The organism is Calditrichia bacterium (assembly GCA_020634975.1).
Lineage (GTDB): Bacteria > Calditrichota > Calditrichia > RBG-13-44-9 > J075 > JACKAQ01.
Genome location: JACKAQ010000001.1, coordinates 3,482,544 through 3,537,981, shown reverse-complemented (window position 1 = coordinate 3,537,981; position 55,438 = coordinate 3,482,544). Strand labels below are relative to the sequence as shown.

The 55,438-nt window shown below is 47.1% G+C and carries 47 protein-coding genes, 1 tRNA gene and 1 pseudogene (1 of these 49 running past the window's edge); 16 read left to right on the top strand and 33 right to left on the bottom strand.

Features of this window, described 5'->3' with window-relative positions:
• On the bottom strand, positions 1 to 3,613 hold a 3,613-nt coding region (locus H6629_14230), incomplete at its 3' end, for a PAS domain S-box protein (GenBank protein MCB9068952.1).
• A gap of 347 nt (positions 3,614 to 3,960) precedes the next feature.
• Complete coding sequence (locus H6629_14225; protein ID MCB9068951.1) at positions 3,961 to 4,680, bottom strand: cyclase family protein; 720 nt, start codon at positions 4,678 to 4,680, stop codon at positions 3,961 to 3,963.
• On the opposite strand from H6629_14225, the gene H6629_14220 reads away from it, so the two are divergent.
• Positions 4,671 to 5,297, top strand: a complete 627-nt coding sequence (locus H6629_14220) for a molybdenum cofactor guanylyltransferase (GenBank protein MCB9068950.1) — start codon at positions 4,671 to 4,673, stop codon at positions 5,295 to 5,297. The two genes, H6629_14225 and H6629_14220, sit on opposite strands and share 10 nt — an antisense overlap.
• 33 nt (positions 5,298 to 5,330) lie before the next feature.
• Here H6629_14220 and H6629_14215 read toward each other — a convergent pair whose 3' ends face one another.
• From H6629_14215 to secG, 5 genes are all read right to left on the bottom strand, one after another.
• Positions 5,331 to 5,993, bottom strand: coding sequence for a CoA pyrophosphatase (locus tag H6629_14215; GenBank protein ID MCB9068949.1), 663 nt, complete (start codon positions 5,991 to 5,993; stop codon positions 5,331 to 5,333).
• A gap of 142 nt (positions 5,994 to 6,135) precedes the next feature.
• On the bottom strand, positions 6,136 to 6,315 hold the full coding sequence (locus H6629_14210; protein MCB9068948.1) for a hypothetical protein: 180 nt from the start codon (positions 6,313 to 6,315) through the stop codon (positions 6,136 to 6,138).
• An 86-nt stretch (positions 6,316 to 6,401) separates the two neighbouring features.
• Positions 6,402 to 7,859 carry an FAD-dependent oxidoreductase gene (locus H6629_14205; protein MCB9068947.1) on the bottom strand — a complete coding sequence of 486 codons (1,458 nt, stop codon included), beginning with the start codon at positions 7,857 to 7,859 and terminating at the stop codon, positions 6,402 to 6,404.
• A 388-nt stretch (positions 7,860 to 8,247) separates the two neighbouring features.
• Positions 8,248 to 8,334: transfer RNA gene (locus H6629_14200), tRNA-Leu, on the bottom strand.
• An 8-nt stretch (positions 8,335 to 8,342) separates the two neighbouring features.
• The gene (gene secG / locus H6629_14195; protein ID MCB9068946.1) at positions 8,343 to 8,687 is read right to left on the bottom strand and encodes a preprotein translocase subunit SecG; all 345 of its coding nucleotides are present in this window, start codon (positions 8,685 to 8,687) and stop codon (positions 8,343 to 8,345) included.
• Between the two features lie 517 nt (positions 8,688 to 9,204).
• Here secG and H6629_14190 point away from each other — a divergent pair.
• From H6629_14190 to ypdA, 5 genes are all read left to right on the top strand, one after another.
• Complete coding sequence (locus H6629_14190; GenBank protein MCB9068945.1) at positions 9,205 to 9,900, top strand: succinate dehydrogenase cytochrome b subunit; 696 nt, start codon at positions 9,205 to 9,207, stop codon at positions 9,898 to 9,900.
• A 19-nt stretch (positions 9,901 to 9,919) separates the two neighbouring features.
• Complete coding sequence (locus H6629_14185) at positions 9,920 to 11,851, top strand: fumarate reductase/succinate dehydrogenase flavoprotein subunit (GenBank protein MCB9068944.1); 1,932 nt, start codon at positions 9,920 to 9,922, stop codon at positions 11,849 to 11,851.
• A gap of 49 nt (positions 11,852 to 11,900) precedes the next feature.
• Positions 11,901 to 12,659 (top strand): succinate dehydrogenase/fumarate reductase iron-sulfur subunit, encoded by a 759-nt coding sequence (locus H6629_14180; protein MCB9068943.1) that lies wholly within the window; start codon positions 11,901 to 11,903, stop codon positions 12,657 to 12,659.
• Positions 12,660 to 12,801: 142 nt separating this feature from the next.
• Positions 12,802 to 14,217 carry a Glu/Leu/Phe/Val dehydrogenase gene (locus H6629_14175; GenBank protein ID MCB9068942.1) on the top strand — a complete coding sequence of 472 codons (1,416 nt, stop codon included), beginning with the start codon at positions 12,802 to 12,804 and terminating at the stop codon, positions 14,215 to 14,217.
• Positions 14,218 to 14,346: 129 nt separating this feature from the next.
• On the top strand, positions 14,347 to 15,336 hold the full coding sequence (ypdA, locus tag H6629_14170; protein ID MCB9068941.1) for a YpdA family putative bacillithiol disulfide reductase: 990 nt from the start codon (positions 14,347 to 14,349) through the stop codon (positions 15,334 to 15,336).
• A gap of 101 nt (positions 15,337 to 15,437) precedes the next feature.
• Here ypdA and ppc read toward each other — a convergent pair whose 3' ends face one another.
• Positions 15,438 to 18,239 (bottom strand): phosphoenolpyruvate carboxylase, encoded by a 2,802-nt coding sequence (gene ppc, locus H6629_14165; GenBank protein MCB9068940.1) that lies wholly within the window; start codon positions 18,237 to 18,239, stop codon positions 15,438 to 15,440.
• A gap of 264 nt (positions 18,240 to 18,503) precedes the next feature.
• Here ppc and H6629_14160 point away from each other — a divergent pair, with 264 nt between their 5' ends.
• The 9 genes from H6629_14160 (at position 18,504) to H6629_14120 (ending at position 25,510) form a co-directional block, all read left to right on the top strand.
• On the top strand, positions 18,504 to 19,820 hold the full coding sequence (locus tag H6629_14160) for a SpoIIE family protein phosphatase (protein MCB9068939.1): 1,317 nt from the start codon (positions 18,504 to 18,506) through the stop codon (positions 19,818 to 19,820).
• Positions 19,811 to 20,329, top strand: coding sequence for an ATP-binding protein (locus tag H6629_14155; GenBank protein ID MCB9068938.1), 519 nt, complete (start codon positions 19,811 to 19,813; stop codon positions 20,327 to 20,329). The genes H6629_14160 and H6629_14155 overlap by 10 nt, the downstream gene beginning before the upstream one ends.
• Positions 20,322 to 20,657, top strand: a complete 336-nt coding sequence (locus H6629_14150; protein ID MCB9068937.1) for an STAS domain-containing protein — start codon at positions 20,322 to 20,324, stop codon at positions 20,655 to 20,657. The genes H6629_14155 and H6629_14150 overlap by 8 nt, the downstream gene beginning before the upstream one ends.
• 2 nt (positions 20,658 to 20,659) lie before the next feature.
• Positions 20,660 to 21,466 carry an ABC transporter permease gene (locus H6629_14145; GenBank protein ID MCB9068936.1) on the top strand — a complete coding sequence of 269 codons (807 nt, stop codon included), beginning with the start codon at positions 20,660 to 20,662 and terminating at the stop codon, positions 21,464 to 21,466.
• The gene (locus tag H6629_14140; protein MCB9068935.1) at positions 21,466 to 22,257 is read left to right on the top strand and encodes an ABC transporter ATP-binding protein; all 792 of its coding nucleotides are present in this window, start codon (positions 21,466 to 21,468) and stop codon (positions 22,255 to 22,257) included. Before H6629_14145 ends, H6629_14140 begins: the two co-directional genes overlap by 1 nt.
• 132 nt (positions 22,258 to 22,389) lie before the next feature.
• Positions 22,390 to 23,286, top strand: a complete 897-nt coding sequence (locus tag H6629_14135; protein MCB9068934.1) for an MCE family protein — start codon at positions 22,390 to 22,392, stop codon at positions 23,284 to 23,286.
• A gap of 45 nt (positions 23,287 to 23,331) precedes the next feature.
• On the top strand, positions 23,332 to 23,937 hold the full coding sequence (locus H6629_14130; protein MCB9068933.1) for a membrane integrity-associated transporter subunit PqiC: 606 nt from the start codon (positions 23,332 to 23,334) through the stop codon (positions 23,935 to 23,937).
• Between the two features lie 144 nt (positions 23,938 to 24,081).
• On the top strand, positions 24,082 to 24,279 hold the full coding sequence (locus H6629_14125; GenBank protein MCB9068932.1) for a hypothetical protein: 198 nt from the start codon (positions 24,082 to 24,084) through the stop codon (positions 24,277 to 24,279).
• Between the two features lie 202 nt (positions 24,280 to 24,481).
• Positions 24,482 to 25,510, top strand: coding sequence for a T9SS type A sorting domain-containing protein (locus tag H6629_14120; GenBank protein ID MCB9068931.1), 1,029 nt, complete (start codon positions 24,482 to 24,484; stop codon positions 25,508 to 25,510).
• 51 nt (positions 25,511 to 25,561) lie between these two features.
• Here the strand turns inward: H6629_14120 and H6629_14115 are convergent, their stop codons facing one another.
• Positions 25,562 to 26,104 carry a pyridoxamine 5'-phosphate oxidase family protein gene (locus H6629_14115; protein MCB9068930.1) on the bottom strand — a complete coding sequence of 181 codons (543 nt, stop codon included), beginning with the start codon at positions 26,102 to 26,104 and terminating at the stop codon, positions 25,562 to 25,564.
• A gap of 156 nt (positions 26,105 to 26,260) precedes the next feature.
• On the opposite strand from H6629_14115, the pseudogene H6629_14110 reads away from it, so the two are divergent.
• A pseudogene (locus H6629_14110) lies at positions 26,261 to 26,463 on the top strand (helix-turn-helix transcriptional regulator).
• 419 nt (positions 26,464 to 26,882) lie between these two features.
• On the opposite strand, the gene H6629_14105 reads toward H6629_14110, so the two are convergent.
• The 24 genes from H6629_14105 to H6629_13990 all read right to left on the bottom strand — a co-directional run.
• Positions 26,883 to 27,491 (bottom strand): redoxin domain-containing protein, encoded by a 609-nt coding sequence (locus H6629_14105; protein ID MCB9068929.1) that lies wholly within the window; start codon positions 27,489 to 27,491, stop codon positions 26,883 to 26,885.
• Positions 27,492 to 27,964: 473 nt separating this feature from the next.
• Entirely contained in the window at positions 27,965 to 28,441 is a 477-nt protein-coding gene (locus H6629_14100) for a sigma-54-dependent Fis family transcriptional regulator (GenBank protein MCB9068928.1), read from the bottom strand.
• A gap of 213 nt (positions 28,442 to 28,654) precedes the next feature.
• Positions 28,655 to 30,001 carry a PorV/PorQ family protein gene (locus H6629_14095; GenBank protein MCB9068927.1) on the bottom strand — a complete coding sequence of 449 codons (1,347 nt, stop codon included), beginning with the start codon at positions 29,999 to 30,001 and terminating at the stop codon, positions 28,655 to 28,657.
• 300 nt (positions 30,002 to 30,301) lie between these two features.
• Positions 30,302 to 30,487, bottom strand: a complete 186-nt coding sequence (locus H6629_14090; protein ID MCB9068926.1) for a hypothetical protein — start codon at positions 30,485 to 30,487, stop codon at positions 30,302 to 30,304.
• 133 nt (positions 30,488 to 30,620) lie between these two features.
• On the bottom strand, positions 30,621 to 31,802 hold the full coding sequence (locus H6629_14085; GenBank protein ID MCB9068925.1) for a hypothetical protein: 1,182 nt from the start codon (positions 31,800 to 31,802) through the stop codon (positions 30,621 to 30,623).
• Between the two features lie 49 nt (positions 31,803 to 31,851).
• Positions 31,852 to 33,087 (bottom strand): ABC transporter permease, encoded by a 1,236-nt coding sequence (locus H6629_14080; GenBank protein MCB9068924.1) that lies wholly within the window; start codon positions 33,085 to 33,087, stop codon positions 31,852 to 31,854.
• A 37-nt stretch (positions 33,088 to 33,124) separates the two neighbouring features.
• Positions 33,125 to 33,835, bottom strand: a complete 711-nt coding sequence (locus H6629_14075; protein MCB9068923.1) for an ABC transporter ATP-binding protein — start codon at positions 33,833 to 33,835, stop codon at positions 33,125 to 33,127.
• 59 nt (positions 33,836 to 33,894) lie between these two features.
• Positions 33,895 to 35,088, bottom strand: a complete 1,194-nt coding sequence (locus tag H6629_14070; GenBank protein MCB9068922.1) for an efflux RND transporter periplasmic adaptor subunit — start codon at positions 35,086 to 35,088, stop codon at positions 33,895 to 33,897.
• Between the two features lie 252 nt (positions 35,089 to 35,340).
• Positions 35,341 to 36,852 carry a TolC family protein gene (locus H6629_14065; protein ID MCB9068921.1) on the bottom strand — a complete coding sequence of 504 codons (1,512 nt, stop codon included), beginning with the start codon at positions 36,850 to 36,852 and terminating at the stop codon, positions 35,341 to 35,343.
• Between the two features lie 120 nt (positions 36,853 to 36,972).
• Entirely contained in the window at positions 36,973 to 37,551 is a 579-nt protein-coding gene (locus tag H6629_14060) for a hypothetical protein (GenBank protein ID MCB9068920.1), read from the bottom strand.
• A 311-nt stretch (positions 37,552 to 37,862) separates the two neighbouring features.
• Positions 37,863 to 38,090, bottom strand: coding sequence for a hypothetical protein (locus tag H6629_14055; GenBank protein MCB9068919.1), 228 nt, complete (start codon positions 38,088 to 38,090; stop codon positions 37,863 to 37,865).
• 348 nt (positions 38,091 to 38,438) lie between these two features.
• Positions 38,439 to 38,738, bottom strand: a complete 300-nt coding sequence (locus tag H6629_14050) for a hypothetical protein (protein MCB9068918.1) — start codon at positions 38,736 to 38,738, stop codon at positions 38,439 to 38,441.
• 113 nt (positions 38,739 to 38,851) lie between these two features.
• Entirely contained in the window at positions 38,852 to 39,244 is a 393-nt protein-coding gene (locus H6629_14045; GenBank protein MCB9068917.1) for a hypothetical protein, read from the bottom strand.
• Between the two features lie 218 nt (positions 39,245 to 39,462).
• On the bottom strand, positions 39,463 to 40,947 hold the full coding sequence (locus H6629_14040; protein ID MCB9068916.1) for an RtcB family protein: 1,485 nt from the start codon (positions 40,945 to 40,947) through the stop codon (positions 39,463 to 39,465).
• Between the two features lie 135 nt (positions 40,948 to 41,082).
• The gene (locus H6629_14035) at positions 41,083 to 42,183 is read right to left on the bottom strand and encodes a hypothetical protein (protein ID MCB9068915.1); all 1,101 of its coding nucleotides are present in this window, start codon (positions 42,181 to 42,183) and stop codon (positions 41,083 to 41,085) included.
• A 202-nt stretch (positions 42,184 to 42,385) separates the two neighbouring features.
• A complete protein-coding gene (locus H6629_14030) occupies positions 42,386 to 43,111 on the bottom strand; it encodes a response regulator transcription factor (protein MCB9068914.1) in 726 nt (241 codons plus the stop codon).
• A gap of 125 nt (positions 43,112 to 43,236) precedes the next feature.
• A complete protein-coding gene (locus H6629_14025; GenBank protein ID MCB9068913.1) occupies positions 43,237 to 45,366 on the bottom strand; it encodes a hypothetical protein in 2,130 nt (709 codons plus the stop codon).
• A 55-nt stretch (positions 45,367 to 45,421) separates the two neighbouring features.
• Positions 45,422 to 46,615 carry a glycosyltransferase family 4 protein gene (locus tag H6629_14020; protein ID MCB9068912.1) on the bottom strand — a complete coding sequence of 398 codons (1,194 nt, stop codon included), beginning with the start codon at positions 46,613 to 46,615 and terminating at the stop codon, positions 45,422 to 45,424.
• Positions 46,616 to 46,686: 71 nt separating this feature from the next.
• Positions 46,687 to 48,015: a glycosyltransferase family 4 protein gene (locus tag H6629_14015; GenBank protein MCB9068911.1), complete on the bottom strand. Its 1,329-nt coding sequence runs from the start codon at positions 48,013 to 48,015 to the stop codon at positions 46,687 to 46,689.
• A 71-nt stretch (positions 48,016 to 48,086) separates the two neighbouring features.
• Positions 48,087 to 49,580: a hypothetical protein gene (locus tag H6629_14010; protein ID MCB9068910.1), complete on the bottom strand. Its 1,494-nt coding sequence runs from the start codon at positions 49,578 to 49,580 to the stop codon at positions 48,087 to 48,089.
• 31 nt (positions 49,581 to 49,611) lie between these two features.
• Positions 49,612 to 50,985 carry an aminoglycoside phosphotransferase family protein gene (locus H6629_14005; protein MCB9068909.1) on the bottom strand — a complete coding sequence of 458 codons (1,374 nt, stop codon included), beginning with the start codon at positions 50,983 to 50,985 and terminating at the stop codon, positions 49,612 to 49,614.
• A 137-nt stretch (positions 50,986 to 51,122) separates the two neighbouring features.
• Entirely contained in the window at positions 51,123 to 53,012 is a 1,890-nt protein-coding gene (locus H6629_14000; protein MCB9068908.1) for an ABC transporter ATP-binding protein, read from the bottom strand.
• The gene (locus tag H6629_13995) at positions 53,012 to 54,934 is read right to left on the bottom strand and encodes an ABC transporter ATP-binding protein (GenBank protein MCB9068907.1); all 1,923 of its coding nucleotides are present in this window, start codon (positions 54,932 to 54,934) and stop codon (positions 53,012 to 53,014) included. Before H6629_13995 ends, H6629_14000 begins: the two co-directional genes overlap by 1 nt.
• 91 nt (positions 54,935 to 55,025) lie before the next feature.
• A protein-coding gene (locus tag H6629_13990) for a phosphotransferase (GenBank protein MCB9068906.1) crosses the window boundary here: on the bottom strand, positions 55,026 to 55,438 show its 3' end. It continues 1,105 nt past the right edge of the window; 413 of the gene's 1,518 nt are visible here — the last part of the coding sequence; the start codon falls outside the window, past its right edge — the gene reads right to left on this strand; it ends in the stop codon at positions 55,026 to 55,028.

Genomic DNA, 55,438 nt, shown 5'->3' with positions numbered 1-55,438 from the left:
ACGGTTCAAAAATTTTATCGATCTGTTTTTGAGGAATGCCGCACCCGGAATCTGTTATGGTAATGGTGACAGATTGACCGTCAGCGTGGGTTGAAACAAAAAGCTCATCCGGGTGGATTCCGGGTTTATCGATTGCGGCATCGGCACTGGCCATTGCAGCACAGGCGTTATCCAGCACATTGGTAACACATCGGTGAAACCGTTCCCGGTCGATATTTACGCTGCACCCGGCAGAGAAATCGCAAACCAACACAACATTTTCCGGCAGAACGTATTCGCTGAGCAAACTATCCAGCCATCGGTCCACGGTTGTTTTCTGGAAATAATTTTGGGGTCTGCGGGTGTAATCCAGCAATTCCTCAATTATGCGGTCGCAGCGGACAATATTGCGTTCCGCCCGCACCAACGCTTTTTCGATACCCAGTTCGTGACCGACCGTACGCTCCTTTACCACAAAAAAGGAGCTGCGAACGGCACCGAGTGGATTGCGCAATTCGTGACTGACCACAGCAATCAATTGACCCAGCGTTGCCAGCTTTTCTTTGATCAGCAATTCTTTTTGTGCTTCTTCGAGCGCATCTGTGCGCTGTTCAACCAGTTGTTCCAGTTCATAGCGGTAATTTGCCAGCTCGGCTTCGTTATGGCGTCGCTGGGTGATGTCCTCGCCGGAGCTGAGCACACCGATTATTTTTCCGTTCGGATCGCGGATTACCGTGCTGTTGCAGGTAATCAACCGCTCTTCGCCAATACGATTGACCAACGCAAATTCCGTATATTCAATATTTTCGAGCTGACCGGAAACCAGTTCATCAAACAAAAAGCGGGCACCTTTGCGGTAACTTTCCGAAATAAAATGGGTGAACCAGTTTTTCCCGATAATTTCTTCACAGCTCATTTTCAGAATTTCACAGCCTTTGCGGTTAATTTTGATAACCGTTCCATCCATCGCCTGCACCACCAAAATGCTGCCGGCAGTCTGGAAATACATTTCCGACCGGTCACGCTCCGTTTTAAAAAATTCTTCGGCTTCCTTTCTGCGGGTGATGTCCGAAAAGCTGTAAATGATATGCCGGATATCTCCATTTGCATCCATTTGCGGCACTGCGTTCACCAAAACCCATGTTGGCTCCGGTTTTTTATCGTGCACAATTTGCAACGCCAGATTGCGCTCCGGCTCCCGCGATTCCAGCACTTTTCGCACGGGCAGTTCGTCGGGCATTAGCTCGCGACCATCTTCATACATCAGTTTCCAGCCCGCGGGATAAGGTTCTTTCCCTTTTAGTTGCTCAGGTGTTAAGTCCAGCAATTTTAACGCTTTATCATTATAATGAATCACATTGGAATCATGCGAAACCAGCATCAAACCAATTTCAACATATTTCACCAGAGATTCGATAACCTGTTCACCGGATTGGATGGTTCGTGCGTCTTCTTTGCGTTTATCAATGTTCAAACAAATGCCGGTAATCCGTTCCGGCAAACCGTCTTTATTATAATGCACCTGCACCCGATCCTCTATCCAGTGCCGTTCGCCGTTTGGCCAAATCACCCTAAATTCATCCGAATGACTGGTTATTTTTTCATTGAAAATTTTGTCCCACCGATTTATTATTCGATCTCGAAATTCCGGCTCAATCTGTTCCAAAAACACTTCAAAACTTGGCACCGGTCCGTTTTCCGGTAAACCGTATAATTTGAACGCCCCCCGGGACCAGAAAACTTTGTCATTGACCAAATCGACCGTCCAGGTGCCCATTTTTGCGGTTACCATTGCCAAGCCAAGAAATTCGGTGCTTTCTTTAAACGCAATTTCCATGCGCCGACGATGCACCACATTGGCAAAAATTTCCGCAATCAGCGTGGCTCTGGAAATCCATATTTTTGACCATTTGCGGGTTTCAAAATACGTGCTTAACCCAAAATAGCCGTAAATTTCCGAATAAATTTTTAGCGGAATTACAAATAGCGACTTTGCCAGCAATTTGTCATATAACTGTATTTCTTCAGTTGCGGTCTCCGGGATATCATTCCGTTCGGAAATGATAACGGTTTCCCCAAATTTAAATTTCCGGATATATTGCGGCAGGTCGGAAATTTTGATTGATGAAACCACCGGATAATTATCCGGAACGTTCGGCGCTGCCCATTGGTAAACCCGTTCCGGCTGCTTTAAATCTAAACTTGCCAAAAATAGCGTGCAGCGATCCACTTTGCAGAAATTGCCGAGTTTCTCCAAAGCAATTTCGATGCCCTGATCAACCTGCGAATGGTCGTGTTTGATAAATACAGTGGAAATTTCCGATAGCAGCCGTTCGAAAGCCAACTGCTCCTCTTTTTCCAATTGATATTGCCAGCGGGCGACGGCATTCACAAACATTTCCCCAACTAACTTGAAATATCGCTGTTGCAGATCGCCGAGCATCTGTTTTTCAACGGAAAAATCGAACGCGATATGTCCCACCAACTGCTCTTCAATCAACATCGGAATGACGATACTGGAGCGGATTTCGGGTTCGGTACCCATTTGCCAATTGATATCGCCCCGCGCCGCGATAGATGGTTTGAAAATGAATGGTTCCCCGGTTCGGATCTGTTGGAAATACCATTGGTTTTCATTAAGCAACAGCCATTTTCCGGCATCGTCAAAATCCGGAACGTCCGTTTTTCGCCACTCAAAAAAGCGTTCGAGAAACGCCTCATCTGCATTTATTTTGTAAATTGAGCATCTGCCTGCACCCAAAAATTCACTCAATTCGACAAGGCTTTGACCGATAGCTTCGTTCGCAACATCCGAATTCATATTGATAAACCGGGTGGAGATTCGCGACAATATATTGGCATACGCCTCGCGCTCCCGGCTGAGCAACTGCCGTTTGATATTCAACAACGCCATCGCAAAAACCCGCGCAATAATAAACGATTGATTGATTGTGTTTTGTGACCAACCGACAGACGGTTTATCTGTTGCGCCAATCAGGATTCCCAATTTTTTGTTGTTATCGATGAGGGGCACCGCAAAAAAAGATTGCACCTCTGTTGAGAACAGACCGTCGTTGCAGAGCGATAATTTTAACGTATTTAAATCATTAATTACAAAGGGTTTGGCGTCGTCTAAAATTTCACTGAAAATGGGATGTTTTTGAATATCAATCGTTACGGAACTATTCATAACTTCGCTGAACGACGGTTTGTACCAAATGTATTCCCGAACCAATTGTTGCATATCAGGACTGATTTTGTAAATAGCGCAACAATCAGTTTCCAGAAAACGGGCAACATCTTGCAGCGATGCGTTAATCAGTTGGGTTGCATTTTCCAGATTCAGGTTGATACACCGTTGGGAAATTTCCGTGAGTGTCGATTCAAAAATCAGCCGGTTATCCAGCTCTTTTTCCACTTTTTCGCGATTTTCTATTTCCGCTTTCAGTTGCCGGTTATGGGCTTTGATGCCGGAAAGCCGCCAGCGATACACCAGATAACCGATCAATCCTGCCACAATTACCACTACCAAACGCAACCAGAAAAATCCGGAAATGGCTTCCCAATCAACAAATGCAGATGCCGCAAATGTATTGCTCACCCAAAAAACGGATGCCAATTGGGCAAAGCACACCGTTTTGCGTCGTTTTGTTGATTTTGCAAATGGATTGGTTTTAAAAATTTGAGGTATCGGAAAACAGCGAAATCCTGTCATAAACGTGAATGCTCCACCCTCAAATGATCATTCTGTTATGGTAGGCAGTTCCGAAAGCATGACCTGCGATTTTACCGGCAATTGTCGGCGCCAAACAAAAAACCACCGGGAAATGGTAAATTTGAACCCCATTTGCCAGTAACGGATCATCCCAACATCCGCAATGCGCAGCTTGCCAAATTGAAAACTTACGCCACCCTTGATTGTAATTGCATTCTCAATATAACCATGTTGATGCCGGAAAAGTTAGTGGAATATTGGCTTTTTTAACGCAGTAAAATGGCCCTGACCGGCGATGCCTCACCATCGGGAATGTTGAGCGGCAACGCAATCAAGGTGTATTTTCCTGCGGGCACATCGCGTAAATTAACGCCCTCCAAAATGAAAATACCGTTGCCGAGCACCGCGTGGTGCGCCGGAAAATCCGGATCATCGGGATCTTCTATGGTAATATAATCGATGCCCACTAACGCCACTTTTTTCTCAACGCATGCATTTGCTGCATCTGCGGAAAGATACACATAATCCTTGGTATATTTTCCGTTGCAACAGGAACCTGTCAGGGAATTTGCGGTTTTGAACAGCAACGCAGTTCCCGGTTCCGGCGATGCCGCGTGAACATCCGCTGCGAAAATGGCTTCCGGGCTATCAATTTCCACCACCGTTGCGGAAAAAATAAATTCTGCAGGTGCGTAGTCTCCCAGCCGTTTGCCCTTTTCGATGAAATGCGACGGCATATCGATGTGCGTCCCGGAATGCGCGCTCATTCGCAAACCGCTCAGTTCGCAAATGCCGCTTTCGGGAATATTCATCAGCACTTCGCGCTCAAACGCGGGGTCGCCGGGGAAAGTGATGGACTCCTCACCCAACCGGACGCTGATATCAAAAATTTGTTCGAATTGTAATTTCATGGGGATTTCAACTTGATCGTTTGGGAAATCTTCGGTAAATTTTGCGCTGAAAATCACGGTAAAATATGACTTCACCCACAACCCGGCATCCGAAAATCAATCTGTCTGCCGTCATTTTAGCCGGTGGCAACAGCACCCGTTTTGGCGCGCCAAAAGCGTTGGCTATTTTCAACGGCAAATCGTTGCTGGAAATTGCCATATCGCTGGCGCAACAAATCGCCCCAAAAATACAGCTCAGCTGTAACGATGTCAACGTTTATTCCCGCGCCGGGTTGCCGGTTATCCGCGATGCCAACCCCGGCACTGGTCCGCTCGCCGGGATAACCGCCGCGCTGGAAATTGCCGAAACGGATTGGGTCGCATTCATTCCCTGCGATATGCCGCTGCTGAGCCGCAGCGTTTACGATGCGCTGTTGGCAAATCTGGCAGAAACGCCGGTAGTTGCAACCTCGCATCGCGGAAAAGAACCGCTGGTTTCCGTGTGGCCGGTTTCCGCGCTGTCGCGGCAGCCGTTCCGGGATGCGCTGGCGGAAGAAAATTTTGCGCTGCATCAGCTGCTTTCTGCATTGGACGCAACATTTGTAGATATGACTGTTGCGTTGCCGGATTACCGTACGCAGCTGTTCACCAACATTAACACGCCATCGGATCTGGCAGAAATTGCCGCAAATTTTCAACAACCAAATAGTTGATTGGTAACGATTTACAGATTATTTTAGTGAGATTTAACTGCGCTTTTTTATGCCACGCCGATAAATATTTTCCTGCAAATATGCTTCGTTCCGGGGATCACTGAGGATGCTTTTTCCGGCGGGATTGTAACCGAACACCAGTTCCACAAATCGATTGATGATGAATCCGGTCACACCCCAAATTACCGCGTGTTTAAAATAATAGTAATAAACCGGATACACTTTATCGCCGAATGTCTTTTCTTTCATCTCAAAAAATTCGTCGGTGAGAAACAAACTTAGCGGTACTTCCAGCAATTCGGCGACTTCGTCCGCGCTGATGTTGTGAGGATAGGGATACGGCATGGTTGCCACAAAAGGCGTCACCAAAAAATCGGTGATTGTCGGAAAATCATCGAGCTGCCCGAGAATCCGGAGCTGCTCCGGCGGGATGCCCACTTCTTCGTCGGTTTCCCGCAACGCGGTTTCCGCCAATGTGCTATCCTGTTCCTCCCACGCGCCGCCGGGAAAAGAGACCTGCCCTTTGTGGTGCAGCACCTTTTCCGATCGCATGGTGAACAAAATATGGGCTTCACCGTTTTTATTGAAAAACGGCAGCACGACGGCAGCCGGCAGAAAACCGGGAATCTGCAACTCACGGGGAGTACGTCCGTTCAACACCTGTTTGATTTGCGAAACAGCGGCATTAAATTCCATTGTAATCACTTGTTTTTTCTTGCGTTTATGAAAAATAAATTCGTGCCCATTTTCAGGTGCGATGGGTTTAGCATCGCACCCGGAACGGTTTCACAAATTGATAAATATTCGGTTATCACACAAGAAAAAACTGTTTTGCTGATCAGTGTTTTCGAACCATCCGCAACATTTTAATATTGATGACCACAAAACGGTACAGTTGCCAGAAAATATTTGTGCGCATCGTTTTGGTGAATTGCGTTGGCACCGGCGGATAAAAATTCTGTCCATACGGTGTCCGTTCGGCGTCTGCTTTTTGTTCTGGCTGGTTTTGCTCTGCCATTTGTGTATCTCCTCAATTTTGATTCCAACATTATTCTGTGTTTTTTTAGGCGCTTCGTGAAGCGCCTCTACGGGTTCGGGTTTCCGTTATTCCGGTACTATCCGCCACATCGGATTGGCTTTGGCTTTGTAAATAAACGCGTGGTGCAGCAAATATTTGATCCAGTGTCCGGCAAGCCCGATTTCGCCAGTGGTATAATTCAAATCCCGTCCCGTGCCGGGAAAGCGGTTGAAATCGGGGATAATCGGATACATCGTCATCGAAACCGCTGTTCCGCTGAAGAAATTTGCGCCCGCAGAAGCGATGCAAGCCGCGCCCATATTTGCCAACGATGCCTCGCGTTTGGGACGATCCGCTTTTCCTTTCATCATATCCACAATATTCAACGCGACCTGTCGCGCCATAACGCCGGAAGGCATGCCCGTTCGCGGCGGCGTCGGGAAAATCGGCGTTCCATTGGGACTTTTCATCGGTTTGGAAATAGCGTGCGGCGGTGCAAAGGCGATGCCCACTGCGAAAATATTTTTATATTGGGGATGTTGGTAGGTTTTCGGCCAATCCGCCGGCGACCATTCTTCGTATGGTTTCGATTGATAATCCGCATCAACAATCATAAAACCGTTCGGTGCGAAAAGCTTGTTGGTAATGTCCACTTCATTTTTATCGAACGCTTTCATCCCCACTCCGGAAAACGGGGGCAGCAGCATTGCAAAATCGAACCCGACTGTTTTTTCCTCGCCATCGAGATTTTCGTAAGACAATTCCTTTTTGCCAACTTCTTTCACATGCGCACGGGTAATCCACTCGATGCCGCGCTCCGTATACAAAGACTCCGTAAATACCCGCGAATGCGTGACATAGCCGCCACGCTTTACGTGCATCCCGCCAATGCCAAAATCGCCCAATTCCTGTTCGTTGGAAATCCAGATGATTTTTGCTTTGTCCCGCACTTTGCGGCGCTGCAGTTCGTATTCCACGTTAAACAGATATTCGAACGCTGCGCCCTGGCAGGTGCAATTGCCGTGTCCGGTGCCGATCACCAAGGTTTTTTTCTCACCGCGTTTCATTTGCTCGGTTAATTCATCGAGCATTTTGGCGGTTTGCGCAGCATGATCGTATGTGCAAACGGACAAGCTGTTCCGGTGTGGTCCCAATCCTTCGGTGGCTTCAAATTTCAATTTTGGTCCGGTCGCATTGATCAAATAATCATAGGTCACAGCTTCCAACTGACCCTGTCTTTCGGGAGCGGTATATTCAACCATCACATGCGGTTTGGCATTGGCAGCACCACCTTCCGGGTGAATGCTGATCGCTTTGGCCTGATAATAAGTGATGCCGGTTTTTTTATAAACCGGACCCAACGGAAAAGTAACCTGAGCAGGTTTCATCAATCCAACCCCAACCCAAATATTGGACGGAATCCAGTTCCATTGACTATTGGGTGTAATTACAGCAACTTCGTGTTTGCTGCCCAGTTGTGCTTTGGCATGAAGTGCAGCAGTCTGCCCCGATATGCCCCCACCAAGAATTAATAGTCGCGCCATCTCGATTCTCCTCAATTGCCGGATTATGTTAAATGATCCACCCCAACGAATAAAGTATAGCAAAAAAATATTAATAAAGCGATGTATATATTTGTTTAGATATGTTTATTTGATTCAGGTTACAGTCAATAAAGCTGAATGCAAAAAAATCATTATTTTATAGCGTTTTTGAGATGAGATCTCTGTCAATCAGATGCTGCAATTCTTGTTTAGGATTTTACATCAATCCTAAACACAATTCAATTACAGTTGATGTATCGTGTTTAATTGCAGGAAAAGAATCGCTTCGGAAGGGTTAAATCAAATAAAAAAGCCGAAAAAATTTTCATTTTTTCGGCTTTTAAAAAACAATCAATCTGTTGAACAATCGCGTGGTTGTCGATGTCGATGGTGCTGGAGGCGGGACTCGAACCCGCACGCCCTTACGAGCACTACCCCCTCAAGATAGCGTGTCTGCCAATTCCACCACTCCAGCAGAGGGGATTAATTGTTGGAATTATTGTCGTTTTGGCTATCGTCAGCTGGTGTTTGAGCCGGTTGCTCCTGTACGGGTGATTCAACAGCCGGCGGCGCGGTTAACGGCGACGTCGTTTGCTGCTGATCCAACAGTTTTTGCTGCGTTTTGCTATTGATAGATTCTGTCTGGGTGCTCATAATGCTGATCACCAGACAAAGTAGCGCGTACGTAACAGCAAGACCAACTGTGGTTTTTTGCAGAAAAGATGATGCGCCTCTGGCGCCCAAAATCCCGCCGGAACTGCCCATTCCGCCAAATGAACCTGCCAAACCGCCACCTTTGCTGGCTTGCATCAGGATGACGACGATCATTAAAATACTGCAAAGCACAAATAAAGAAACTAAAAATCCATATAACATTGATTTCTTCTCCATTAAGAATTTTATAGCGAGCAAATATAGATGATGCAACTGATCTTTTCAAGCATTTTTTCAGTTTATCCATTGAAATATTTTATATAACCAGCCTGTTAATTTAAGCAATTGTAATGATATTGCAAATATTGCTTCGCATCGATTAACGCATAATTTCACCCGGTAAATTTCGCTGATGAAGCTTCAGAAAAATAATTCCCTTTTTTGCAAAGAACTTGATTTTAATTGATAAAGGTGGTTTATTCATTGTGATTTAAACAACTTCAAATATGCCGAATTTGGGTTGTTTTATTTTCATTTACCGAATATCTGATTGAAGAGATGTCTATTTTCCCCTTACCTTTGCCGCGATCATTTTTTCTCTTAATTTTTCATGAACCCATGGGTTTGACAATTCATTATTACAACCATTTTGGTTGTATAAAAAATAAACCTAAACTACAGTAAGGAAGTCATGGCAGCACAAGCATTTAAAGTGTCCCTGGCAACGACTATTGTAAAAAAAATCGTAATGGCAATTACCGGATTATTTCTGGTATTTTTCGTTATCATGCACATGCTGGGGAATCTTTCATTCGTTTTCGGTGGACCAGATGCCTACAATCTTTATACGTATAAATTAACAAGTTTGGGGCCACTGCTATATTTAGTTGAACTGGTTTTGCTGGTTGCATTTTTGGCACACGCTTTTAGCGGTATAAGCGTTACGGCTATCAGTAGACAGGCGCGGCCATCCCGCTATCACAAACTGACCAGCACGGGTGGTTCCAGCAAACAGACTCTTTTTTCACGGTCGATGGCTGTTACCGGTGTAATTTTGCTGGTTTTCACGGCTATTCACCTTGTTTCGTTCAAATTTGGTGCACATTACGAAACCACCGTTGATGGCGTTGTAATGCGGGATATGTACCGGCTGGTCGATGAAAAATTTCAAAATCCGGTGTATGCCATTGGCTATATCGCAGTGATGCTATTATTGCTCGGGCACGTTCGTCACGGATTTTGGAGTGCGTTTCAGTCGCTGGGCACGAACAAGCCTAAATACTCTAACACACTGTATTTTTTAGGTTTAGTAATTGCTGCAGTTGTAGGCTTTGGATTTATGGTAGTGCCGATAGCTGTATTTTTCGGTCAATATTTAGCCGGTTAATCTTCGGAGGATTCCATCAATGGCAACAACAGAAAAAACAATATTGGATAGCAAAATCCCATCCGGGCCAATAGAACGGAAATGGGAAATCCACAAAAACAACATCAAAGTCGTCAGCCCGAACAACAAACGTAAATTTAATATTATTGTTGTGGGGACCGGTCTTGCCGGTGCTTCCGCTTCCGCTTCATTGGCGGAGTTGGGCTATAATGTGCAAACATTTTGTATTCAGGATTCACCGCGCCGGGCGCACAGCATTGCGGCTCAGGGCGGCATTAACGCAGCAAAAAACTATCAGAATGATAACGACAGCGTTTTCCGGCTGTTTTACGACACCGTAAAAGGTGGCGATTTCCGGGCACGGGAAGGCAATGTGTATCGTTTGGCGGAGCTGAGCGCCAATATTATCGACCAATGCGCTGCCCAGGGTGTACCGTTTGCCCGCGATTACGGCGGGTTGCTCTCCAACCGTTCGTTCGGCGGTGTGCTGGTTTCCCGCACATTTTACGCCCGCGGACAAACCGGTCAGCAATTGCTGCTGGGCGCATACGGCTCGCTGATGCGTCAGGTTGATCTCGGTAAAGTGCAACTCTATTCCCGCCGCGAAATGCTCGATCTCGTGGTTATCGACGGAAAAGCGCGCGGCATCGTTACCCGCGATCTGGTTACCGGCGCGGTTGAACGTTATGTTGGCGATGCAGTTGTCCTCTGCACCGGCGGTTACGGAAATGTGTACTATCTGTCCACCAACGCAAAAAACTCCAATGCAACCGCTGCATGGCGGTGCTATAAAAAAGGCGCGTTTTTCGGGAACCCTTGTTTCACCCAAATTCACCCGACCTGCATCCCGGTTTCCGGCGATTATCAATCCAAACTTACGCTGATGAGCGAAAGTTTACGGAACGACGGTCGTGTGTGGGTGCCCAAAAAGATTGGCGACAATCGTCCGCCGAGCCAGATTCCCGAATCGGAACGCGATTATTATCTAGAACGTAAATATCCGTCATTCGGCAATTTAGTGCCGCGCGACGTGGCATCGCGAAACGCAAAATATGCCTGCGACGAAGGCAATGGCGTTGGCGAAACCAAACTGGCGGTTTATCTCGATTTTGCAGATTCCATCAAACGCCTTGGCGAAGATACCATTCGCGACCGTTACGGCAATTTGTTCCAAATGTATGAACGCATCACCGGCGAAGATCCGTACAAATCGCCGATGCGCATTTATCCCGCCGTTCACTACACCATGGGCGGATTGTGGGTCGATTACAATTTGATGAGCAATATTCCCGGATTGTATGTTCTCGGCGAAGCGAACTTTTCCGATCACGGTGCAAACCGTTTGGGCGCCAGCGCATTAATGCAGGGTTTGGCAGATGGCTATTTTGTGATTCCTTACACCATCGGCGATTATCTGGCGACAGCCGATCTGCCGAAAGTCGGCACGGAAGAAAAAGCATTCGCAGAAGCCGAAAATTTTGTTCAGGAACGCACCAAACAATTATTGGGCGTTAAAGGCAAGAAAACCGTTACCCAAATTCATCGCGAACTGGGCATGATTATGTGGGATAAAGTCGGCATGTCCCGCGATGCCAAAGGGTTAAACGAAGCGCTGGACCGCATTCCGGAATTGCGCAAAGATTTCTGGAACAACGTGAACATTCCCGGCGATGCCAAACATCTCAACAAAAATCTGGAATTTGCCATGCGCGTTGCCGATTTTCTGGAACTCGGCGAGTTGATGGCGCGTGACGCACTCACCCGCGAAGAATCCTGCGGCGGTCACTTCCGCGAAGAATTTCAGACACCGGAAGGCGAAGCACGGCGTGATGATGAAAAATTCACTCACGTTGCTGCATGGGAATACAAAGGTGATGACGAAAAACCGGTTCGTCACGAAGAATCGTTGACGTTCGAGAATGTGAAGCTGACCCAGCGCAGCTACAAATAAACTGAATAAAATGAACGATTTAACTCAATATCGACAAAGGGCAATTTAAATGAGCGACGAAAAATTATCCTTAAAATTGCTAATCTGGCGCCAGCCTTCCGGACATGAGGAAGGACAAATGGTGCCCTATCAACTCGACAATATATCGCCCCACATGTCCTTTCTGGAAATGCTGGACGTTTTGAACGAACAGTTGATTCACGAAGGCAAAGATCCCATCGAATTTGATAACGATTGCCGCGAAGGCATTTGCGGCATGTGTAGTTTGGTCATCAACGGTGTTGCGCACGGGCCCGAACGGGAAACCGCAACCTGCCAGCTTCACATGCGCCATTTCAAAAACGGCGATACCGTAACCATCGAGCCGTTTCGCGCCAAAGCTTTTCCGGTGCTGAAAGATCTGACGGTAGACCGGACTTCATTTGACCGCATCATTGCTGCCGGCGGCTATGTTTCGATGAATACCGGCAACGCACCGGATGCCAACGCAGTTCCGATCGCAAAAGAAATGGCGGATCTCTCGATGGATGCTGCCCAGTGCATCGGCTGCGGTGCATGTGTTGCGGCTTGCCCCAACGCATCTGCGGCGCTGTTTGTTGGCGCAAAAATATCGCAGTACACATATTTGCCACAGGGACATCCTGAGCGAAATCGCCGTGCCGCCCGGATGGTCATGCAGATGGACGAAGAAGGCTTCGGTAACTGCTCCAACCACGGCGAATGCGAAGCGGTCTGCCCGAAAGGCATTTCCATCCAGAACATCGCAACCATGCGTCGGGAATACTTGAAAGCAGTCATCGCGTTGTAATTTCAAAAAAAAATCGTAAAAACCCAAAAGGCTGTTCCAATCGGACAGCCTTTTTTATTTGCCTAACCTGATAAAACAGTTATATTTATTTTATTATTTGTCTTCAATTTCTATTTTTTTACTCATCAACCGAGGTCCCTTTATGAGCCAACACATCAAATTTTTTGAACAGGTTAACCGGAATTTTGATATTGCATCCCGCTATTGCAATTATCCGAAGGGGTTGCTGGAACAAATCAAAATTTGCAACAGCGTTTATCACATGACCTTCCCGTTAAAACGCGACGACGGGTCGATCGAAGTGATTCACGCCTGGCGGGCGGAACACAGCCAGCACAAATTGCCCACCAAAGGCGGCATCCGCTACGCGATGACGGTAAACGAAGATGAAGTGATGGCACTCGCCGCACTGATGACATACAAATGTGCAATCGTTGACGTGCCGTTTGGCGGCGCAAAAGGCGGTATCAAAATCAGTGCCCACAACTATTCCGTTGCCGAGCTGGAACGGCTCACCCGGCGCTATACATTTGAATTGGTGAAAAAGAATTTTATCGGACCCGGCATCGATGTGCCGGCACCGGATTACGGCACCGGCTCCCGGGAAATGGCCTGGATCGCCGATACCTACACCGCACTCACCGGCGGACAACTGGATTCTCTCGCATGCGTGACCGCAAAACCGGTTGGTCAGGGCGGCGTTCGCGGACGAACCGAAGCCACCGGGCGCGGCGTTTATTACGGCATCCGGGAATTTTGCAGTATAACAGAAGACATGAAAGAAATTGGGCTAACCCCGGGAATTGAAGGCAAAACCGTTGTTGTGCAGGGGCTTGGCAATGTGGGTTTTTACGCTGCAAAATATTTGCAGGAAGCTGGCGCAATTATCATCGCCATCGCGGAATACAACGGTGCCATTTACAATCCCAAAGGATTGGATGTGGAAGCAGTTGCCAATCACCGCAAAGAAACCAAAAACATCCTCAATTTTCCGGGTGCTAAAAATATCGAAAACAACATCGAAGCGCTGGAAATCGAGTGCGATATTCTGGTACCCGCAGCGCTGGAAAACCAGATCACAATGGAAAATGCACCGCGCATCAAAGCCAAAATTATTGCGGAGGCTGCAAACGGTCCGGTAACATCCGATGCTGCGGAATATCTGCTTAAAGCAGATGTGCGCATTCTCCCGGATATGTATCTCAACGCCGGCGGCGTCACCGTTTCCTATTTTGAATGGCTCAAAAACCTCTCGCACGTGCGATTCGGGCGAATGAGCAAACGGTTTGAGGAAGATAGCAATCGCAAAATCCTGAAAGCGCTGGAAGATTTAACCGGCAAAAAATTGTCCACTTCACTTGTCGATCAAATTGCCCACGGCCCGGACGAGCTGGATTTGGTGAATTCCGGACTGGAGGAATCGATGGTTTCGGCATATCACGAAATTCGCGAAACCCGCAACCGGCAAAACGAACCGGTTTCGCTGCGGACAGCCGCGTTCATCAATGCCATCGAAAAAGTTGCGGTATCGTATCAAGAAATGGGCATTTTCCCCTGATACTTTGTTGCAAAAACTATTTTTCCCAAAAAGCGCAGACCTGTTTCTGCGCTTTTTGTGTTTTTACAGCACTTTTTTTCGGAGCCTCCTTTTATTATATTGAAAATTAAAAACGGAAATTTCGAAATTATGACAACGGAACAACACAATTACGACGTGATCATTATTGGCGGCGGACCGGTCGGTTTTTCCTGCGGAATTGAAGCAACGCTGCGCGGATACAATTATTTAATGATCGAAAAAGGCTGTCTGGTCAACTCGATTTTTCACTTCCCGACAAACATGACATTTTTTTCCACATCGGAACGGCTGGAAATCGGCGAAGTGCCGTTTATCTCCCACGGCTACAAACCCACCCGCCGCGAAGCGCTCGAATATTACCGGCGCGTCAAAGAAAAATGGGATCTGAATGTCGCGATCCGCGAACGCGTAACGGATACGGAAGGCGCATTCGGGAATTATCGCGTGAAAACCGACAAAGGTGTGTATTTCTCAAAGGCTGTAATTATAGCCACCGGATTTTACGATCACCCCAATTTGATGAACGTGCCCGGCGAACATCTGCCCAAAGTGAAACATTATTTTGACGAGCCGCATCCTTACGCATTTCAAAAGATAGCCGTTGTTGGGGCGGGAAATTCATCTGTGGATGTTGCCTTGGAAACCTTCCGCCGCAGCGCAGAAGTCACAATGGTTATTCGCGAAAGCGAGATGAAATCGTCCGTAAAATATTGGGTGCGACCGGATATCGACAACCGCATCAGCGAAGGTTCAATCAAGGCATATTTCAATTCGGAAATTTGCGATATCCGGGAAACCGACATCGATATCCGCACGCCCGAAGGCGTCATCACCATCGAAAATGATTACGTGCTGGCAATGACCGGCTATCGCCCGGATTATTCATTTTTGAAACATCTGGGAATCGCGATTTCAAATGATGAGTCGCAAACACCTGTTTATAATGAAGATACCTTCGAGAGCAATCGTGCGGGAATGTTTTTGGCCGGCGTTGTTTGCGGCGGTTTGAACACCGGACGCTGGTTTATCGAAAACGCCCACGACCACTCGACGCGAATTTTCAACCGGCTGGATACCCTGTTCAACCGGAAAAAATAATCTGCGCAGATACCACAAAACCTGATCCGGTTGAGGCAAAATATTGTTTCAACCGGAATCACTTCAAATTAATTTTTGCCGATTGGTGAAACGGCATACGGTTACCCGGTGCTTTGCATTGCGGCGGCGATGCCGTTAATGCTCAAAAACATTGCCAACGCCAGCGAATCGCGTTCAGCTTCCGGCATGCTGCGTAACCGTTTCAGCAAATCGATTTGTAATAAATTGAGCACATCCGTATACGGATTTCGCAACGCAATCGATTTTTTGATGGTTGGCGCGTTGTCGAACACTTCTTTTTGTCCGGTTATTTTGCAAATAGCAGTGGAAGCGTTTTCAAAATCTTCGGTGATTTTTTCCAGAAAACTCTCACCTGAAAGCTGGTCGTAATATTTGGAAATCGTGAGATGTGTCCGGGCGATTTCCAGTTGAACGTTGTCCACCACCGTGCGAAAAAATGGCCACTCTCGATAAATCGTTTGCAAAATGTTCAGCGTATCCGCATCATCCGTTAGCTCGCTCAGCGCAACACCGGTGCCGTACCAGCCGGGAATATTGAATCGCGTTTGCGTCCACGCGAACACCCACGGAATAGCCCTAAGTCCTTCAAAATCAACCTGATCCGCCGCTTTTCGCGACACCGGTCTTGAGGCAATTTTCAACCGGCTGATGTGCTCAATCGGCGTCACGCTGATATACCATTTCCAAAATTTGGGATGATAAATCAACTGCTGATACGCCGCCATCGCCGATGTTGCCAGCTTTTCCATCGTTTGATACGCATCGTTCAGCGGAACGGAAAGCGGTAAACTTTCCTCACTTTGGAGCGCAGATTGGAGCATCGCGTTCACAATTTGTTCGAGGTGCCGGCGGGCGATATACGGCAACGCGTATCGAAACGAGATAACCTCGCCCTGTTCGGTAAACCGGATTTGCCCGGTGTAGCTGTTGCGCGGCATCGCCAAAATCGCCTGATTGGCACGCCCGCCACCGCGACCAACCGTACCACCACGACCGTGAAAATAGCGAAATCCGATATTGTGTTTCCGGCAAACCGCCGCAAAATCGCGCTGCGCCTGATACAGCGCCCAATTGGCCATCCAGTAGCCGCCGTCTTTGTTGCTGTCGGAATAGCCGAGCATAATTTCCTGAAAATTGCCACGCGCCGCCAACTGGTCCCGATACACCGGATGGGAAAAAATCGCGTCCAGCAAATCGGAACCGTCGCGCAAATCTTCGATGGTTTCCAACAGCGGCACCACATCCAGATCTGTTTGCACTTTTCCGTTGGCGTAATGCCACATGCCCGCTTCTTTTGCCAGCAGCAGCACTTCCAGCAAATCGCTCACATCATGCGTCATGCTGATGATGTAGCAGCCAATCGTGTTGGGATCCTGCAATTTCGCATCGCGAATCATCTGCATGGTTGAGAGCACATTTTCGGTATTTTCCGCAATTGTTGCCCAATACGGCGCCAGCGGACGGGGATTTTTCAGCTCGCGGGACAGCACTTCCAGCCGTTCGGCTTCGCTGAGCGATTCGTATTTTTCCGCGACGCCGGCGATGCGCAGCAAATCCGCTACCGCTGCTTCGTGCACGTTGCTGTGCTGGCGAATATCGATCGCCGCCAGGTGAAAACCAAATGTACGCGCCTGCATAATAATCCGGTTGAGATGGGTTGCGGCAGCCGCATTTCCGATGCCCATTTTTTTGAGGGAATCAGCCAGCAATTCCAGATCACCCAAAAAATCTGCGGCGGAATATGCAACCGGTTTTTCGCCGGAATGCTGTTCGGCTTTGATGAGGGCGTCAATTTTTTCACCCATGTAACGCACCTTCAACCGCAACGGCTCGTTGCTGAATTGCCGCAGCGAAATTTCGTCCAATTGAAACTGCGTGGCATCTTTTTTGAGCGATTCCACCAGCGCATCGGGAATTTTTGTCAACCGCGATGAAACGCTGACTTCCCGGCGCAGTTTGCGCAGCTCGCGCAAATATTGCTGCATCGCCGTGATTCGCTGAATCTGTAGCGTTTTTTTCGTAACTTCTTTTGTAACATAAGGATTACCATCGCGATCTCCGCCAATCCACGAACGATATTTGAGGATTGTCGGCACCGTTTCGTAAAATTTTTCAGTGGCGGATTCGCCATAATTCAGCCGCAGCGCCCGCTCGATATCGGCGTAAATTTGCGGTACGGTTTCCCAAATCGATGATTCAAAAAAATACATCCCGTTTTGCACTTCGTCGATCACGCTCATGCTTTCCGCACGCACTTCATCTGTCGCCAGCATGATGGAAATTTGCTGATACAGCGTTTCGATGGTCAATTCCGTTTCCGCCGGCGTCTGATCGACCCGCTGCAATTCCTCCAGCAGCACAGCAATATCCTGCAATTTATACAAAATTGTCCGGCGCCGCGCTTCGGTCGGGTGCGCCGTGAGCGTTGGTTCGATGTTCAGTTGCGCCAATTTTTTCATCACGTCTTCGAGCGAAAATCCGGCCACTTTGAAACGGTGGATCGCATCCGCGATAGATTCCGTTCGCGGTTCATCGGTGGATGCAGCGCGTTCGCGCTCGTGATTCACCCGGAAAATTTCGTGTTTTTCCGCATTGTTCACCAACCGGAAAAACGCGGTGAATGAGCGCAGCAGCCAAAGGATTTCATCATTGGTCAGCGAGCGAATCAGTGCCAGCGCATCTTCCCGGTGCTGCTCTTTTCCTGGCTGATACGCAGCTTTGCACAACCGCCGCAGCTCTTCCACTTTGTGGAAAATATCATCGCCAAGCTGCTCACGAATGCTGTGACCCAACAACGATCCCAACAAATTCACATGTTTGCTGAAGTGCGGCGAAACGCCTGTTCCCTCCGCATCTACCAAAATTCCCTTCCAGTCCTGCATGAGTAATCCTCTATTTCGAGTTATTATTTTCAAAAAATACAGTGTTATTCCAATATAGTGTAAGCACGTAAAAAAATCGAATAAAGATTGATATTTCAAGAAAAACGATGATTTTATATCACCGTCTTTGATGAATTTGACCCACAATAACACCGTTTCATATTTGGAAATTTTCCCTGCCATACGTATCTTCATTATGTGCCGCGGTTCAGCAAATCGAGATATTTGCGGCGATAAATCCAAATAAAACAACGCCAGAAATCAATGCCCAACGCTACCCCAAACGATGTTTCAAAAGAAAATCAGCAACATCGCAAAACGCTGGAAGAAAAAGTAAACGCGCTATCCAGCCTTATCGAAGTTGGCATTATCATCAATTCCACCGTCCAGCTAAACGAAGTGATGAAACTGGTGATGGAAAAAGCACTCGGCGTAATGAACGCGGAGGCGAGCGCCGTTTTTTTGATCAACGCAGAAAAACATGTGTTCGAAATTCCGGTGGCTTTGGGTGACGCCAGCGCAAAATTCAAAACCATCGAAATCCCGATGGACGTTGGCATTGCCGGCGCAATTGCCAAAAGCGGTGAAGCGGAAATTATTCCCGATGCCTATAAAGATAGCCGGTTCAACGCCAAAGTGGACAAAGAAACCGGTTTTGTGACGCGCTCTATTTTGGCCGCGCCGCTGAAGGTGCGGGACAAATTGATCGGCGTTGCGGAGGTGATCAATCGCAATGACGGCAACGCGTTTGACGAAGACGATTTGAACCTGTTTTCGGCATTTTGCCGACAGGTTGCCATGGCCATCGAAAATGCCCGCGTGCACCAACTGGAATTGGACAAACAGCGCATCGAGCAACAACTGGAAGCGGCGAAACATATCCAGCAAAGTTTTATGCCGGAATCGCTGCCGAAATCGGCGGATCGCCAGTTCGAAGTTGCTGCACGGAGTTTGGCAGCTGCATCCGTTGGCGGCGATTTGTTCGATTTTATGGAATTTGGCGAACAACTGCTGGGCGTCACCATCGGCGATGTTTCCGGGAAAGGCATTCCCGCGGCGCTGTACATGGCACGGCTGGTCAGCGACTTTCGCCTGTTTTCCCAAACCCACCGCGATCCCGCAGAATTAATGGCCATCCTTAACAAAGCGCTCACCGAACGCAGCAGCCGGGGCATGTTTGTGACCTTTTTTTATGGCGTTTTGTATGCGGATAACGGCAAATTCTGTTACGCAAACGCGGGACATTTACCGTTGATTCACATTGAATCCGAAACCGGTGAAATTCAACAATATCAAAAAGTTAGCGGCATTCCGCTGGGCGTTGTTCCCAATTTTTTATTTGAGCAACACACCATCCGGCTGAACAAAGGCGATTATCTGGTGCTGGTTACCGACGGCGTTGTGGAAGCCAAAAACAAATCCGGCGAAATGTATTCGTTCGAGCGGTTAGTTGATTTGCTGAAAACACCGCAGGATTCCGCAGAAGCGCTGCTCGATTTGTTGCTAAATGACGTGCAATCATTTTCTGAGGGATTTTCACAACACGATGATGTGACGGCTGTCGTATTGAAATGGCATTAATTGCGATACATTATTTGCATACTTTGCCCAATCCGGGCAACTGGTTTCAGCAGCTTCAGTTCGATTCAACAGTGGGAAGAATAGTGGACGGATTCGAAATTCACATTTCCAGCGACCCGAAATACGCCAAAGTTGTGCGCTGCGGCGTCGGGCATATTTGCGAACTGTGCGGTTTTCCGGCGAAAACCGGTCGCGCAATCGTGCTGGCTGTGGACGAAGCTGTCACCAATATTATCCGCCACGCATATTCGAGCGATCATCGACAAAAACTTGTTGTGCAATGCAGCATTCTCGATGACCGGCTGGAAATTGTATTGCAGGATTCCGGCACCGCTGCAAATATCGAAACCATGAAATCACGCGATTTAAAAAAGATTCGCCCCGGCGGTTTGGGGATGCATTTTATCAACACGACGATGGATATTGTTGATTACCAATCCAACGGAACAGCCGGCAACCAATTGACACTGACAAAATATCTGCCAAAAGACAGGGATACAGATGCTTAATATTGAAATTACCAATCAGGATTCCGCCGCAATTGTGATCATTTCCGGCGAAGTCGATCTCTATTCTTCGCCAAAAGTGCGGGAATCGCTGCTGGCGCTCACCAAAAAAGAGCAGCCGGCAATCGTCATCAATTTGCAGGACGTTGGCTACATGGATAGTTCCGGACTGGCAACGCTTATCGAAGGTATGCAATCCAGCGCCAAATATGGCGGCAAATTTCTGCTGACCAATTTGCAGGAAGGTGTGCTGGAAGTGTTTCAACTCAGCCAGTTGGATAAAGTGTTCAAAATTTACGATTCGCCGGAAACGGCGCTAAAAGATATCTGAATATGAGCGAAATTGCACATAAATTTTTCGGCAGCGTCGGTCGCTGGTATCTGGATTCTCGGTCGCAGATGGGCGAATTTTTTGCGCTCATCCGCGAGTTGATGTATTGGCTGGTTATCGCGCCACTGCAAGGCAAAGGGCTGAAGTGGAAAAACACGATCGACCAGATGGTCAAGATCGGTTTTAACTCGCTGCCCATCGTTTGCCTGATCTCTTTTTTTGTGGGATTGATTATCGCGATGCAATCGTCGTATCAGCTAAAGGCTTTTGGCGCAACGATTTACACCGCCAATCTCACCGCTGTTTCCATCATCCGGGAGCTGGCGCCGTTGCTCACATCGATCATCATCACCGGGCGGAGCGGCTCCGCCATTACCGCCGAAATCGGCACGATGAAGGTCTCCGAAGAAATTGACGCGCTGGAAACGATGGGTCTGAATCCCGTGAAATTTCTGGTGGTGCCGCGCGTTTTGGCAATGCTGATTATGGTGCCTTGCCTCACGATCATCGCAGATATCGTCGGGATTTTCGGTGGCTACCTCATTTCAATGCTCACGCTCGATTTAACCAGTGTTCGCTATATCGATCAAACCATTATCGCGCTCACGCTGAAAGATTTGTTCAGCGGATTGATCAAAAGTGCATTTTTTGCGCTGATAATCGCGGGCATCGGCTGCTATCAGGGATTGATCGTCAAAGGCGGCGCGGAAGGTGTGGGCAAATCCACCACCCAATCCGTGGTCGTTTCGATATTTTTGATAATTGTCGCAGACGTATTTTTCACAGTACTTTTTTATTCGGGACTTTAATGGATAAACAACCGATTGTTCAGGTCAAAAATCTGGTGGCGGCGTATGGCACCCGGACGGTGCTCAAAGGTGTGAATCTGGATATTTATCCGGGTGAATCGCTGGCGATTCTGGGGCGCTCCGGCTGCGGAAAAAGCACGTTATTGCGTCACATGATCGGTCTGGCAAAACCGGTGAGCGGACAGGTGCTCATCAAAGGTCAGGATATTTACGCCATCAGCGAAGATGAAAAAGTGGCGCTCTTCAAAAAAGTGGGAATGTTGTTCCAGTCTGCGGCGTTGTTCAATTCGATGACGGTTGGCGATAACGTCGCGTTTCCGCTGCGCGAACACACCGAGCTGGAAGAAAGCACCATCCAGATTATGATGAAAATGAAGCTGGATCTGGTCGGGCTTTCGGGATTCGACAGCTTCAAACCGGCACAGCTTTCCGGCGGGATGAAAAAACGCGCGGGATTGGCGCGGGCGATTGCGATGGACCCGGAGGTGCTGTTCTGCGATGAACCTTCAGCCGGGCTCGATCCGGTGGTTGGCGCTGGGCTGGACAATCTCATCCTGAAATTGAAAAAAGCATTCCGGATGACCATCGTGGTTGTAACGCACGAAATGGCATCGGTTTTCAAAATGGCGGATCGCATTGCGATGATGCACGAAGGCAAAGTGCTGGCAGTCGGGAGCAAAGAGGAGCTTTCCGGCAGCGACAACCCAATCATTCGCCAATTTCTCAATCGTGAACCGGATGAGGAAAAAATTGATCGCGAGCAGTATTTGAAAACGATTGTGGGTGGATAAATCGAAGCCATTCAAAACAACAACTGATGTTGTGCAGAGGTCAAAAATAAAGTTTGTCATATCTGCTCCGAAGGAGCGCCTTCGGCGCAAAGGCAGGATTCAAAAAAAATCAAACTAATTTGAGAAAAGCTTATGGCATTTAATAGTAACGAAATAAAAGTCGGCGCAGTGGTCGTTGCGAGCGTAGTGATACTCGGGCTGTTTTTGGTAGCTATTTTCGGTGTTTCCGTCGGGAAAGAAACCAACGAATACCGGGTGAATCTGGATTACGTCGGCGGCATCACCAAAGGTTCGCTCGTAAAATATCGCGGGCTGAACGTCGGGCAAGTGCGGGAAATTGTGTTGCCCAGCGATGAACAACCGCAGCTCGGTCTCATTCTCGATGTTAAAGCAGACACGCCGGTTCGCACCAATTCCGAGGCGTTTATCACTTCAATCGGCATCATGTCCGAACAGCATGTGGAAATTTCCAGCGGCACTCAGAACGCCGATTTGCTGTCGCCCGGCAGCACCATTGCCAGCAAAGAGGTACTCAGCTTCGCGCGGATGTCCGAATCGATGGGAAATTTAACCGGACAAATTGAAACGCTCATCGCCAGCATCAACGAGCTGGTGAACGAAGAAAACCGGACGCGCATCGCCTCGATTATGGAAAATGTTGACGCGGTGGTCAGCGACGGCCGTGAACCGATTACCGAAGCAGTCGCGAAACTGCAGGAAATGACCGAGCAGATGACGCTGGCGAGCCGAAACATCGCCGCGATGACCGACACCAGCCAACTTAATTTTGGCAGATTGATTAACAATCTGGAAGCGACCACAGCCAACGCGCAACGGCTGATTGAACAGATGAACAGCACGCTGGAAAACATGCAGGGAACGGTGGCAATTAACAATCGCAATATTTATGAAACGATGGAAAATTTTGAGCGCGTGTCGCAAAATTTTGAGGAATTTTCCCGGATGATTAAAGAGCAGCCGTGGCTGCTGGTTCGTAAATCTGCCCCGCCGGAACGGAAGATCAAGTGAGCCAAATCGACGGATGAATAGACAAAAAATTTCACGAGGTGAAGATTGATAAAGCGAATACTTACAGTGGTTTACAGCGTTATTCTTGCCACATTATTGTGGCAATGCGGTAGTGTTCCATCCACCTACTATTATCGCGTGAATACAGATGACACGCCCGCAACTTCTGCAAATTCCCCGATTCCGGTGGTGTTGGCGGTCGGTGCTTTCGAAGCGGATGTGGTTTACGAAAGCGACCGGATTGTTTTCAGGAATTCGCCGTTTGAAGTGCAATATTATCACTACCGGCGCTGGGTTGCACCGCCCAAAAAACTGGTTGCGGATGCGGTGCTCAACCGATTCAAATCCGCCGGCGCGTTTCGCGAAGTATTGCAACAACCGACCACGTCTGCAACGGATTATTTGCTCAGCGGCAAAATTCTGGCATTTGAGGAATGGGACGAAGCCGATAGCTGGTTTGGCAGTGTAAAAATTGCATTCGAATTATACGATGCAAAAACCAACGATCTCGTTTGGCAAAAAACCTACTCAGAGCGCAAATCGGCAACAGACAAACAACCTGTTGAAGTTGTCAAATCCATCAGCGAAAGCCTGGATGTAGTCATCCAAAATGCGCTGGCGGATGTTGCTGCACGTTTAACATCGCGATAGATAATGAATTGGGGCAACTTACCCACCAGTTGCCCTGCTTTTTTCCCAAATTTTCTTTTTCGATTATCCCCACCACAATAAAATTCCCGCAACTGCTCTGATGATTTCAATCAACAGACAAAAATCATTGCGGACGAAATTCAAATGCAGAAAATATTGCTTAGCCTGATCGGCAATGGCATTAAATTCGCTTTTGCTGCTGCGCTGGAATGTTTCGAGCGGATGCTCAAACGCAATCCCGTTGATAAAGCCGCACAAATTCATCGCGATCACAACATCCAATATTACGCGCAGGGCGTTGCGGATGGTTGGCTAGTTATCGAAAATATGATGACGGAGTGAATTGTCTCAAAAAAAATTTCCCCAACCTGCAAAAAACCTTTTTTTGGACATAACTTAAATATCTTTTAACCCTGTGTAACGTCAACTCAACTGATCACTCGAGAAGGGTTTTGTAAGTGAAAATCACTTGATTATTTTGATTATTTGTATATTTTAAATAATTAACTCCATTTTAAAAGTAAAAAATCTCTGGAGTAAAGGCATGATACGGTCATCCATCATGATGATGGTTGGTTTGGTTATTTTTGGTGAAGTGTTTGCACAAGGGTTGGTCGCCTATTACCCATTCCGCAAAAATGCCAATGACATCAGTGGCAATAACTTCAACGGTACAGTTTTTGGCGCGACGCTTGCCAACGACCGGGCTGACAATCCCAACTATGCTTATTTTTTTGACGGTGTAGGCAGTTACATCGATATTCCTTACGATTCCAGTTTTTATCCCGCCAGTATGAGTACTGCAGTTTGGGTGAATATTGAATCGACACCGGATTCCGGTATATCTTACATTTTGACCACATCCGGGGACAACAGAACCCCGCCCTACGATCCTTTTAGAATGAGAATTGACGCTGCTGGAATTGTTGAAGTTCGATATGAGGGAAATTTCGATAGTCTTCGCATAAACCTTCGAAGCACAACTTCCCTAACTCCCGGCGAATGGGCATTTATCGCAACAAGCTACAACAGCTCAACGGGGGAAGGACGGTTGTTCATCAATGCAGTGCTGGAAGATTCCGAGATTGATCTGATGAATCTCGATACCAACCACATCGGATTGCGAATCGGGGCGGGGCAAAATCATAATCGCACTACCCGAATAATGGAGTTTTTCCACGGGAGAATCGATGATGTACGCTTATACAATCGCGAATTGAGTGAGATGGAAATACAACAATTGTATCTCGAAGAACCGCTGGTGGGCATCGGGGATTCGCCCGAAATGGTTCCCGCAAAAATACAACTGAAACAAAATTACCCGAACCCATTCAACCCGTCCACACACATTGACTACACTTTGCCAGATGCAGGGTTGGTAACTTTGACCGTTTACAATTTAGTGGGAGAAAAAATACGCATTCTGGTCAATCAATGGCAGCCTGCCGGGATATATTCAACCCATTGGGATGGGCGCGATAATCTGGGAATGGAAATGCCGTCCGGGATCTACCTCTATCGGTTGTTGGTTGGTAACACAATACAAACGCGTAAAATGGCGCTGCTGCGTTGATTTTTTTGCGTGATAGTTGAATAAATCCCAATTAGCTCAACGATTCATTTCTCACTCAAAATATACAGTTTGCGGCTCCCAGGTTTCGGCATCGCCGATGATGCCCCTGGCTTCGCTGACGATCTCCATTTTCACCGGTTTCGTTTCGATCAGCAGATAATTTTCGTCGCGATCCGGATAAAACGCAGCCCACTCTTCTTTCCAATATTGTTGCTTTTCTGCAGCATCATCCACAATTCGCGCTGTCGCGCTGATGCTGACATATTCCCCACCGGCAGCATCGAAATAATACAACACCACATTTGGATTGCTGCGAATTTGCGCCACTTTCCGGCTGTGCGGATTGGTCGCAAACCAGACAACCAGCCCGTTTTCCGGCGGAAAAGCGTCCATCGCGCGGGTGTGCACACCCCCGGAATCATCCACGGTAATCAGCGCGCAATAGCGCACGTTTTTCATAATTTCAGCGGCGGCGGTAATCAGGCTGTCGCGGGAAATACTGGTGTTTTGTGGCTGTTCCTGCGCACAGGAACTTGTTGAAAATATTACGGTTATCAACAATAATGGGATTAAATAAAGCGGATTCGTTTTCAATCTTTCTCTCCAGGTTTGAAATTTTGATTACATAAATGCTTATCGATTGTGTTGAATTCCGAAATGTTTTTTAAATAAAAAGTATACAAAACTTGACATTTTGTAAACAATACATTACATTGTTTGTGGTTATCAAATCATTCAAAAGGTAAAATAATGTTAGAAAATAATCTAAAGAAATATCGTTTTAACCACAATCAACTCACACAGGAAAAGCTCGCAGAACAATTAGGGGTCTCAAGACAGACCGTTATCGCCATTGAAAAAGAAAGTTTAACCCCTCAGTAATGCTGGCATTGAAGATGGCAAAATTATTTGAATGCCAGGTTGAAAATCTTTTTTACCTGAAGGAGACGTGAAATGATTATTCGATTTATGTTTGAAAGTGTTGTTGGACTTATATGTCTTGTTTCCATTTTATTCCTGGGCGCAAAAGGCACTCCGACTTTGGTGTTATTTGCCTTTTGCCGGTTATCATGCGTTTGCGAAAAATATCTCCGGATGAAAGAGAACTTCAGTTATTTTACAAAACAGGCAATTTGACAATGGGGTTAATTGTTCTGGCAATTTTCCTCGTTAACTATTTTTCAGGCTCACAGTAAACGGACATTTGATCGGTGAAAATTGGATGGCGTTAAGCATCACTTCGATGCTTTTTATTCACGGCGTGGCTGGACTATTTATTTTCAAACGGATTTAATTTGCAGAAAAAAAAAAGCCCCTGATTATTTCCGGGGCTAAAAAATATGTCAGTTAATTTCGTTTTTAATTCAAAAAATCAATACTTTACAGCACAGCCATACGGTTTGGTGGTGGCATTTGCCACTGGCTGTCCTTCGGTTGCGGCAGTCATCGCAGCAGTCAGGTAATTGATAGCCGTTTCGATGTCTGCAACGTTGGCAGATGCCTTGTCGTCAATCGCGCCGGCGTAAAGCAGCACGCCCTCCGGATTGATGACATACATATGCGGCGTGGTTTTCGCGCGATACATGCGCCCGACAGTGCCATCTACATCAATGAGATATGCGGTCATCGCAGCATTTTCTTTTTTGATGCGTTCTGCCAACGCATCGCCGCTAAAATGCCCCTGTTTTCCCGGCGCGGATGAGCAAATGGACAACCAAATCGCACCTTCTTCTGTATATTTTTTCTGCAATTGTTGCATATTTCCGCTGCCGTAATGCTTACGCACGAATGGACAATCGTAATTCACCCATTCCAGAATCACATATTTTCCGCGATAATCAGAAAGTTTGTGGGTTTTGCCCTGGCTGTCTGTGAGTGTAAAATCCAGTGCTGCGTTGTTTATTGTGGCTGATTCTGAATTTTTTTGTGATTTTTCATCCGCAATTGCCGCATTGGCAATCAACAAAACAGCCAACACCATCATCCATTTGATATGCTTCAATTGTGCTCTCCCAAGTTTCGATTGCTGCCCGGTGAAAATTGTTTGATTCCAATGCCCGGATATCACATTAAGTACCGTTTGTTGAAATCATACGATATATTGCTTTTCCGGTTCCTCTATTTATTGAAGATAAACCGCACCACAGCTTAATTTTAGCATGATTATTTTTTGCGTATTTTGATGGAAGCAATCGGGAATTATGCAAAAAATGATGGGGAAACTTCGCAGTTTCCCCATCAGAGGGTTCAAGGAGGGATAAGATTTTTTTTTCTTTCAAATTCTGTTTACAAGATAGGCGCGTAATCAAAAAAGCGCAATCGTAATCATACGCAAACCGTGTAGTAGTTTTTGCAATTGTCCGCAAAATTAAATTATGTTGGGTGGGATGGCAAAAAAAGGGAAACAGAACCTGTTTCCCCAAAACGTTGCATCTAAAACAAAGCATTTGCCTGTCAGCTAAGCAACTTGGCAAGTATAATGCCCAAAATCAGCCAAACCGGAATGGAAATAAGCAGCGCCCAAACAAACCCCTGAATGGTGCTGAGCCGGTCGCGCAAATTTTTCTTTTCGAACGAACGCTCGATGCGCAGCTTTACATCTTCCATATGAAAGGGTTTGGTAATATAGTCGTAAGCCCCTTTTTTGATGGCTTCAACCGCCGTTTCGATAGATGGATAACCGGTAATCATCAAAAAGATGACATCTTTATCTTGCTCACGAACTTTTTTGAGTAATTCCAGACCATCGATTGTAGGCATTAACAGGTCCGAAACAACAAGGTCAAAAGCACCAACTTCAAATTTGTTCAGGGCATCCTCTCCATCCCGGGCGGTGACGACTTCATAGCCAAGTGTGTCCAGGTAATTTGTCAGGATATCACGAATATTTTCTTCGTCATCCACCACCATTACCCTGCCAATTTTTCTCATCATGCCTCCTAATTAAACTGTTCTAAAAGCTGAGTGTCAAAAATAGAAAAAAAATTCAGTTTTTTCAATACAAATTACGCGATTACCTTATTTTTTAAGGGTTTCGGTGCATTTACTATTATCGTTGAGAGACGCAAAAATTTAACCTAAAAAAAAAGGTCAACCGTGATGATCGACCTTTTTTTGAGGAACAAAGATTTTAAAGCAGTAAAATCAACGGGTTTTGAATTCAATTGGGATCGATTTTGGGCTTTCCTCCTCCCCAACCACAACGGTAACGGCGAGGAACAAATGCAAATCATCGCGCTTTTGGGTGAACAACTGATAGTTGCTGACGATCGGTTCCCGGGAAACGCGAACCCAGTTTTCACTGCCAACAGGGCGGGCATACAGATGATAGCGCGCCGCCGGATCGGGATGTTCTTGCCAGACGAGCTTCATTTTGTTATCGCCAATGTCTTGCAATTCCAAACTATACGGCGCTGTTAGCGGCTGCCTGGCCAGCACTTGACCGGATTCGGACAACAGCTCGAGCGAAGCTTGCGCAGCATCGTTATTGATGGTCGATTTGGCGCGATTGGCGCTGGTCGTGCGGACGGCGTTTACCTGCTGGCTGTATTGGAGCGCGTCCGGCGTTCCGAGATTTAGAACAACCTCTGCGCGGTGGGTATCGCCCAAATCGCCGTATGGCGCATACGAGTAGTTAATTTGGTGATCTTCGATCAATTTGATGCCGAATCCGGCGGTTAAGCCGTTACCTTCACTGGCAGATGCCTGATAACCACTGCGTAGCCACAGCCGTTCGCCAATATTAAATTCAACACCCGGACGAACGCGTACTGGCTGATCCTTTATTTTCACAACATCCACCGCCAGCAGGCTGCCCGGAAATCCGATGCGATACGCCATTCCCGCCCGGAATGTTTGCGGCAGTGCAGAATTTTGCGATTCATATGTGATCGCCGGACCGAGGTTTTGCGCCGCAAAACCCAATTGTAATCGCCGGTCGTAAAGGCGCATCTGCACACCAACATCCGCCGCAAAACCGTTTGCCCGAACAGATTCCAACGCTTCCTGCAAAAATTTCACATTGAAACCAAATGCAAAATTCTCACTGAATTTCATACTTAAACCACTGGTAAACAGCAGGTTATATGCGTTGAAATTTCCATCTTCAACAGGATCGCCGGTCAGCGGATCAACATCGTAGCGCTGCATATCCGGCATTCGTAAAAAAGAAATACCGGAGGCAAGGGTCAACTTGCCATTCATGGGCAACACGAGCGTAACGTTTTCTATTGTGATATCCGAAAACCACTGCGCGTGATACAACATCAGCTCCCGGTCTGTGGAAAACGCCATTCCGCCGGGATTGTAATACAACCCGTTTGCCGAATTTCCCATTGCGGTATACGCTCCGCCAAGAGCCTGCGCACGGCTGCCGATTTCCATTTGCAAAAACTGGGCGCCGGTGTTGTTTTGGGTAAAAACAGGGCTGAAACTCAGCAACGTTGCTAATAGTATCAACCATCCCTGTCGACGTATTTTTTGCACGTCCATTGTTTTCCTCCTTCTCTTAACTTCCGATGTATAATTATGCAAATGCATTGCCAACTTTGGAAATAGCAGAAAAATGAAGATCTAAACATCGTAAAATCAGATAGTTACAAAACGCGGCAAGAATGAAGCACCCATAACTAAAACGGGTGGACTGTGTCGCTTGTGCAGTAATTTTACAAGTTGATTTGTAATTGGGGAGATAAAAAAATTCGGCGGAATACGTATTTTTTGGCGAAAGGCACATTGTTTGGTCCAAATAATGTGCCTGATAGTTGCGTCAGTAAAACTGATAATCTGCGACTAAACAATAGCCGGGCTGCTGGCATATTGCCAATACAACAGCACTTGCTGGGCTTCAAATGCGCTCAAATCCGGATATAAATTCAATAATTGGGAAATGCTATCGAACATATTTTCCGATGACTGTCGCTGCATATTTTCCAGCAAATTGAGGATCTCATCCGAGAGAAATTCGGGCCGTTCCATGGTGTACTCCTGATAATTCATGTGTTCATTAAATAATGTACCATAAAATATCGGAAGTTTTTCAAATTAGCTTTAGGGAAATGTTAGGGTGTGGATAAATTGTCGTTTATCCACATTGACAGTTCTGATAAATTTAGCGGACAGAATCCGGCAAAGTGATGAAAGATTTGGGCGTTTTTTCGGTTTGGTGATCTCTCAATTTCAGTTTCCACAAATCGTGAAGTTTACGGCTGTCCATCGGGATTGCGCGATCGCCACCAAACAGGAATACTTCGCCGGAAACCGGATCGTATATTAAGCTGTGGTCGATGCGCGGTGGCGGGCCGGGCGTAAGATTCTCCCATTTGTCGGTTGCCAAATCAAACCCCCAGGTATCGTTTAACGGACCGCCGATGCCTTGCCCGCCAAAAATAATCCATATGCGATTTTTTTCATCGAAGGCAGAGCCGGCGTGTCGTCGGTGCGGTGGGTAAAATGCTTTGGATTTATGTTTGATCTCCCGCCATTTGTTTTTGTCGAACCGAAATTCCCAGGTGTCCGTTGTGAATTCTTTGGCGATGCGATTCCATCCACCAAAAATCAACAGCCGATTTTCCACTTCGTCAAACATCATGCTGAAATCTTCCCGCGAATCGGGAATTTTACTGCCTTCCGATTCAATTTTTTTCCAGGTATAATAGGCATCCGAATTCGGATCGAGATTCAGGAACCACAAATCGTTCATGCTTTTTTTGACCTTATTTCGCCCACCAAAAAAATAGGCGCCAAAATGGGAGCGGGCGTAAACAGCTTCGTGATTCTCCATCGGTGGACTGGAGGTATCGGATTTGATGTGCCACTGCAGAGTAGCTAAATCCAGTTCCCATATATCGTTACTGGTATCGCCATCTTCTCCGCCATGCATAATTATAGCGTTTCGGACAGGATCAAATATCAGCACATGGTCTTCGCGGGTCGGCGGAGAAAGCTTCGATTCCGTTAGCTGTTTCCAAACATGGGTTTCCGGAAAATAGAACCAGGTTTCGTTCAGCACCTCATCCTGATCGGTTTTTCCCCCAAACAGTACCAGCCGGTTGCCGATATGATCGAAAACGATGGCAGCATCTTCGCCGGCAGATGGCATATCCAAACCCGGTTTATTCCAGTTGTGGATTTCTTCCCAATATGGATTGATATCCTGCGAATTTTCATCGATTCGTGTTGCCTGAGGTTGGCGAGGAGCAACTTCCAGTTGACTGATTTTTTTGGTGCCACTGCATCCGGCCCAAAAAAAGAGTGTCAACAAAAAGAACGAAAACTTTCGCGAAATGGTCATGTATATCTTCCTTGAATAAACACTAAGCTATTGTTTTTTATGATTATAGTTATTCCGTACGCAACGCCTGAATAGGGTCCATCCGTGCGGCTTTTTGGGCGGGATAAAGTCCAAAAACGATGCCGATGCCAACAGAAATAACGAACGCCCAAAACACCGCAGTTAACGAAATCACGGTGTCCCATTCCGCATAAAGGGTGATAACTTGCGCCATTAACGCGCCCAAAATGATCCCGATAATACCGCCAGACACGCTGATAAATACCGTTTCGTTGAGAAACTGGATCATGATATCGCGTTCTGATGCGCCGATCGCCCGACGAATACCGATCTCTTTGATGCGCTCGGTAACGGTTGCCAGCATGATATTCATAATTCCGATGCCACCCACCAACAACGAAATTGCTGCAATCGCGCCCATCACGATGTTAAAAATTTGCTGGGTTTTCTGGGCTTGTTCCAATAATTCCCGGGGGATGACAATTTCGAAATCCTTTACCTGGTTGTGATTGCGCAGCAACAGGCGATCGATAATGCGCGACGCCGGCACAACCAAATCCTGATCGTTAACTTGCACGGCTATTTCATCAACCTGTTCGTATAAATCGGAGGAAAGTGTGCGGCTGAAAACGGTGGTTATCGGTAAATAAATATCGCGGTTGAAATTGCGCACTTTGATGGCTGCATTTTTATCCAACCGGATGTTTTTACTTTCCATCACGCCCACGACGGTGTACCAGGTATCTTCGATTCGGATTTGCTGCCCGAGCGGGTTGGTCAATTTGAACAATTCGCGGGCAACATCGCCACCCAAAACACATATTTTTTTGGCGTCCACAACATCCAGATCAGAAATAAATCGTCCTTCGGCAGGGAAAAAATTGGTGATCATATCGTAATTCGAGGAGGTGCCAACAATCCGTCCGCTGGTTTCGCGATCGGCAAAATACACCTGGCTATCCATCATTTTGAGCGGTGCGGCAGCCGATACCCCCGGCACTACTTTCCGAATCATATCCGCATCGTTTAGGCTGAGTCCGGCAGAGCCTTTGTATTCAGCTTCCTGCTGCTGTTCCTCGGTTAACGAGAGGTGCTGAATGCGAATGTTGTTTGTGCCCAACAGTTTTATCTGATCCAGTGCGGCTTTTCGGGCACCGCCGGCGATGGACATCATGGCGATGACCGCAGATACGCCAAAAATAACGCCCAGCATGGTTAACAGCGAACGCATTTTGTGCTGCCGAATGCTGTCAAATCCCATTTCTAAATATTCACGATATTCCATAAAATTCTGTTTCTATTAAGTTTGTGATAGGTAAAAATTAGAGTTGCAGCATATCCGCGGTAATTTTTTCACGGAATTCCTGTTGGATCAGCCCATCCTTCATTTGAATGATGCGATCTGCCCAGTTGGCAACCCAAACATCGTGTGTAACCAAAATGATGGTAACGCCTTTTTTGTGTAACCCGGAAATCAGCTGCATTATTTCTTCGCCGGTTTTGGTATCCAGGTTTCCGGTGGGTTCGTCTGCCAAAATGATATCGGGATTCACAACCAATGCACGGGCGGTTGCCACCCGCTGATTTTCGCCGCCGGAAAGCTCGTTGGGATGATGCCCGAGGCGATGTCCCAATTTTACCTGTTTCAATTGTTCAGTAGCGCGATTGCGACGTTCGATGCGGGAAATGCCGGAATAAATAAGCGGAAGTTCCACATTTTGTTCGATGGTCAATTGCGGGATCAGGTTGAAAGACTGAAAAATGAAGCCAACCCGCTGGTTGCGAAACTGGGATAATTCGCGATCATCCAGCTTGGCGATTTCGACATCGTCAAATTTATATTCGCCGCCGGTGGGTTTGTCCAGACAGCCGAGCAGGTTCATAAGCGTCGATTTTCCCGAACCAGAGGGGCCCATAATCGCGACAAATTCGCCTTTGCGGATATCCAGATCCACACCTTTGAGCGCATTTACCTCCACCAAAGCGCGGTAATACGTGCGTTTAAGTCCGCGGGCTCTGATCAAAACGTCCATAAGATTCTACCTTTATCGAAGATGTAATTGTATTCAAAAATTAGTGCGACACAATCCGGTTATTCCTGTGGGATATCCAGCAATACAATGTCATCTTCTTCCAATCCATTTTTCACTTCCACATAAAGGTCGTTGCTGACACCCGTTTCGATCATTCGGCGTTCAATATCGTTGCCTTCTTTCATATACACAAATTTGCGGTTTTTATCTGTGGTGAACACACTTTCGATCGGAATATAAACCACATCTTTTTGTTTGCTGACAATAATGTTGATGGAAGCGCTGAGTCCCGGTTTCAGCCGGACATCGCTGCCATCCACCTGCACGAGCAGATCGAACACTTTTGTGCCGGTGGTTTTACCCGTTGCCGGATTCACTTTGCGGCGTGCCAGCGTTCCAATATTTTTTACCCGTCCGGTAAACGATGTATCCGGGAATGCATCCAACCGGATTTCCACCGGCTGGTCGATGCGCACTTTATCCAAATCGACTTCGTTCAGTTCGGATTTCACCTGCATTGTGGACACATCAGGCAGATACATCAGGTCCATCCCTTCGAAGGGCACCATCCCCACTTCCACTTTTCTGGAAGCTGCACCGCTACCGTAGCTGGCATACACCACCACGCCTTCACGTGGGGCAAGAATATACGATTCCTCAAGCTTGCGAACCTGGTTACGGAAGTTGCTGCGTGCCCGGTCCACATCTGCCTGGCGTGCTTGCACAACCGATTCCAGCGATCGGGTTGTGGATTGCATTTCCAGATATTCCAGCCGGGCTTGCTCCACTTCGCTTTCCACCACAAATCCTTTTTTGGCCAGTTCAGGCAGCGTTTCGTAATTTTTCTTCGCGGCTTCTTCTTTCGCGCGCTGGGCTTCCAGCTCGTTTTGGGCTTTTTCGTATTCAGCCTGGGCAACCCGTACCGATGAATTGGCTTCATCGCTGGAAATCACATATTTTTGGGATTCCAGAATAACCACCGTATCGCCTTCGTGAACATACGAGCCTTCCTCTGCGAGAAAGAGAATTTGTTTATCGTTGATGGCGCTGATGGTTGCCTGATCCTGCGCAACCAATTCCCCAACCTCGCTGACAACAACCGTCAGGTCGCCTTTGCGCACTTCCGATGTCAACGCATTGCGAAACCGGCTTTCGCTATTCATCGCAATAATCGCCCATGCAATTGCGGAAAAAACCAGCACACCAATAATGATGTGAAACTTATTTAATTTGAATTTGAATTTACCATCCATATTCTTTGCATTACCTTTGTTTTTTGGAACATTGCCGACCTTCTCTGGAACAGGTTGAACCTTGGGTTCGATTTTGGGCTCGTCAATTATTTCAGATTCAGGTACTGTTTCCGTTTTGGTTGTTACTGTTGTTTCGGGAATATTTGAAAAAATCGAAATTGTTGTCCGGCGGTCCGGAGAATCGCTTTTGCCACTCATGACACCTACCCTGTGTTTAAATTATACGGCAATCCTTATTAAAATATCAAATTTTTATTGGTTCGAAATGTTAAAACCGCCCAATAACTGCTCCAACCGTGCTTGTTCAATATAATAACTGGAAAGCTCCTCGGCATAGTCCACTTCGGCATCCAGCAAGTCTTCCTGAGCATCGGTTATATCCTGGTTTGATGCGCGCCCCATATTAAACATGGAGGTCGCAAAAACCACTTTTTCTCTCGCTGCATCAATACTTTTTAGCAAAATTTTTAGGCGTTCGTTGCCGTTTCGCAAATTGCGGATTGCAGAACGGACGTTCAACAGTGTTACGCGGCGGGTATTTTCCAAAACCCGTTCGGTTTGGCGCTCGGCAATTACCGATTGCTGATATTCCGCACGTGCGCCAAAATTAAACAGCGGATACGATAACACAACTCTCCCGGTCAAATCGCGGTTGCGATTGTCCTGTGGGTCGCCATCATACAGTCGTGATAAACTTCCCTCGATAGCCAGATTAGGCAACCGGCTGTTTTTGGCAATTTTGGATTGAAATGCGTTTAGCTGAAGAGTGGCTTCTACCAATTGAATATCCGTGTTGTTTTTCTGTGCAACTTCCAACCAGTATGTTTCATCGATGGGTATGGGTCGGTATTCCAAAACGTTGAGTGCCAATTGAATCTCTTTTTCAAAAGCGACACCCATTGTATTTTTTAACTCATCGTAGGCATTTTGCAAATCCGCCTGGTTTTGAACAAGCTCCGCATAATCCTGTTGCAAAATAATTTCCGCACTCAAAATGTCCCGGCGGGTTGCCAGTTTTGCTTCCACTTTGGCTTCCGAAATGCGGATCAGCTGATTGTCCCTTTCGATTGCAGCCTCGGTTGAAGCAACCAGTTTGTTGAGTCGCAATACGTTGAAATATGCTTCTTTCACCGAAAATATCGTTTCCAGAATAGCACTTTTCAACCGGTATTGCTCGATTTGGAATCCGAGATCGGCCTGTTTGACATCGCTGTATGCCAAATCGTAACCAAACCCTTGCAACAAAGGTTGGCTAAACGCGATGGTCCATAATTTTCCCGGTTCATCGCTGCCGCGGCCAACATTGTCCGTACTGCGCGCCAGTTGATGCGAGAAAGAAATTGAGCCACCCATCGGCATTTTTTGAATTAGCGATAAATCCAGCTGGTCACTGGTGGTTTCTGCGCTGTCATTGCCAAGGGAGTCGATTTCCGTTTCCAGATTGCGCTCAGCAGAAAGCCCGATTTCAGGATAATAATTTTGTTTGCTGCCATATGTATCAAAATAAACGCGGTTATACTCCAGCCGGTCAATTTGTAACAGCAAATTGTTTTTCAAAGAAATTGCCACACAGTCGTCCAATGTTAACGGGCTGTTCAGCAATGTATCGATGGTTGATTTGTTCAGCGTGATTGTTTTGCTACTGTATGCGGAAACGATTCCGGCTTCACGTTCAAAATCGCTGTCCTGCGCAATAAGCGTTCCGGTTATCGCCGCGAAAAAGGATAAACAAATGAATAATGGTAGTAACTGTTGTCTGGCCATATTTGAAATTCACTCAAAAAATCGATGAATGGATAGATTTAATAGTAATAAGTCTGAGGGGAACTCAACGGAAACACATTGTGTATTTCCGTTGATAAACAGTTGTTCTTGCTACGGTTATCAGTCGAACATCACGGTTTTGAGTTTCGTTTCAGCGTTAAAAATCATCGTGTGTCCGAGTACGGTAATGGTCAGGTTTTTGATATCAATTTCCTGAATTTTACCGGTCCATTCAATTTCATTTCTCTCTTCATCTTTTTTCACTTCAATTTGCCCGATTTCGTTGGCCAAAAAAGTGCCGTCCTGCAAATAGGAACCTTCGATCTCGACGATCATTCCCTGTTTAATATCCGAAAACGATTTGATGACGTCGAATTTGTCTTCGTATTCAACATTATTATCAAAATGGATGGGCAACATCAGCATAAATGCGTTTTTCTTTTCCGGATCAACCCGGCTGATTTTGCCGTTAATTTCCCAATCATCTTCTTCCACTTCACCGTAAACCACTTCGATTTCCTGTAGCAAAACGGTAAAATCCGGCTGCACTACGCCTTCCAGTTCAACCCATTCGCCAACTTTCAGTTTGCTCAGGAATTTCTGATATTTTGCCGTATCCATTTGTTTTTGGGCAAACGCAGACTGAGCCATTGCCATAATCATTAAAAATACAATTGACAGAATTGCTGTCTTTTTCATAAACTGCTCCTTCGTTTAAGCATGTCGAATAATTATCTGAGAACTGTTTTCTGTATTTGTAAAACTTACGAAGCTAATATCGGGAGGCATGGTATCAACAATATCATCGCAATGTAAACAACATGTAACAAACGCAATTTGTGACGATGGATACATTTGAATCTACCGGCAGGCAATAAAAAAAGCCCCGAAAAACGGAGCTTTTTTATAAAATGGTGACAGGTTGAAGAGCGCCCTATGGCGTAATTTTTTACCGTTTCCGGATGGCTCTCCGCAAACGGATATATTCATTATTTTTCTGGAAAACGAGATTAGTTAATCATCAGATCATCTTCGAGATATTCTTCTGCTTCGTCATCTTCCAACAATGTATCTGTAAAAAAGAAGGCGTCCTGGAACAGTGTCAACAGTTCGTCCTGAGCAATTCCGTTTAGTTGATGACGTTCCGCCCAATCTTTCACAAACAGCCGGAAGTATTTTTGCATTGCTGCGGTGACGATTTGTTCTTTGGTTTCGATGTTTTGCATTTCGAGCATCATGGTCACTTCCTCTTCGTTTTAAATTCTGTGGGTAAGATACTGTCCTATTGCAACTATTATATTTCAATTATGTAAAAAGCATGTAACATTTAACTTTTTTTCGATGCTTTTATTTTTCTGCTATTTTCGTAAAAGTGCCACTTTTTTGCACAATTATGTTGTTTGTGGCAAGGGTTTTTGGGATTAAAATATGTCAAAGGTCTTTGTAAATACTTAATTTACGCGATCGTCGATGTTTTACAGAAATAATCTGCACTTATTTTAAATGCAACTAAAGGGCCAAAAAAAATGCGCAAGCCGAAGCCTGCGCACGTGTGAAGGGGATATGTGGATGTTATGGAGTTCTTCTTAATTTGGGTTTCCTAAAAACCGGAACATCTGCAGCGGATACATCTCGTTGAGGTGCCGGTCAAACTTTTCCAGCGTATTTCTGAAGTGCTCAACTGTTGGCTTGTTCCCGGTTTCTTCGAAATTTTCAACGGCTTTCTCAATTGCAAAGTAGGAATCGTGCAAAATGTTGAGCAGCGCTTTCTGGTCCATTGCGTCTAGTCCGCGTAAAATTGCCCATTCCGTAACATACGCCCGAAAATATTTCAAAACAGCGGCCTCAATCAACGCATTCTTCATGTCTTCTTTGACTTGCTTCATCTTCCTATTCCTAACCCGATAGTTCTTTTCTGGCAAAACCTTGGCTTCCAACTCCCGCGAAAGCTTTTTTACAAATTGGTTGAATCTCCAAAAAAGTTGGTAAAACACACGACTTACAAACCCTGTGATTGAAAAATGACGTTTTCCGCTGCAATCCTGCTTTCGTTATCATTCAATGCGCTTTCCGCTCCTTTGCGAGTGCTTAAATAGTCCCGCAAATGGTTTAGACAATTTTGAATCGAACTCGATTGCTCTTTTTTCTGTTGACCAATATTGTTTGAAATAAAAATAAAAGAATCTACCAGCGTATCGAGCAACTTCTCCTGATCTTCAAAATTCAACTGTTTTTCCTCAACCCAATCTTGCAAAAACAGTTTGAAATAATCTATTGCAGCCTGTTGTATTTGTTCCAAATCTTTCGTTCTGTTGTTATCTGTCATCCCGTTGACCTTACTTTCCCTTTTCCACCATGAATATGTTTTTAGATTGATCAAACGACATGCCATAATTTGAATTTAAAAAAGGAAATGTTGGATTAGAAATTTTCGATTGAAAAAATTGCAGGCGTAAATTGTTATAAAACAGTAGGATGTATAAAAACAATAAAAAACGGCAGCGATTTGTTTTACACAAACACACTGCCGTAAAATTGGATTTCAATCGCAAATGAATATTGAAATTGGGGCGAATTACCCAACCCGTTGCGGGATTTGACCCAACGGCATCAGCCTTTGAGGGTTGCCAACGGACGAACTTTTACAACGCCTTTGGCGATGTCGAATTGCTCCATCACATTCAGCACATTATCGATATTTTTGAATGCGCCCGGTGCCTGCTCCGTAACATCGCTGTTGCCGTAGCGATACAGCCGTATGCCACGAGATTGCATTTGTTCCAGCACCTGCGCTTCGCCGAATGCGGTACCGGCTTCCGGCTTGTCCAGCAATCTGCCCGCACCGTGATTGGTGGAGCAAAATGTGTGGTGTGCGCCTTCGGAAGCCACGGCAATGTAGCTGTCCGAACCCATCGATCCGGGAACCGGAATCGGTTGCCCTGTTTGCGAATACAACGGATGATCGCTCATATAACTTGCCGGTGCCGCCCAGTTTGCGCCGTTGCGGTGCACCCAAAATCTGCCGTTTACGTGATCTTCCTGCTGAACGGTGACGTGCGAGCTATCGAACATGAGTTTGGCGCGCATCTGTTTATCACCAAAAACCTCCCGCAGCGATTCCTGAATGTGGTAGGTAATCGCTGTGCGATTGACAAAACCAAAGTTGGCAACCGCCGAAACCGCCGTTAAAAAATGGCGCGCCGATGGCGAATCCGCCGGAATACCGTACAAATGCGGCGCCTCAAACCATTTTTGGCGATAGGGATCTGCCGGTTCAAAATCGTGCAACTCGGCTTTTTCCTGCTCTTTTTCAGCAAGTTTGTCCTCATCGTCTTCTTTGAATACCTGATTAAAAAAACGCATGGTGGAACCGCACATGCCGCCGGTTCCGGTGTGCAGCATCAGCACCAGTTGGTCCTTCGCAAGTCCAAGTTTTTCAGCGATTTGTGGGTTCAGCACATCGATAATTTTTTGTATTTCCAGAAAGTGGTTGCCGCCGCCGAGCACCCCGAAACCACGCCGTCCTTTTTTGAGCACGCTTTTGGGAATCGCCCATTCGATGTCATCCGGTGTTGCCGGATTTTCCCGGAAAAGGTTGCCGCGTTTTTCGTAATTCAGCAAATCTTCCTCCGGCAACCCGAAATAGCGCAACGCCCAATCGGCGCCGTTCAGCAACGCCGCAATCACTTCCTCGTTTTTGAGCACGGATTTTTCATGCTTTTTGGCAGGTACGCGCGCCATCACTTTTTCGTAAAATGCATCCATTTTCGATTGCGGGAAATCTTCCGCACTAAATGGCAGGCTAATAATCCGCATTCCGCAGTTAATCCCTTTGTCTACCGCAAACGGAATGATGTGATTTTTCGAAACCGTAACCAATCCGGTGGGCACAATGTTGCGGCTTTTGTAGTGCAAATCCGGCAGCGCAACCAAATATTCGTTCACTTCCGGCACCGCGCTGAGGGTTTCCAATGGTTGCAGCGCGCGTTCGTCGGGCATCAAATTATCATCCAGATAAAAATGGACCGGCACACCCGCCCCGTTGTGGTAGTTAACTATTTTTGCTGTTGTTTTTGGCAATTGCATGGTATCCATTAAAACATCCTCGCTCTCATCCGTTGAGGGTAAATCTGTAAAAAACATTAAATTGTGCGAACTGATTCAGGGGTCTGGATTCTGAAAATTTCAAACGTAATTTTTATCCTTTATCCTTTACCCTTTTCCTTTTCTTTATTGCAAAACAGCGCTGTGTTGCGCCAAATTAGCGATTTCCGCCACAACCGGCGGCACGCCGTTGGCGCGATCGATATTCAATTGAAACGCCGGAACATTGCGCAGCAATTCCTGCAACGTGCGGATGCGCTCCGCTGTGACCAGCGAATTTGCCGAATCCAGCAAATTGAGCGTCGCTGCGTACCAGTAATAATCATTCACTTCACGGGTGAGCTGGTTGTAATTTTCCAGCCGCCGGACCGCCAGCTCCGCAGAAACCGGGAACGATCCGCTGCTGTTGCTAAACTCCGGCAAAATAACCGCTGCTGCCGGACAGGATTCCGCCAGCAAATTTTCGTGAACGTGGAACATCTGTTTGGCGCGGGTGCCTTCGGGAAAATCTGTGGGATACACCGCGTCTTTCCGGTCGCCGAGCAGCGCAACGGAATTGTCATCCAGCCGGATCGGTTCGTAAAGCTGATACAGCTTGTTCGCATCGAAGAACACAAGATTTTCCGATAGCAATCGGGTATTTTCCTGCGTCAACAATCCGATGCAAGTAGTTGTTTTTCCTACACCTCCAACGCCACCGAGCACTACACCGTTGCCGTTCAGCGAAACGCCGGAAGCATGCATCACATATCGCCCGCGAAACTGCTCATTATACCAGATCATTGGGAAATAGAGGAAATATTTCAGTAAGCTGAAGTATTTTTCATAGCGATAATTCGGGTTGCGTTGCAGCTTTTTTTCGGGCAACTCGAAATAATGATCATAAGTAATCCGCAGTTGCTCGTCATCCATTTCCAGCAAAGTGACCATATTTTTGGTGCGGATGATGTCTGTCCATAGCAATTTTCCATCGATGCGAAACAGGCGTTTGCCAATTTTGTGCGCACCGCGATTCTCCGCCAGCGCCAGCAACGGGTATTCTTCCGCGCTGTTTTTGGCTTCCCGCCAATTGACATTAACCGAAATTTGCGGACGCGAAACGGCTTCCGCCACAACCAGCGGGCGAACGTGTTCGCGAATATGATTGATGATTGGCGCATGGTTGCAGTTGACCTCAACCACCACATCGTGCCAGCGAACCTGAACCGAAAAAACTGAATCGGACAATGGATTTACCTCCGGTGTTAATCCGTTAAGTCATTAAATTTTCTGAAGTTGAATAAAATTTGTTTGATCATTCGGAGATTCTTGCCTTCGCAGAAACAACTGTTCATTTTTCACTCATTCGTATGCGCAAAAGCGTTACTTTGGAGCAGGCGTCTCCGATTTTTTCTGTCTGAAAATAGTAAACTGCCAAAAAATTATTTTCTTAATTTTCTGCATCAACAACAAATTTATAGCCATAACCGCGAATGGTTTGGATGTGCCGGGGATGATCCGGCTCATCCTCCAGTTTTTTACGCAGCCGCAAAATGTGGTTGTCCACCGTTCGGGTGGTAACATACGATGTATCGTATGCGTCGTATTCCCACACATCTTCCAGCAATTTGTCGCGGGTGATCAGCTTGCCACGATTTTCGATAAAATATTCCAGCAGCCGGAATTCGCGATGGGTCAGCGAAACGTCATCGCCCGCTTTGCGGACAACGTGGCGCTCGAAATCCACCGCAACATCTCCAAAATCGAATGATTTCAGTGATGGTCCGTCCGAATTTTCATCTTTTTGCTGATACTCCACCCGCCGCAACAGCGCTTTCACCCGCGCAACAACTTCGCGCGGATTGAAGGGTTTGGTCACATAATCATCCGCGCCAAGTTCCAGCCCGAGAATTTTATCCATATCGTCATCGCGGGCGGTGAGCAGCATCAACGGAATGGTGATGCGCCGGTCACGCAATTTTTTGAGCACTTCGAAACCGCTCATTCCCGGCAACATAATGTCCAAAACAATCATGTCCGGCAAATCGCGCTCCGCTTTATCCAGCCCGATCTCGCCGGTGTTCGCGCACAACACCTGAAAATTTTCTTCTGAAAATGTTTTTTCCAGACCGAGCCGCACGGCGTCGTTGTCTTCGATCAATAAAATTTTTGACATGGCACCCGCATTATCTTTTTCAAATTGTAAGTGCGAATAATAAAATGATTTATAATCAAAAAAAGGGGTAGAAAAACCACCTGCATCACATTCGAAAACAGATTTTTTTTTGAAAGAAAAATAATTTATTCGGAAATCGGCAATTTTAGCGTGAAAACCGAACCTTCACCGTAGCTGCTTTCCACCGTAACAGCGCCGTGGTGTGCTTCCGCGATGCGCTTCACCAGCGGCAATCCCAAACCGGTTCCGGCGATGTTCGCGGCAGCTTTATCGTTGGCGCGATAGTAATCATCAAATATTTTTTTGAGATGCTGCCGCTTGATGCCGATCCCGCGATCCTGCACATCGATATTCACATATTTGCCGTTTTGGGATGCCCGAACTGTCACCGGTTTTTTGTCCGGCGAATATTTGATGGCGTTACCGATCAAATTGATCAGCGCCTGACTGATGGCGTTGCGATCCACCAGCACTTCCGGCAATTCCGCCGGCAATTCCAATTGAATTTCGATACCGCTCACATCCGATTGATAATTGAACGTATCGACAACCGAACGGATAATCGCTTCGGGCTCCTCGTATTCGAGTTGATATTGTTTATCGCCGCGCTCAAAACGGGCGAAATCCAGCACGTTATCGACCAATCGCGACAGCCGGTCGCTTTCCGTTCGGATGATGCGCAGGTATTTTTTGGCCTCCGGATCATCCTGCAGTTGCGCATTTTTCGATAAAAATTCGCTGAACATTTTGATGGACGTTAGCGGCGTGCGCAATTCATGGGTGATCGACGAAACAAAGGTTGTTTTCTGCATCGAAAGCCGCTGCTGTTTCCGCAAATTATAAACGATCACACCGGCACCAATCATCATTGCCAGCCACAGCGCAAAAATACCCCATAATTTGAGATACAACCACTGATCGCCGCCGCTGAGCAAGGGATTTTCCAACGTCGGATACAGCGCCAGTTGCCAAAAATCCAACGGATCGCGCATCTGTTGCACCGCCGCCGGACGGCTGATAATTTTTTCCGCATCGCCAAGCACAAAACTGCCTTCCTGATCGAGAATGCCGATGGTGACATCGCTCGGAAAATCGCCGAGGCTAAGAATTTGCGGAAACAATTGCTCGCGCAAATGCGCCAGATTGATTTCCAGTCCCAACGCCCCGCGAACGATGAAATTTTCATTTTCGCTCATCAGTAAATAGGCAACGAGGTAGGGTTGTTCTACCGCAAAATCGGAAAAATATTTAAATTTGGGGCGATAATTATTGCGTTTCAAAATGGCTTTGTTGAGGCGCTGATACAGTTTTTCAACAATGTAGGTTTCCCCGATGCTCTTCTTTTTTCGCTCCTGCAAATTTTGGTAAATTGACCGGAAATGTGCCTGCTCATCCGGCGTATACGCGCCGATCAGCTTTTTGAAATTCTGTTGAATGCGTTCGAGAAAAAACTCGTACTGCACGCGATTCACCTCGTCGGAGTTGTCCAGCAAATCCTGATACAAATCGAGCAGCGCCGGCATTGCCTCGTCCATCAACTGCATATTTTCCAACGTGTTAACACACACAAATTTTGCGTAAAAACGCAGATGCAAATTGTTCAGATCCCGGGCTTGCGGGTAGCGCCGGATGAGCCGTTGCGAGGTTTCGTACGCGCTTTTCCACTCCGCGCGATACAGGTGAATGCGTGAAATTTCGCTGAGCGCGATGGCACGCAAACGCGGCACGGGGAAATCCTGCTCAATTTTGTGGAAAATCGCCAGCGCGGAATCCGGCATGCTGCGGTTGAACTCAAACTCCTCTGCAAGCTCGGACAACCGGCGGAATTTCTGTAGCCATTCATCGAGATCAGACAGCGATTCGGCTTCCGGCGCGTTCAGCCGCACCGCACCCGGATGCAGCGATTTTGGAAAAACCACATCGCCATCACTTTGCACGAGAAATGCGGCATCCACCAGCGGATCTTCCGCGATCATCTGAATCAACAATTGCTGCTGTTCCGCCGGATCGGCATCGACAAAAATGGTCGGGCGCAATTGCTGTATCCAGCGATCGCTGAGCACTTCAAACTGATCGTAAAATTCGTCTTCTGCGAATCGCGCCAGCCGCAAATAACTTTCGCGGATGCGCTGTTCGTACGCCACTCGTTCGGATTCGATCGCCTGAACACTGAAATACGCCAGCATAATGCCGGGAATGACGATCAGCCCGATCAGCAACAACGCAAATTTCCACTGCCAGGACAGTTTTACCATTTACAATAGTTTTCCTGTTACAACTGTAAAATACATTATTACGATTGATACCTGTTCAGGTTGTCACCAGCACTTCTGTGTGCTGCAACACCCGCCGATACACGCCCAGCCATTCGTCGTGCTCGCGTTCCTGCGATAATTCGTCGATGCGAAGCCCCGCATTTTCGCCGAGTTGGCGGCGCAATCCGGGATTTTCGATCAACTCAACAAGCGCAGATTTGATGTCATCCGACGACGCAGGCGGCACCAAAATACCGTTTTCGCGATGCCGGATGATCTCCGGAATGGCACCGGTTGTGCTGCCGATAACTGCTTTTTTCATCGCCATACCTTCCAGCATCGATAGCGGGCAACCTTCGGAAAAAAGCGAAGGAAAAACCATAATGTCAAAGAGCTGCAAATAATCCGCAATTTCCTGATGGGGAATCCGGCCGGTGACGATCACACGATCTTCCAGCCCGTTCTCCCGGAAATACTGCAGATGCGGCTCGCGGTCTTCTTCTTTAAAATAATCACCGGCGAGCAGCAAAGTAAATTCATATTTGTGTTTTAATTCGCCGAGCGCCTTGCACAAATACACCATCCCTTTTTTGTAGCGAAACAATCCCATCGAGCCAATCACCAGCCCGTTGAGCGGCAAATTCGGACGTTTTTTGGGCGAGAGATGCTCAAAATTGATGGAATTGAGAATGGTTTTCGCTTTGTCCGAAATAGGCGTTATGGCGCGGTCGCCCAAATCCAGTAAACTGGTTGCGACAGAGGTGATAAAATCGGCGTTTTCCATCGCGGATTTGACCAGAGGCATGCGGATGGGATCGAACACATATTTGCCGATATCGTTGCCGCGCACCGAGGCAATCACCTTTTTGCCGTGCATTTTCCCGACCATTCCGGCAATATACGCTGCTGGATAGAGAAAAAAGCCGTGCAGCACATCGTAATTATATTTTGATTGGAAAAAATTGAGCGCGTCGAACATTTCCCGATTGTAACGGGTGAGAATTTCCAGCTCATTTTTGCCGCTATCCGGACCCGGATTATACACTTTTACCCGGTGAACCAGCACATTGCCTTCCTGTGTGGATGTGTAGCTTTCGTCAAACGGCAGCGGTTCGGCATGTTTCTGGAATGCCACAACGCTAACGTTCATTCCGCGATCCGCCAGCATATTTGCCACACGATGGGCGGAATGCCCCACACCACCCAGTTGCGGCGGATATTGTCCGGTTACAATGCATGTTTTTGTCATTTGATAAACCTCTATTTTTCAGGCAGTTAAACCAGCCTGCCTCCCATGAATATTTCGATTGATGTACTAAATCAGGCTTTCAGCGATTTCACAATGCCAACCACTTTTCGGGCGTTGTTTTGCCAGGTGCGTTCTTTTAACACCCAGGTTTTGGCGTTTTTGCCGAGCCGTTCGCGCAACCGGGTATCGGTGGTGAGTGTGGTGAGCAAATGCACCAGTTGGTTCACGTTCCCGGGTTCGAAGAGCATCCCGGTTTCGCCGTGATGCACGATCGATTTCACTTGCCCGATTTTCGCGCCGATCGTTGCGATGCCCATTGCCATGTATTCAAAAATTTTGATCGGCGAAAAATAGAAATTGTCGTGCGGAATATACGGCGCTGCGGCGATATCCATTGCCGCGAGATAGCGCGGAATTTCGCCGTAAGTGACTTTTCCGGTGAAGGTTACCCGTTGACTGATGCCCGAATGTGCCGCCAGTTTTTCCAGATTTTCGCGCTCCGGTCCGTCCCCGACGATCAGCAGATGCAGATCGGGCAGATCCGTGTGCACCTGCAAAAAGGCTCGCAACAGCGTTTCCGTGCCGTGCCAGTTTTTCAGGCTCCCGACAAATCCGGCAACGGTTTTGTCCTGCAATCCCAATGTTTCGCGAACGCTATCCCCGTTTTCCGGGATGTCAAAACGCGCCGGATCGACCGCGTTTGGCACAACTTCGATTTGATCGGAATTAACGCCGCAACTTTTCACAAATTCACCCAGTTCATCTGAAACCACCAGCACCCGATCGGTCGACTGGAAAATCTGTTTTTCCATTTGGAGTGCAAAATGTTTCATTTCCAAACCGCGCATGCGCTCCTGCTCGAAAGCCAGCGGCGCGTTCACTTCCAGCACGTGCGACACGCCCAGATTTCGCGCGAGGCGAATACCGGTCATGCTGAACAGCGCGTATCGTTCGTACACAAAATCGATGTTTTCCGCAGCGAGATAGCCGTCAATCGCATCGTATAACGCTTTATTATACAACAAGTTACGAATTTCGTGGCGGAGCCGCGTATCGGCTTCCAGCAGTTTGTCCACCTGCCGCAATTCGCGGATGATCGACACATGCAACGGCGTCGGCAGCACGGAAACGCAGGTGAGTTTACCCAACTGCGGATCGTCCGGCAATTCCGCTTCCGGCGGCGGAATTACGATTTCGTACGCCGCAGTTGCGTCGATGCCTTCTTCACCAAAATTGCTGTTTTTCTCGTCATCTTTGCCACGGTGCATCGCCGGCGAAATAATGTGGACGTTGTGCCCTTCCCGGCGCATCGCCCGCACCATCTCCCGAACGTGGATGGACGCGCCTTTGTAGCCAAATACCGGCACACCAAAATCGGTGGTGATGTATGCAATGTTCATTGATATTCCTTTATCGTTGTTTTCAATATTGTGTCGCGGTAATGTTTTCTACGGCGTTTCGTGAAACGCCGCTACATTTTCAAATGGCCCAGCCAGCGCCGGGCAACGTCCACGACTTCTTTGCGCATCTCGCGAATCGCGGTGACGTCGTAATGTTTCACCGGTGATAAAATTTTGGTGATCAGAAATGTCAGTGCGTACCACGCCAGCCGGTTTTTTGGGCACTCCCACGGCACTTGCGCGGCATAACTGTCGAAGAAAATATTGGCCGCATCGCGGAGTTCGTCATGCGGAATATTGCTCGAAAATCCCAACATTTGCAGCGAAATCATGAATTCCGCAACATCGGACAGCGGATCGGCGTTGGCAAATGCATCGAAATCGACCAGCGCAATCTCGCCGGTGTCGCGGATGAGCATTTGCTCCAGACGGCAGGCACCGTGCGTCGGTGTTTTCGGGATGTCCGCTCCTGTCCATTTCACCCCGGAATTGTTCAGATAATACAAAATGGTGGCGGTCAAATTATTGTATTCCGGCAAATAATGGGTCAGCACCGTGGCATCTTCCGTGGCGATGTTGAGCATTTTTTCGATAGTCGGCCCTTCCGGTAATTCGGGGATTGCCTGTTTGTGGAAATTCGCCAAAATGCCCGCCAGTTTGGGAAAAAGCGCTTTTCTGTCGTAATTGCGAAAGATATCCACCAGCGATGTGCCGCCCCAATCGACTTGCCAAAACGTATTGTAGCCTTCCAGATAACGCAACGGACGCGGGATTTCCACAGCGCCGCTGCGATGGGTCAACTGTTCGTACGCGGCATCCAGCAGTTGGAAATACAGCCGGCTGTGGCTGTCGCTATACATTTTGTGGAAAAACGTAAGCGGGCGTTTTTCGCCGGATTCACTTTCGAACAGACAGCGATAGCGGAGCACGCAGCGTTTGCCGGGCATGTGTTTGATGCGATCGAACGAGAATTCGTCGCAACGCCAGTTGCGGGCTTCAGCTTCCGGCAAATCGAGCAATAGCGCCGCATGTTCGTTAATTTGCGATTTCATAAAACCCGGGTCAACTGCGTCCGGCATGCGTTTCATTTTGGGATCGTGCGGGAACAGCCACAGTATCATTTGCAAATCATCCAACTGGCTGACTGGCGGAAAATCCTGCAAAAACGGCTGCACCACCCGCGATGTTTTGACGCGCTTTGCCGCCCGCTCGAACCGTCCGGTTGCGCTGCCTTGCGGAATCATCAGCCCGTACAACCATTCATGAAACACGGTGCCGTTACCATTGTCGAACACCAGACGGTAGTTGACCCCGCATTGTTTTTCCGGGTGATAATACACTTGCCGAATGTGACATTCGCTCAACTTAAATTCGAAATTTGGCAGGTGCTCGCGAAAATGTTCCGCCAACCGCTGGCGCATTTGCTCTGCATCCATTGCTGTTGGCAACAGCGGCAGCAACCGGTCGTCAATATGCGCCGATTTCAATTTCAGCGAATGGGCAACCGTTGTTTGCTTTCCGTTTTCTACCACAATTTCCGGACGTCCAAGAGGTAATTTTTCCAACATCAAATCCCTGTAATTATTAAAATTAGGATCAAATCAATTTGATTTTTTCATCGAGCACTTTTTCGGACATTTCCAACAGTTGGTCGATCATTTCGTCATAATTTTTCTTCGCCATTTTGATGCATTTTTTGGCCTGTTTGCCCATCAGCAGCGCGGCAACTTGCCAGTGCAACACATCCGCCGGTAATCCCCACGGTGCATTTTCGCGATAGGCGTCGCAAAAAGCGTTGATCGCCCGCATCGCCTGCGGTTCGGTAATTTTGTCGCGCAGCGGCAGATACATCAAATGCGCCACAAAACTGGCAACATCGTAAACGGGATTTCCATTCAGAAATGCGTCGAAATCGATGAGCGCAAGCTGCTGTTCGACCAGCAACACTTGCGAGAGCCGGAACGCACCATGAATCGGTCGCTCCGGTAACTGCGGCAATGTCGGCATTTGCGCCAATAATTTTTCAGTAATCGCATCAACTCGGGTGGTGAATCGCGCATCAAATTTGCTGAGTGTATCCTGCGATTTTACCACCTGAAACATGGTTTGGCGATCGGAACGTTCGGTCAATCCACCAATGTCCACCTGCTGCATGCCCGCCAAAATGGCGCCGGTTTCCGCGCAAATTTTTTCGAGATCGATTTCGTCCAGCCGTTCGTCCATGTTTATTCCTTGCAAATCGCTCATAAAAAGGGCGTTCCATTCGGGAACAAACAGCAGCGGTTCCGGCACCAACACCTGCCGGCGGCGACTCATTTCTGAATCCCACAGCGATTTCGTGGTGTTGTAAATAATCCCGGCATTGACCCGCCGACCAAAAATTTTGCCATACATCCGGTGATGGCTGCCGTCCGACAGCGTGTAATCGTATCGCAAAGTGCAACGGGTTTGCGGCACGTATTTGACAATTTTGATTTTCAGGGTGTCAACGGATAACTCAGCCGGAATGTGAAACTGCTCGCGATATTCGTGCATTACTTTCCGAAAAGTCGATTCATCGAGCATGCGCTGCAATCTGGGTAATTTGGGATCATTGGGAAAGCCCCACATAACCATATCGAAATCGGGGAAAAAATACAATCCAGGCCCATATTTTGGCGTAAGCAGCGGACGCTCCAACGCCCGGCGATACATTTGGTACGCCTCGTTTGCCAAATCGAGATATCCGAAAAATATCTGTTTTCCCTTTTCACCGGTGCCGTGATCGGTGATTTGCATTTCGTAACAAATCCAGGCGTTTTGCCCGGGCAGATAGCGGTACCGCAACATTTTTATGTAGGTAATTTCCAGTTGGCCACTTTCGAATGCCGGCAATCGTATCTGGAAAAAACGCCTGGCGGCATTCATATCCGTCAACAATCCCAGTTGAGGAAATTTTTTATCTGCGGGTAGTTTTGCAATTCTAACCATTTTTCAAATAGCAATCCAAATACGTTGATGTTGATAGTTAAACTGTTTTCGAAATCACTTAAATATCACTCGATGAGATTCCTGCCTCCGCAGGAATGACCATCAAATCTGGCGATCAACCATTGTAAATATTATCTTTACGGCTTTAGCGGCGCTGTTTCGGCGATACCCGAAAGCTCCGGTGCGGTATCGATGCCCATACCGAATTGCCAGCGACACAGTTGGCGATAGGGTTCGCAATTTTCCAGCAATTCATCGTGTTTGCCCAATCCAACCATTTGCCCTTTGTCGAGCACCAAAATTTTGTCTGCGTCGCGAATGGTGGACAATTTGTGGGCAATCACAAAAGTGGTTTTGCCCCGGGTGAGCACATTTATCGCGTCGTGAACCAGCGATTCCGATTTGGCATCCAACGCGGTGGTCGGTTCATCGAGAATCAAAATCGGCGTATTGCGGATCATCGCACGGGCAATGTTGATGCGCTGCTTCTGACCGCCGGACAAATTTTCGCCGCCTTCCTCAATCATCGTTTCGTAACCGTTGGGCATATTTTCGATGAAATCGTGCGCCTGTGCCAGTTTCGCTGCGCGGATAATTTCTTCGGTGGTCGCGCCTTCTTTTCCAAATGCGATATTTTCCGCAACAGATTTGTAAAACAATTGCGCTTCCTGCATCAAAATGGTGATTTGGTCGCGTAAGCTTTTTATTTTCAATGATTTAATATCGTGATTATCAGCAGTAATTCGCCCGGTTTGGGGATCGTAAAAACGCATCAGCAAATTAATAATGGTCGATTTTCCGGCGCCACTGTGCCCGACCAACGCTATCGTTTCGCCCGGTTCCACGGTGAAAGACAAATTGTTGAGCACAATTTTATTGGTGTCGTAACCGAAAGTGACGTTTTCGAACGCCATTCGTCCGCTGAATGGCGGCGCTTCCAACGCATTTGGCGCGTCGGCAATTTCCTGATGGGCGTTAAATAATTCCAGCAATCGCCGACCGGAAACCTGCGCTTTGCCGATTTCCAGAATCATTTCCGCCAATTTGCGGATTGGTCGATACAAATTTCTCACATAATAGGTAAACAACACCAGCGTTCCCGGCAGCAGCACACCGTCTAAAACCAGCCATCCGCCGTAAGCCACAACAATTGCCATTCCCAACGCCATGATAATATCGTTCAATCGCTGGAAAATTTTGGACAGGCGCATCGCTTCAATCTCATGTTCCAGCCCTGCGCGGTTCAATTCAGAAAAACGGGTGTGCTGGTCGTCCTGCCGTCCGTATGCCTGAATCAGCGCCATCGCGGAAACGTTTTCGGAAATCACTTCGCTGACATCGCTCTCTTTTTTACGTTTTTCTTCAACGGCATCTTCCACATTTGAGCCGTAAATCCGGTTGTAAATATAGATCACCGGGATAATCACCGATGCCAGCAGTGCCAGTTTCCAATTGTAATAAAACATGATGCCCAAATGAGAAAAAATCACCAGAAAACGGTGAATAATCGTATCGGGAAAAATGACCAGAACGGTTTGCAATTTGGTGATGTCCGATGTCAATCGATACAGCAGATCGGACGAGCTCTTTTTTCCGTGGAATGACAGCGACAGCGACTGCAATCGCCGGAATATTTTTTCGCGGATTTCTGCGGTCATTTTTTCGCCGACGGTCAGCAAACCAACCTTATGCATGTATGAAACCATCATTTGAATGACGCGCAACACCACATAGCTGACCACCAGAAAAAGCAATAATGTGATCAGATCGCTGCCGATGTACGGCACCAAAAATTGTGCTTCCGGCGGCAATGGCGCTTTGAGAATAACGTAATCGAGAATCAATTTGATCGGCCACGGCAACAGCAACGCAACCAGAATTCTGGAAATCAGTCCGGTGTACGAAACGAGCAGCAACTTCCAGTGATGTCGGTAAATATTACTGAACGATTTGTAAATCTGGATCAGTGTGCGGTAGTTAAATCCGGATTCGGACTTCCCTGATTTATTTTTCTGTTTCCCTGCCATTAAACCTTTAACGCCTTCTCTTTTTTATCTTTTTTGTTTTTCTTTTCTTTTTTGTCTGAGGATTCTGCGCTGCCGGAAATAAACTGCAGTTCGTAAAATTCCCGGTATTCGGGGCTGTTTTCCATCAATTCCTGATGGGTACCTTGTTTGGCGAGCAACCCTTTTTCCAACAACAAAATGCTGTCTGCGCGAATAATATTGTGCAACTTGTGTGCAATGATAAACGCGGTTTTACCTTCAGTCAAATGCTCGATGGCCTGGTTAACCAGATATTCAGTTTTGGCATCTAATCCGGTGTGCGGCTCATCCAAAATGACAATCGGTTTATTGCGGATAATTGCCCGGGCAATGTTGATGCGCTGGCGCTGACCGCCGGATAAATTGTCGCCCCCTTCGTCGATAACTGTATCGTACCCGTTGGGCATTTTCATGATAAAATCGTGTGCTTCCGCCAGTTTGGCAGCGTGGATAATTTCCGCTTCGGTGGCATCCGGTTTCCCGAAAGCAATATTCTCGCGGACGGACATGCGGAACAATTTGACATCCTGCATCAGAATGGTGATTTGATCGCGCAATGAGCGGATCGTGAAGCTGCGAATATCCTGTCCGTCGATGCGGATTTGCCCGGTTTGCGGATCGTAGAATCGCAAAATGAGGCTGATTATCGTCGATTTTCCCGCACCGCTGTGCCCGACGAGGGCAACGGTTTGCCCGGCTTTTACATCGAAACTGAGGTTTTGCAGCACCGGTTTTCCGTTCCGGTAAGCAAACCCGACGTTGTCGAAAGTGACATCACCGCGAACCGCCGGCGCTGTTTGGGCATTTGTATCATCTGCCACAACATCATCATTTTCAACAAGTTCCAGCATGCGTTCACCGGAGGGCAGCGATTTGGATAAATCCATAAATACTTCGCTGAGCTTTTCGATAACGCCGTTCATTTGTTGCAGATAAGCCACAAAAACCACCAACGTTCCCGGCAAAATAACACCGCCGAGCGCATACACGCCGCCAAAATAGAGGACACCGGCAATCGCCGCGACAATCATAAAATCCGATACGCGCGAATACGATTTGAATATTTTCAAAAATTTTAGTTTCTCTTTCAGGCTGGCGCGATTTTGTTCTTCGAAGCGGGAAAATTCGCTGCTTTCGCGACCGTACGCCTGCACCAGCATCATCGAGGACATATTTTCCTGAATAATCGACGCCACTTCGCCTTCCACTTTGCGGCGGCGGGACATCGCTTTTTTCATTCCGTTGCCAAACATGAATGTAAAAATCGCCAGCAGCGGCGTGGTGCACAGCGCGATGAGCGCCAGCTTCCAGTCCAGCAACATCAGCATGATGGAATAGCCGAGGTAGGTAAATAAATATTGCGAAAAATCCTGCGGAAATTTGATGAGCAAATTTTTCATCCGGTCGTTGTCGGACGTGAGCAAATATATGAGATTTCCGCTCCGCGATGAGTCGTGAAACGATAGCGATAATCTCTGCAATTGAGCGAATGTGCGTTCGCGAATATCCGCATTTATGCGATCGCCGGTGCTGGACACCCAAAATTTGTTGATGTACGAAAATATCGATCCGAGCGTTGCGAGCACAATAATCATCAACGCCATAAACGCCAGCAACAGTTTGGGTTCGATGAGCACTATCGGTTCCAGAAAACTAAGCATCGCTGGCATCGGTTCGCCCAAAATAATGTAATCGAGAATAATTTTGAGCGGCCAAGGTTCCAAAACCGCCATCCCGATTGACAAAAACAGGCACATATAACTACTGACCAACACTTTTATGTACGGCTTATAGTGACGACCGAACACCCGGTACACCCGAAAGAACACCCGGGAATCGATCTTGTTTTTTTCCTTTTTTTTGCCCATTTTTCGCAGCATGGACAAATCTTCAAAAAACTTCAACTAAGGCATCCTCCGTATGTAATCACAAATCGCGTAACGCTCAACCTATTGATTAATCAGTAATTAATAGCATAATTTTCAACAACCTTCGTCAGACACACTGCTCGTAAAGATCCAATAGCGAATCGATTTTCGGCAACCACTTTTTCTGGGGACGGGTGAGCAATTGATCCAATCGTAACGTCAAAGCACCAGCTTTGAAAAGCGGGATATCCTCCCGCCATTCCGGCACTTCACCGGCAAAATATGTTTTCAGGAATACATCACGTCCGGCGCGATAAAAATCAGGATTTTCATCATCGCGCAACATGATGAAACGCAGAAAATCTGCGGTAAATCCGCCGAGATCCGATGCCGGATGCGCATAGCGGCACTGGTCAAAAAAGTAAAAATAGAACCGGTCGTCATCGATCAGAATATTGTTCAACCCAAAATCGCCAAAAGTGGGTACCGGTTTAACATCGTGCAATTTGTATCGCAGCAGCGCAAATTGGTTGAACAACT

Coding starts and splice junctions, on each gene's coding strand:
- H6629_14070 (MCB9068922.1), bottom strand. CDS start 35,088: ATGGATGGTAAATTCAAATTCAAATTAAATAAGTTTCACATCATTATT.
- H6629_14220 (MCB9068950.1), top strand. CDS start 4,671: ATGACTTCACCCACAACCCGGCATCCGAAAATCAATCTGTCTGCCGTC.
- H6629_14095 (MCB9068927.1), bottom strand. CDS start 30,001: ATGGACGTGCAAAAAATACGTCGACAGGGATGGTTGATACTATTAGCA.
- H6629_14135 (MCB9068934.1), top strand. CDS start 22,390: ATGGCATTTAATAGTAACGAAATAAAAGTCGGCGCAGTGGTCGTTGCG.
- H6629_14180 (MCB9068943.1), top strand. CDS start 11,901: ATGAGCGACGAAAAATTATCCTTAAAATTGCTAATCTGGCGCCAGCCT.
- H6629_14205 (MCB9068947.1), bottom strand. CDS start 7,859: ATGGCGCGACTATTAATTCTTGGTGGGGGCATATCGGGGCAGACTGCT.
- H6629_14040 (MCB9068916.1), bottom strand. CDS start 40,947: ATGGATACCATGCAATTGCCAAAAACAACAGCAAAAATAGTTAACTAC.
- H6629_14175 (MCB9068942.1), top strand. CDS start 12,802: ATGAGCCAACACATCAAATTTTTTGAACAGGTTAACCGGAATTTTGAT.
- H6629_14125 (MCB9068932.1), top strand. CDS start 24,082: ATGCAGAAAATATTGCTTAGCCTGATCGGCAATGGCATTAAATTCGCT.
- H6629_14120 (MCB9068931.1), top strand. CDS start 24,482: ATGATACGGTCATCCATCATGATGATGGTTGGTTTGGTTATTTTTGGT.
- H6629_14005 (MCB9068909.1), bottom strand. CDS start 50,985: ATGGTTAGAATTGCAAAACTACCCGCAGATAAAAAATTTCCTCAACTG.
- H6629_14155 (MCB9068938.1), top strand. CDS start 19,811: ATGGCATTAATTGCGATACATTATTTGCATACTTTGCCCAATCCGGGC.
- H6629_14075 (MCB9068923.1), bottom strand. CDS start 33,835: ATGGACGTTTTGATCAGAGCCCGCGGACTTAAACGCACGTATTACCGC.
- H6629_14055 (MCB9068919.1), bottom strand. CDS start 38,090: ATGATGCTCGAAATGCAAAACATCGAAACCAAAGAACAAATCGTCACC.
- H6629_14090 (MCB9068926.1), bottom strand. CDS start 30,487: ATGGAACGGCCCGAATTTCTCTCGGATGAGATCCTCAATTTGCTGGAA.
- secG (MCB9068946.1), bottom strand. CDS start 8,687: ATGATCGTCGTCATCCTGATGCAAGCCAGCAAAGGTGGCGGTTTGGCA.
- H6629_14185 (MCB9068944.1), top strand. CDS start 9,920: ATGGCAACAACAGAAAAAACAATATTGGATAGCAAAATCCCATCCGGG.
- H6629_14020 (MCB9068912.1), bottom strand. CDS start 46,615: ATGACAAAAACATGCATTGTAACCGGACAATATCCGCCGCAACTGGGT.
- H6629_14030 (MCB9068914.1), bottom strand. CDS start 43,111: ATGTCAAAAATTTTATTGATCGAAGACAACGACGCCGTGCGGCTCGGT.
- H6629_14210 (MCB9068948.1), bottom strand. CDS start 6,315: ATGGCAGAGCAAAACCAGCCAGAACAAAAAGCAGACGCCGAACGGACA.
- H6629_14145 (MCB9068936.1), top strand. CDS start 20,660: ATGAGCGAAATTGCACATAAATTTTTCGGCAGCGTCGGTCGCTGGTAT.
- H6629_14150 (MCB9068937.1), top strand. CDS start 20,322: ATGCTTAATATTGAAATTACCAATCAGGATTCCGCCGCAATTGTGATC.
- H6629_14050 (MCB9068918.1), bottom strand. CDS start 38,738: ATGAAGCAAGTCAAAGAAGACATGAAGAATGCGTTGATTGAGGCCGCT.
- ypdA (MCB9068941.1), top strand. CDS start 14,347: ATGACAACGGAACAACACAATTACGACGTGATCATTATTGGCGGCGGA.
- H6629_14025 (MCB9068913.1), bottom strand. CDS start 45,366: ATGGTAAAACTGTCCTGGCAGTGGAAATTTGCGTTGTTGCTGATCGGG.
- H6629_14190 (MCB9068945.1), top strand. CDS start 9,205: ATGGCAGCACAAGCATTTAAAGTGTCCCTGGCAACGACTATTGTAAAA.
- H6629_14000 (MCB9068908.1), bottom strand. CDS start 53,012: ATGGCAGGGAAACAGAAAAATAAATCAGGGAAGTCCGAATCCGGATTT.
- H6629_14015 (MCB9068911.1), bottom strand. CDS start 48,015: ATGAACATTGCATACATCACCACCGATTTTGGTGTGCCGGTATTTGGC.
- H6629_14065 (MCB9068921.1), bottom strand. CDS start 36,852: ATGGCCAGACAACAGTTACTACCATTATTCATTTGTTTATCCTTTTTC.
- H6629_14080 (MCB9068924.1), bottom strand. CDS start 33,087: ATGGAATATCGTGAATATTTAGAAATGGGATTTGACAGCATTCGGCAG.
- H6629_14045 (MCB9068917.1), bottom strand. CDS start 39,244: ATGGCATGTCGTTTGATCAATCTAAAAACATATTCATGGTGGAAAAGG.
- H6629_14215 (MCB9068949.1), bottom strand. CDS start 5,993: ATGGAATTTAATGCCGCTGTTTCGCAAATCAAACAGGTGTTGAACGGA.
- ppc (MCB9068940.1), bottom strand. CDS start 18,239: ATGCAGGACTGGAAGGGAATTTTGGTAGATGCGGAGGGAACAGGCGTT.
- H6629_14085 (MCB9068925.1), bottom strand. CDS start 31,802: ATGACCATTTCGCGAAAGTTTTCGTTCTTTTTGTTGACACTCTTTTTT.
- H6629_14105 (MCB9068929.1), bottom strand. CDS start 27,491: ATGGTGTTGGCTGTTTTGTTGATTGCCAATGCGGCAATTGCGGATGAA.
- H6629_14100 (MCB9068928.1), bottom strand. CDS start 28,441: ATGAGAAAAATTGGCAGGGTAATGGTGGTGGATGACGAAGAAAATATT.
- H6629_14160 (MCB9068939.1), top strand. CDS start 18,504: ATGCCCAACGCTACCCCAAACGATGTTTCAAAAGAAAATCAGCAACAT.
- H6629_14060 (MCB9068920.1), bottom strand. CDS start 37,551: ATGAAAAAGACAGCAATTCTGTCAATTGTATTTTTAATGATTATGGCA.
- H6629_14140 (MCB9068935.1), top strand. CDS start 21,466: ATGGATAAACAACCGATTGTTCAGGTCAAAAATCTGGTGGCGGCGTAT.